The 56,327-nt window shown below is 73.2% G+C and carries 56 protein-coding genes (1 of these 56 running past the window's edge); 45 read left to right on the top strand and 11 right to left on the bottom strand.

Annotation, left to right across the window (positions count from 1 at the left end):
- Positions 1–620, bottom strand: partial view of a LysR substrate-binding domain-containing protein gene (locus tag AH6_RS25940; RefSeq protein WP_067484670.1) — the 5' portion only. It extends 310 nt beyond the left edge of the window; the window shows 620 of its 930 coding nt (coding positions 1–620); its start codon is at positions 618–620; the stop codon falls past the left edge of the window.
- A gap of 307 nt (positions 621–927) precedes the next feature.
- On the opposite strand from AH6_RS25940, the gene AH6_RS25935 reads away from it, so the two are divergent.
- The 4 genes from AH6_RS25935 to AH6_RS25920 all read left to right on the top strand — a co-directional run bounded on the left by AH6_RS25935 (position 928) and on the right by AH6_RS25920 (position 4,458).
- Complete coding sequence (locus tag AH6_RS25935) at positions 928–1,206, top strand: hypothetical protein (RefSeq protein ID WP_157431718.1); 279 nt, start codon at positions 928–930, stop codon at positions 1,204–1,206.
- A gap of 75 nt (positions 1,207–1,281) precedes the next feature.
- Positions 1,282–1,584 (top strand): hypothetical protein, encoded by a 303-nt coding sequence (locus AH6_RS25930; protein ID WP_157431717.1) that lies wholly within the window; start codon positions 1,282–1,284, stop codon positions 1,582–1,584.
- Between the two features lie 3 nt (positions 1,585–1,587).
- Positions 1,588–2,598 (top strand): MvdC/MvdD family ATP grasp protein, encoded by a 1,011-nt coding sequence (locus AH6_RS25925; protein WP_067484649.1) that lies wholly within the window; start codon positions 1,588–1,590, stop codon positions 2,596–2,598.
- A complete protein-coding gene (locus AH6_RS25920) occupies positions 2,599–4,458 on the top strand; it encodes an ABC transporter ATP-binding protein (protein WP_067484647.1) in 1,860 nt (619 codons plus the stop codon). It begins immediately after the preceding gene.
- Positions 4,459–4,510: 52 nt separating this feature from the next.
- On the opposite strand, the gene AH6_RS25915 is transcribed toward AH6_RS25920, so the two are convergent.
- The gene (locus tag AH6_RS25915) at positions 4,511–5,263 is read right to left on the bottom strand and encodes a class I SAM-dependent methyltransferase (RefSeq protein WP_067484644.1); all 753 of its coding nucleotides are present in this window, start codon (positions 5,261–5,263) and stop codon (positions 4,511–4,513) included.
- 231 nt (positions 5,264–5,494) lie between these two features.
- Between AH6_RS25915 and AH6_RS25910 the strand changes: the two genes are divergently transcribed.
- From AH6_RS25910 to AH6_RS25855, 12 genes are all read left to right on the top strand, one after another.
- On the top strand, positions 5,495–6,940 hold the full coding sequence (locus tag AH6_RS25910; RefSeq protein ID WP_067484641.1) for a 2-hydroxymuconic semialdehyde dehydrogenase: 1,446 nt from the start codon (positions 5,495–5,497) through the stop codon (positions 6,938–6,940).
- Positions 6,941–6,950: 10 nt separating this feature from the next.
- A complete protein-coding gene (locus AH6_RS25905; protein WP_067484638.1) occupies positions 6,951–7,760 on the top strand; it encodes a 2-keto-4-pentenoate hydratase in 810 nt (269 codons plus the stop codon).
- Positions 7,757–8,494, top strand: coding sequence for a 2-keto-4-pentenoate hydratase (locus tag AH6_RS25900; protein ID WP_067484635.1), 738 nt, complete (start codon positions 7,757–7,759; stop codon positions 8,492–8,494). Before AH6_RS25905 ends, AH6_RS25900 begins: the two co-directional genes overlap by 4 nt.
- Positions 8,491–8,958 carry a RidA family protein gene (locus tag AH6_RS25895; protein WP_245679466.1) on the top strand — a complete coding sequence of 156 codons (468 nt, stop codon included), beginning with the start codon at positions 8,491–8,493 and terminating at the stop codon, positions 8,956–8,958. Before AH6_RS25900 ends, AH6_RS25895 begins: the two co-directional genes overlap by 4 nt.
- A complete protein-coding gene (locus AH6_RS25890) occupies positions 8,955–9,527 on the top strand; it encodes a 3-hydroxyanthranilate 3,4-dioxygenase (protein WP_218005931.1) in 573 nt (190 codons plus the stop codon). Before AH6_RS25895 ends, AH6_RS25890 begins: the two co-directional genes overlap by 4 nt.
- 94 nt (positions 9,528–9,621) lie before the next feature.
- Positions 9,622–10,656 (top strand): amidohydrolase family protein, encoded by a 1,035-nt coding sequence (locus AH6_RS25885; protein ID WP_067484632.1) that lies wholly within the window; start codon positions 9,622–9,624, stop codon positions 10,654–10,656.
- On the top strand, positions 10,653–12,083 hold the full coding sequence (locus AH6_RS25880) for a carboxylesterase/lipase family protein (RefSeq protein ID WP_067484630.1): 1,431 nt from the start codon (positions 10,653–10,655) through the stop codon (positions 12,081–12,083). The genes AH6_RS25885 and AH6_RS25880 overlap by 4 nt, the downstream gene beginning before the upstream one ends.
- Positions 12,026–12,940: an acetaldehyde dehydrogenase (acetylating) gene (locus AH6_RS25875; RefSeq protein WP_067484628.1), complete on the top strand. Its 915-nt coding sequence runs from the start codon at positions 12,026–12,028 to the stop codon at positions 12,938–12,940. The genes AH6_RS25880 and AH6_RS25875 overlap by 58 nt, the downstream gene beginning before the upstream one ends.
- Positions 12,937–13,965, top strand: a complete 1,029-nt coding sequence (gene dmpG, locus AH6_RS25870) for a 4-hydroxy-2-oxovalerate aldolase (protein WP_067484626.1) — start codon at positions 12,937–12,939, stop codon at positions 13,963–13,965. The genes AH6_RS25875 and dmpG overlap by 4 nt, the downstream gene beginning before the upstream one ends.
- Positions 13,962–15,221: a kynureninase gene (gene kynU, locus AH6_RS25865; protein WP_067484620.1), complete on the top strand. Its 1,260-nt coding sequence runs from the start codon at positions 13,962–13,964 to the stop codon at positions 15,219–15,221. The genes dmpG and kynU overlap by 4 nt, the downstream gene beginning before the upstream one ends.
- A 183-nt stretch (positions 15,222–15,404) precedes the next feature.
- Positions 15,405–17,180, top strand: coding sequence for an LVIVD repeat-containing protein (locus AH6_RS25860; protein ID WP_067484614.1), 1,776 nt, complete (start codon positions 15,405–15,407; stop codon positions 17,178–17,180).
- Between the two features lie 327 nt (positions 17,181–17,507).
- Positions 17,508–17,711, top strand: a complete 204-nt coding sequence (locus AH6_RS25855; RefSeq protein WP_067484611.1) for a cold-shock protein — start codon at positions 17,508–17,510, stop codon at positions 17,709–17,711.
- A gap of 93 nt (positions 17,712–17,804) precedes the next feature.
- On the opposite strand, the gene AH6_RS25850 is transcribed toward AH6_RS25855, so the two are convergent.
- Genes AH6_RS25850 through AH6_RS25840 form a run of 3 tightly spaced genes read right to left on the bottom strand, consistent with a single transcriptional unit; the run spans position 17,805 to position 21,112 of the window.
- Positions 17,805–19,157, bottom strand: coding sequence for a threonine/serine exporter family protein (locus tag AH6_RS25850; RefSeq protein WP_245679465.1), 1,353 nt, complete (start codon positions 19,155–19,157; stop codon positions 17,805–17,807).
- 33 nt (positions 19,158–19,190) lie between these two features.
- Positions 19,191–19,892 (bottom strand): TetR/AcrR family transcriptional regulator, encoded by a 702-nt coding sequence (locus AH6_RS25845; RefSeq protein WP_067484606.1) that lies wholly within the window; start codon positions 19,890–19,892, stop codon positions 19,191–19,193.
- The gene (locus AH6_RS25840; RefSeq protein ID WP_067484604.1) at positions 19,892–21,112 is read right to left on the bottom strand and encodes an acyl-CoA dehydrogenase family protein; all 1,221 of its coding nucleotides are present in this window, start codon (positions 21,110–21,112) and stop codon (positions 19,892–19,894) included. The genes AH6_RS25845 and AH6_RS25840 overlap by 1 nt, the downstream gene beginning before the upstream one ends.
- A gap of 47 nt (positions 21,113–21,159) precedes the next feature.
- On the opposite strand from AH6_RS25840, the gene AH6_RS25835 reads away from it, so the two are divergent.
- Complete coding sequence (locus tag AH6_RS25835; protein ID WP_067484602.1) at positions 21,160–21,894, top strand: SDR family oxidoreductase; 735 nt, start codon at positions 21,160–21,162, stop codon at positions 21,892–21,894.
- A 34-nt stretch (positions 21,895–21,928) separates the two neighbouring features.
- On the top strand, positions 21,929–22,885 hold the full coding sequence (locus AH6_RS25830; protein ID WP_067484600.1) for a quinone oxidoreductase family protein: 957 nt from the start codon (positions 21,929–21,931) through the stop codon (positions 22,883–22,885).
- 52 nt (positions 22,886–22,937) lie between these two features.
- Here the strand turns inward: AH6_RS25830 and AH6_RS25825 are convergent, their stop codons facing one another.
- The gene (locus AH6_RS25825) at positions 22,938–23,615 is read right to left on the bottom strand and encodes a response regulator (RefSeq protein ID WP_083983456.1); all 678 of its coding nucleotides are present in this window, start codon (positions 23,613–23,615) and stop codon (positions 22,938–22,940) included.
- Positions 23,616–23,674: 59 nt separating this feature from the next.
- Positions 23,675–24,919 (bottom strand): sensor histidine kinase, encoded by a 1,245-nt coding sequence (locus AH6_RS25820; RefSeq protein WP_067484598.1) that lies wholly within the window; start codon positions 24,917–24,919, stop codon positions 23,675–23,677.
- 172 nt (positions 24,920–25,091) lie between these two features.
- On the opposite strand from AH6_RS25820, the gene AH6_RS25815 reads away from it, so the two are divergent.
- The 8 genes from AH6_RS25815 to AH6_RS25780 all read left to right on the top strand — a co-directional run bounded on the left by AH6_RS25815 (position 25,092) and on the right by AH6_RS25780 (position 34,138).
- Positions 25,092–25,919 carry an ABC transporter permease gene (locus tag AH6_RS25815; protein WP_067484596.1) on the top strand — a complete coding sequence of 276 codons (828 nt, stop codon included), beginning with the start codon at positions 25,092–25,094 and terminating at the stop codon, positions 25,917–25,919.
- Complete coding sequence (locus AH6_RS25810; RefSeq protein ID WP_067484594.1) at positions 25,895–26,650, top strand: ABC transporter ATP-binding protein; 756 nt, start codon at positions 25,895–25,897, stop codon at positions 26,648–26,650. Before AH6_RS25815 ends, AH6_RS25810 begins: the two co-directional genes overlap by 25 nt.
- Entirely contained in the window at positions 26,647–27,669 is a 1,023-nt protein-coding gene (locus AH6_RS25805; protein ID WP_067484592.1) for an ABC transporter substrate-binding protein, read from the top strand. The genes AH6_RS25810 and AH6_RS25805 overlap by 4 nt, the downstream gene beginning before the upstream one ends.
- Positions 27,669–28,820, top strand: coding sequence for an LLM class flavin-dependent oxidoreductase (locus AH6_RS25800; protein WP_067484590.1), 1,152 nt, complete (start codon positions 27,669–27,671; stop codon positions 28,818–28,820). Before AH6_RS25805 ends, AH6_RS25800 begins: the two co-directional genes overlap by 1 nt.
- Positions 28,821–28,902: 82 nt before the next feature.
- The gene (locus AH6_RS25795; protein ID WP_067484586.1) at positions 28,903–29,538 is read left to right on the top strand and encodes a class I SAM-dependent methyltransferase; all 636 of its coding nucleotides are present in this window, start codon (positions 28,903–28,905) and stop codon (positions 29,536–29,538) included.
- A gap of 78 nt (positions 29,539–29,616) precedes the next feature.
- Entirely contained in the window at positions 29,617–31,068 is a 1,452-nt protein-coding gene (locus AH6_RS25790) for a sugar porter family MFS transporter (protein ID WP_067484583.1), read from the top strand.
- Positions 31,069–31,396: 328 nt separating this feature from the next.
- Positions 31,397–33,373, top strand: a complete 1,977-nt coding sequence (gene thrS, locus AH6_RS25785) for a threonine--tRNA ligase (protein ID WP_067484570.1) — start codon at positions 31,397–31,399, stop codon at positions 33,371–33,373.
- A 126-nt stretch (positions 33,374–33,499) separates the two neighbouring features.
- Positions 33,500–34,138 carry a hypothetical protein gene (locus AH6_RS25780; RefSeq protein ID WP_067484567.1) on the top strand — a complete coding sequence of 213 codons (639 nt, stop codon included), beginning with the start codon at positions 33,500–33,502 and terminating at the stop codon, positions 34,136–34,138.
- Positions 34,139–34,220: 82 nt separating this feature from the next.
- On the opposite strand, the gene AH6_RS25775 is transcribed toward AH6_RS25780, so the two are convergent.
- Positions 34,221–34,682 (bottom strand): STAS domain-containing protein, encoded by a 462-nt coding sequence (locus AH6_RS25775; RefSeq protein ID WP_067484564.1) that lies wholly within the window; start codon positions 34,680–34,682, stop codon positions 34,221–34,223.
- Between the two features lie 83 nt (positions 34,683–34,765).
- Positions 34,766–35,500, bottom strand: a complete 735-nt coding sequence (locus tag AH6_RS25770; RefSeq protein ID WP_083983455.1) for an Asp23/Gls24 family envelope stress response protein — start codon at positions 35,498–35,500, stop codon at positions 34,766–34,768.
- Between the two features lie 221 nt (positions 35,501–35,721).
- On the opposite strand from AH6_RS25770, the gene AH6_RS25765 reads away from it, so the two are divergent.
- Together AH6_RS25765 and AH6_RS25760 are read left to right on the top strand one after the other, a co-directional pair.
- On the top strand, positions 35,722–36,348 hold the full coding sequence (locus AH6_RS25765) for an HIT family protein (RefSeq protein WP_067484558.1): 627 nt from the start codon (positions 35,722–35,724) through the stop codon (positions 36,346–36,348).
- A gap of 5 nt (positions 36,349–36,353) precedes the next feature.
- Entirely contained in the window at positions 36,354–36,833 is a 480-nt protein-coding gene (locus tag AH6_RS25760) for a thiol-disulfide oxidoreductase DCC family protein (protein ID WP_083983454.1), read from the top strand.
- 10 nt (positions 36,834–36,843) lie between these two features.
- Here AH6_RS25760 and AH6_RS25755 read toward each other — a convergent pair whose 3' ends face one another.
- Together AH6_RS25755 and AH6_RS25750 are read right to left on the bottom strand one after the other, a co-directional pair.
- Positions 36,844–37,815: a polysaccharide deacetylase family protein gene (locus tag AH6_RS25755; protein WP_157431716.1), complete on the bottom strand. Its 972-nt coding sequence runs from the start codon at positions 37,813–37,815 to the stop codon at positions 36,844–36,846.
- Between the two features lie 114 nt (positions 37,816–37,929).
- Positions 37,930–40,095: an elongation factor G-like protein EF-G2 gene (locus AH6_RS25750; RefSeq protein ID WP_067484543.1), complete on the bottom strand. Its 2,166-nt coding sequence runs from the start codon at positions 40,093–40,095 to the stop codon at positions 37,930–37,932.
- 341 nt (positions 40,096–40,436) lie between these two features.
- Between AH6_RS25750 and pgsA the strand changes: the two genes are divergently transcribed.
- The 17 genes from pgsA to AH6_RS25665 all read left to right on the top strand — a co-directional run bounded on the left by pgsA (position 40,437) and on the right by AH6_RS25665 (position 56,115).
- Positions 40,437–41,063, top strand: coding sequence for a phosphatidylinositol phosphate synthase (pgsA, locus tag AH6_RS25745; RefSeq protein ID WP_067484540.1), 627 nt, complete (start codon positions 40,437–40,439; stop codon positions 41,061–41,063).
- The gene (locus tag AH6_RS25740) at positions 41,060–41,980 is read left to right on the top strand and encodes a phosphatidylinositol mannoside acyltransferase (protein WP_067484537.1); all 921 of its coding nucleotides are present in this window, start codon (positions 41,060–41,062) and stop codon (positions 41,978–41,980) included. Before pgsA ends, AH6_RS25740 begins: the two co-directional genes overlap by 4 nt.
- Positions 41,977–43,131: a glycosyltransferase family 4 protein gene (locus tag AH6_RS25735; protein ID WP_067484717.1), complete on the top strand. Its 1,155-nt coding sequence runs from the start codon at positions 41,977–41,979 to the stop codon at positions 43,129–43,131. The genes AH6_RS25740 and AH6_RS25735 overlap by 4 nt, the downstream gene beginning before the upstream one ends.
- A gap of 8 nt (positions 43,132–43,139) precedes the next feature.
- Entirely contained in the window at positions 43,140–43,697 is a 558-nt protein-coding gene (locus tag AH6_RS25730; protein ID WP_067484534.1) for a hypothetical protein, read from the top strand.
- 170 nt (positions 43,698–43,867) lie between these two features.
- On the top strand, positions 43,868–44,860 hold the full coding sequence (locus AH6_RS25725; protein ID WP_245679464.1) for a DUF3048 domain-containing protein: 993 nt from the start codon (positions 43,868–43,870) through the stop codon (positions 44,858–44,860).
- Between the two features lie 144 nt (positions 44,861–45,004).
- Positions 45,005–45,928 carry a pyridoxal 5'-phosphate synthase lyase subunit PdxS gene (gene pdxS, locus AH6_RS25720; protein ID WP_067484530.1) on the top strand — a complete coding sequence of 308 codons (924 nt, stop codon included), beginning with the start codon at positions 45,005–45,007 and terminating at the stop codon, positions 45,926–45,928.
- Positions 45,929–46,120: 192 nt separating this feature from the next.
- Complete coding sequence (locus AH6_RS25715) at positions 46,121–46,735, top strand: DUF6928 family protein (RefSeq protein ID WP_067484527.1); 615 nt, start codon at positions 46,121–46,123, stop codon at positions 46,733–46,735.
- A gap of 97 nt (positions 46,736–46,832) precedes the next feature.
- Positions 46,833–47,453 (top strand): pyridoxal 5'-phosphate synthase glutaminase subunit PdxT, encoded by a 621-nt coding sequence (gene pdxT / locus AH6_RS25710; protein ID WP_067484524.1) that lies wholly within the window; start codon positions 46,833–46,835, stop codon positions 47,451–47,453.
- Between the two features lie 3 nt (positions 47,454–47,456).
- Entirely contained in the window at positions 47,457–48,206 is a 750-nt protein-coding gene (locus AH6_RS25705) for a YebC/PmpR family DNA-binding transcriptional regulator (protein ID WP_067484521.1), read from the top strand.
- Between the two features lie 91 nt (positions 48,207–48,297).
- Positions 48,298–49,461 carry a GNAT family N-acetyltransferase gene (locus AH6_RS25700; RefSeq protein WP_067484517.1) on the top strand — a complete coding sequence of 388 codons (1,164 nt, stop codon included), beginning with the start codon at positions 48,298–48,300 and terminating at the stop codon, positions 49,459–49,461.
- A gap of 82 nt (positions 49,462–49,543) precedes the next feature.
- Positions 49,544–50,149, top strand: coding sequence for a crossover junction endodeoxyribonuclease RuvC (gene ruvC / locus AH6_RS25695; protein WP_067484715.1), 606 nt, complete (start codon positions 49,544–49,546; stop codon positions 50,147–50,149).
- A complete protein-coding gene (ruvA, locus tag AH6_RS25690) occupies positions 50,146–50,748 on the top strand; it encodes a Holliday junction branch migration protein RuvA (protein ID WP_067484514.1) in 603 nt (200 codons plus the stop codon). Before ruvC ends, ruvA begins: the two co-directional genes overlap by 4 nt.
- Complete coding sequence (gene ruvB / locus AH6_RS25685; RefSeq protein WP_067484501.1) at positions 50,745–51,821, top strand: Holliday junction branch migration DNA helicase RuvB; 1,077 nt, start codon at positions 50,745–50,747, stop codon at positions 51,819–51,821. The genes ruvA and ruvB overlap by 4 nt, the downstream gene beginning before the upstream one ends.
- 177 nt (positions 51,822–51,998) lie before the next feature.
- Positions 51,999–52,484, top strand: coding sequence for a preprotein translocase subunit YajC (yajC, locus tag AH6_RS25680; RefSeq protein WP_067484498.1), 486 nt, complete (start codon positions 51,999–52,001; stop codon positions 52,482–52,484).
- A gap of 103 nt (positions 52,485–52,587) precedes the next feature.
- The gene (secD, locus tag AH6_RS25675; protein WP_307190397.1) at positions 52,588–54,318 is read left to right on the top strand and encodes a protein translocase subunit SecD; all 1,731 of its coding nucleotides are present in this window, start codon (positions 52,588–52,590) and stop codon (positions 54,316–54,318) included.
- A 2-nt stretch (positions 54,319–54,320) separates the two neighbouring features.
- Entirely contained in the window at positions 54,321–55,463 is a 1,143-nt protein-coding gene (secF, locus tag AH6_RS25670) for a protein translocase subunit SecF (protein ID WP_067484491.1), read from the top strand.
- A 127-nt stretch (positions 55,464–55,590) separates the two neighbouring features.
- Positions 55,591–56,115 carry an adenine phosphoribosyltransferase gene (locus AH6_RS25665; protein ID WP_067484488.1) on the top strand — a complete coding sequence of 175 codons (525 nt, stop codon included), beginning with the start codon at positions 55,591–55,593 and terminating at the stop codon, positions 56,113–56,115.
- Positions 56,116–56,327: the final 212 nt, after the last annotated feature.

The raw sequence follows: 56,327 nt of genomic DNA, 5'->3' as shown, positions 1-56,327 counted from the left end.
AGCGGCAGCACCCACGGGTAGTCCAGCAGGTCGGTCAGCGTGAGCGCGGCGCGCGAGCGGGCCGGGTGGTCGCGCCGCGCCACCAGCCGCACCGGCTCGCTGTACAGGGTGATCTGCCGCAGCCCGCGCAGGTCCTGGATGGGGTTGAGGCGGCCCAGGATGAGGTCGATCTCGCCGTCCAGCAGCCGGGGCACCTGCGCGTCGAAGGTGGCCTCCTGGACGATCACGGTGATGCCGGGCCGGTCCCGCTTCAGCGTGGCGATGGCGCGCGGCAGCAGCACGTTCGACCCCGCCAGCAGGGTGCCGATGGTGACGGTGCCGACGTCGGCGTCGGCGAGGCCGGTGATGCGCTCCCCGGCCCGCCGCAGCTCGGCCAGCACCGCGCGGGCGTGCTCGACGAACGCCTCCCCGAACAGCGTCGGGGTGACCCCGCGCGGCCCCCGGGTGAACAGCTCGACGCCGAGGATGTGCTCGACCTCGCGCAGGCTGCGCGTGACGGCGGGCTGGGCGAGGTGCAGGTGCTCGGCGGCGCGCAGCACGCTGCCCTGGTCGGCGATGGCCACCACCAGCACCAGATGCCGCAGCTTGAGCCGTCCGTTGAGCAGGTCGATGGCGCGCATGCCGTCTTACTATCACAAATTCGTCATATCTGAGCGGTCGGCGACGACCGAACAGGCATGCCTCAGACCGGTCAGGACGGGGGTCAGGGCCCGCCGCGACCCCTTGCGGCACCCCGGAGGCCGTCGGCCTCCGGCGCCCTGAGCTGGATGAAGATCAACATCTGCAAATGATCAAGGGGGTTCGGTGGCCGGATGCGGTCATGATCTTGGACTTGTCCATGCCGGACCCCCGTGGCACCTTGCTCGTGAGGGTTACCGATGATCTTCGGAAGGGCCCAACCGCATGACCCCGGAGCCGGAACCCACCATGTCCCCGTCCCTTCGCTGGCCGACCTTCCTGCGGCTCGACCGTCCAGAGCTCGACGGCAACGAGATCGTCATCAGGGCCGGCCCCGTCGAGTCCCGCGCGCGCACCCGCACCGCCCGGTCGGCCCCGCTCGCCTACCTGTACGAGCTCGTCAGCGAGTTCGAACCGGACACCGAGGTGAGACTGCCCACCGGTCACTACGACGCCGAGAACATGGTCTGGATCTTCTCCGACGAGGTGCCAGGAATCGTCGGCATCACCCAGCCCACCTCGGCGTAACCCTGGCGAGTCCGATCAGACGTCCCGCACGGAAAGAACTCCGTGCGGGGGACCCCGCACGAGAAAGGCACCACCATGCCCAGTGTGCTCACCCGGCACCCGCTCCGCACCACCCGCGCCTTCCTGTCGCCCGACCACTCCGAGGTCGACCTGGAGGCCATGGCGTCCAACGAGGGCGACGAGCGTCCCTTCGGCTACGCCTACACCGCCCCGTGGACCGGCGAGGGCCCCGGCGCCGACCCGCAGGCCGGCTCCTACGACCCCGAGTCGCAGACCTGGAAGGGCCCGGACGGCTACGACATCACCGCCGGCTACACCTCCTGGACCAAGACCGGCGTCTACGGCGGCGACAAGTACATCGACGACCACTGCGCCTGATACATGGCAGACACCCAGGCTGAGGTCCTGATCCTCACTCAGGACTTCGACCCCACGGTCGATCCGGTCGTCCGGAGCCTCACGGCGAAGGGCGCCCGGGTCGCCCGCGTGGACACCAGCTACTTCCCGCGCGACCTGAGCTTCACCACCTCCGACTTCGGCGGCGAGCGCGAGGTCATGCGCTACCGGGACCGCGAGGTCGACCTGTCCCGGCTGTCGGGGGTGTGGTACCGGCGGCCGACCGCCTTCGAGTTCGGCGACGAGATGGGCGAGGCCGAGCAGGAGTTCGCCCGGTACGAGGGCCTGCACGGCGTCGGCGGCATCCTGCGCGGCACCGACTGCCTGTGGATGAACCGCCCCGACGCCGACTCGGTGGCCGAGCTGAAGCCCTACCAGCTGAAGCTCGCCAAGCGGCTCGGGATGCGCGTGCCCAGGACGTTGCTGACCAACGACCCCGACGAGGTCGTCCGGCTGGCCGAGCAGGGCCACCGGCTCGTCTACAAGTCGCTGACCGGCGGCGTCATCCACTACCCGGGGGCCTACCCGTCGGGACTGCTCACCACGGTGCTGGGCGAGGAGATCCACGACAACGCGCCCCGGGTCCGGCACACCATCTGCCAGTTCCAGGAGTACATCGAGAAGGCCTACGAGGTCCGGCTCACCGTCATCGGCAACACCTACTTCTCGGTGACGGTGGACTCGCAGGGCGACGCGGCGACCCAGGTGGACTGGCGGGCCGAGACCCAGCAGATGAAGTACGGCGACTACCGGCCGATCCCCGAGGAGGTCGTCAAGCGGACGCAGTCCCTGCTGGACGAGCTCGGGATCGTCTACGCCGCCGTGGACTTCATCGTCACCCCGGAGGGCGAGTACGTCTTCCTGGAGGCCAACCCCAGCGGCCAGTTCATGTGGATGCAGAACGACCTCGACCTCCCGATGTCGGACTGCGTCGCCGACCTGCTGATGCAGGGCGGCCCGTTCCGGCGCGGCGAAGTGGAGCAGGTCGGCTACTAGATGAACGCCCAGAGTGATGACCGTGCGGACGGCGCGCCGTCCGCACCGGTCACCGCCGCCGGGCTGACGGAGCCGCCGCGCGTGCAGGCGCGGCGGCTTCCCGTCCTCCTGGTCGGCGCCGTCCGGCTCGCCGCGGTCGCCGCGCCCCGCGAGTTCCTGTTCGTCACCGTCCTCCAGGCCGTCGCCGGGCTCGGGCTGGTCCTGCCCATCCTGGGCGGCCGCGAGCTGCTGGACCGGGTCCTGAACCCCGGCGGCGGCGACATGGGCCCCGTGCTCGCGCAGGCGGCGCTCACCCTCGGCCTGGTCGGGCTGGTGGGCCTCGCCACCGCCGTGGCCACCGCCCGCGACGACGTCCTCAGTGAACTGCTCAACCGGTACGCCATGGGGCGCATCCTCGACGTCGCCTGCACCGTCGAGCTGGCCGAGTTCGAGCGCCCCGAGTTCCACAACCGGCTGGAACGCGCCTCGATGAGCGCGCGCATCCGGCCGCACCAGCTCGCCCAGGGCGTCGGCGCGCTGAGCAGCGCCCTGCTGAGCACCGCCGGGATCGCGCTGGCGCTGGCGGCGATCGAGCCGTGGCTGGTCCCCGCGACGCTGCTGGCGGCCGTGCCGCTCTGGCTGGCGGGCCTGAAGAGCGGGCAGCTGCTGTTCGACGCGCTGTTCCGGCTCACCCCCGCCGAGCGGGAGCGCAGCTACCTGCTGGAGGTCCTGACCGGCCGCCGCCCCGCCAAGGAGGTCCGCGCGTTCGGCCTGGCCCCCTACCTGCGGAGCCGGTGGGAGCGCCGCACCGAGGAGCGCCTGGCGGAGATTCGCCGCACCGCCCGCGAGCGGCTGCGGATCACCCTGCTGGCCCGGCTGGCGAGCGGCCTCACGCTCGGCGCGGTGCTCGGCCCGGTGATCTTCTACGCGGCGTCCGGCGGCATGGCGATGGCCGACGCCGGGGCCGCTGTCGCGGCCGTGCTGCTGCTGGCCTCCCGGCTGCGGACCGCCGCCGCGGGCACCGACCAGCTCTTCGAGGCCGCCCCCTTCGTGCACGACCTCCAGTCGTTCCTGGTCCCGCCGGAGCGCCCGGCCGCGGCCCTGCCCGCGCCGCCGCCGTTCCGGCGGCTCACCGTGGAGGACCTCGCCTTCACCTACCCCTCGGCCGACCGGCCCGCGCTGCGCGGCGTCGATCTGGAGATCCACGCCGGGCAGGTGGTGGCGCTGGTCGGCGAGAACGGCTCGGGCAAGACCACCCTGTCCAAGCTGCTGTCCCACCTCTACCGGCCCCAGTCGGGGAACATCCGCTACGACGGCGTGGACGTCGCGGGCGCCGACCCCGACGAGCTGCGCCGCTCGATCGCGGTGCTGTTCCAGGACTTCGAGCGCTACCTGCTGCCGGCCGACGACAACGTCGCCGTGGGCCGCTGGGAGAACGCGGGGGACCAGGAGGCGGTCGAGCGGGCCGCCGTCGCGGCCGGGGCGCACCGCCTGCTGGCCGACCTCCCCGACGGCTACCGGACCCTGCTCGGGCCCGAGTTCGTCGGCGGCGTGGACCTGTCGGGCGGCCAGTGGCAGCGGGTCGCGCTGGCGCGCGCCTTCTTCCGCGACGCGCCGTTCGTCATCCTGGACGAGCCCACCGCGACGCTGGACGCCCGCGCCGAGCACGAGCTGTTCGAGCGCCTGCGCGCGCTGCTCGCCGGGCGGACGGTGCTGCTGGTCTCGCACCGCTTCTCGACGGTGCGGACGGCCGACCACATCTACGTGCTGGCCGACGGCCGGGTCGCCGAGCACGGCACCCACGACGAGCTGATGGCGGCGGACGGCCGGTACGCCGAGATGTTCACGCTCCAGGCGGCGGGTTATCTCGATCCTGTCTGAGATCCGCTCCGTGGCCCCGCCCGGAACGCCGGGCGGGGCCACGGCACGGCGGTCAGCGGGTGGCGATCACGATCATCCGGTTGCTGTCGGGGCCGAACGGCTCGCCCATCTCGTCCACCCCGCGCACCTCGGTGAATCCGGCGGCCAGCAGCCAGTCCCGCAGCTCGGTGAAGGTGAACAGGCGCACGAAGTACCGGGTGTCGCGCATCTCGCCGTCCCGGATCAGCGTCCGCTCGGTCACCAGGCGGCCCGTCAGCGGGTCGTAGCGGTGCCGGTCCACGACGCGGTCGCCGTCCCGCTCGACCACGCTGGCGTGCTGGAACCGGGCGAGCATCCAGTCGCGGCTCATCGTCTCGACCAGGAACCGCCCGCCCGGCCTGAGCGCGCGGGCCACCTCGGCGAGCACCCGCCGGTTGCCGTCGTCGTCGAAGTAGCCGAACGAGGTGAACCAGCACAGGACCGCGTCGAACCGTTCCGTCCACGGCAGGTCCCGCATGTCGCCCTGGACGTAGTCCACGTCGAGGCCCCGGGCGGCGGCGTCGCGGCGGGCCAGCTCCAGCAGCGACGGCTGGGCGTCCAGGCCGGTCGTCCGGCAGCCGCCGGCGGCCAGGTGGTTGGCGATGCGGCCGTAGCCGCAGCCGAGGTCCAGCACCTCGCGGCCGGGCTCCAGGTCCAGCAGCTTCCCGACGAAGGCCGCCTCCTGGTCGCTGTTGGAGTCGAGCAGGCCGCCGAAGAAGTGCACCCAGTCGTCGCCGAACACGTCCTCGCCGAACGCGTCGCGGGTGTCGGGCACCGTGCCGGTCATCGTCACCTCCGCCTCGCGGCGCGGCCGGGATCTCCGCCCGCCGCCGGGACGAATCTGCCAGCCCGGCCGAGTGGACCACCACCCCTCCGGGGAAGAAAGATCATCAGTATCCGGGCCGCCCCGCCGGTATCGCCGGGTGGTGATAGCTCCGGCGGCAACCGGTATTAGACAGGCATATCGCCTGGGGGCATGATTCTGCTGACCGGACCGACCGTCGAGAGAGGACCACAGATGGGGCGGAGCGCACCCGCGCACTACGTGGCCGGCACCTTCCGGACCACCGGGGACACCTTCCCCCTGATCGACCCGGCCGACGGGTCGGTGGCCGGCCGGGTGCCCGAGGCCACCCGCGAGATCGTGGACGAGGCCGTCCGCGCCGCCCGCGCCGCGCTGGACGGCGGCTGGGGCGCGACGCCCGCCGAGGAGCGCGCCGCCGCGCTGCGCCGGATCGCCGACGGCATCCAGGCCCGCTTCGACGAGTTCGTGGACGCCGAGGTCGCCGACACCGGCAAGCCGCGCGAGCTGGCCGCCACCGTGGACATCCCGCGCGCCATCGGCAACTTCCGCGCCTACGCCGACCTGCTGTACGGGCGCCCCGAGCGCGCCTACACCACCAGCGTCCCGGGCTGGAGCGTCGGCACCGGCCAGGCCCTGAACTACTCGGTGCGCCGCCCGCTGGGCGTGGTGGCGATCATCTCGCCGTGGAACCTGCCGCTGCTGCTGCTGACCTGGAAGGTCGCGCCCGCGCTGGCGGCGGGCAACGCCGTGGTCGCCAAGCCGTCGGAGGAGACCCCCTCCACCGCGACGCTGCTGGCCTCGGTCATCGACCAGGCCGGGCTGCCCGAGGGCGCGTTCAACCTGGTGCACGGGCACGGCTCCGACGCCGCCGGGTCGTTCCTCACCGGGCACCCGGGCGTGGACGCCATCGCCTTCACCGGCGAGTCGGCCACCGGCTCGGCGATCATGCGCAACGCCGCCGCGAACGTCACGCCGGTCTCCTTCGAGCTGGGCGGCAAGAACCCCGCGCTGGTGTTCGCCGACGCCGACTTCGAGGCGGCCGTGGACGGCACCGTGCGCTCGGCCTTCACCCACTCGGGCCAGATCTGCCTGTGCACCGAGCGCGTCTACGTCGATCGCCCGATCTTCGAGGAGTTCGTGGCGGCGCTGGGGGAGCGGGCCCGCAAGCTGGACGGCTACGGCCCGATGATCTCCGCGCAGCACCGCGACAAGGTCCTGTCGTACTACCGGCTGGCCGTCGAGGAGGGCGCGACCGTCGTCGCCGGGGGCGGCGCGCCGAGCTTCGGCGACGGGCGCGACAATGGCTTCTACGTCGAGCCGACCGTGCTGACCGGGCTGCCGGAGACCGCGCGGACCGTCCGCGAGGAGGTCTTCGGGCCGGTCTGCCACGTCGCCCCGTTCGACACCGAGGAGGAGGCGGTCGCGCTGGCCAACGACAGCGTCTACGGCCTCGCCGCCACCGTGTGGACCCGGGACCTGTCGCGCGCCCACCGGGTGGCCCCGCGCGTCGAGACCGGGATCGTGTGGGTGAACTGCTGGAACCTGCGCGACCTGCGGACCCCGTTCGGCGGGGTGAAGGCTTCCGGGATCGGCCGCGAGGGCGGAGAGTACTCCCTGGACTTCTTCTCCGAGCCCGTCAACGTCTGCATCCAGATCTGAGAGCGAACCCTTGACCGAGACAGTGACCCCGACCGTCGGCTCGCCCGTCGAGCAGGCCGCCGACCGCATCCTGACCGCCTACGCCACCGGCGAGCCGTGCGCCCCGGTGCGCGACCTGATCGGGTCGGCCGACGCCGCCTACGCCGTGCAGGACCGCCTCACCGAGCACTGGCTCGGCGAGGGCCGCCGCCTGGCCGGCCGCAAGATCGGCCTCACCTCCGCCGCGGTGCAGTCCCAGCTCGGCGTGGACAGCCCCGACTTCGGGATGTTGTTCGCCGACATGGCGGTGCCCGACGGCGCGGAGATCCCGGCCGGCGCGGTGCTCCAGGCCAAGGCCGAGGCCGAGGTCGCGCTGGTGCTGGAGCACGACCTGACCCACGAGCGGCACACCGTCGCCGACCTGATCCGCGCCACCGCGTTCGTGCTGCCCGCGATCGAGGTGGTCGGCAGCCGCATCCGCGACTGGGACATCACGCTGGCCGACACCGTCGCCGACAACGCCTCCTGCGGCATGTACGTGCTGGGCAACCGGCCCGCCGCGCTCGCCGACGTGGACCTGCGCGCCTGCGGCATGGTGCTGGAGCGGCGCGGCGAGCAGGTGTCCACCGGCACCGGCGCGGCCTGCCTCGGCCACCCGCTGAACGCCGCGCTGTGGCTCGCCGACACCCTGGTCCGCGTGGGCCGCCCGCTGCGCGCGGGCGACACCGTGCTGACCGGCGCGCTCGGCCCGATGGTGCAGGTGGCGCCCGGGGACGTGCTGGAGGCCCGCATCGCCGGGCTCGGCGACGTGCGCGTCGCGTTCGCGAAGGAGGACTCATGACCGACGTTGCGAAGCCCGTTGACATTGCGAAGTTCGCCGAGATCCTGGACGAGGCCGTCCGGGACCGGCGCGCGATCGGACGGCTCACCGACGTCGCGCCGTTCGACGTCGAGACGGCCTACGAGATCCAGCGCGCCGTCATCGCCCGCCGCGAGAAGCGGGGCGAGCGCCGCATCGGCGTCAAGATGGGCTTCACCAGCCGCGCCAAGATGGTCCAGATGGGGGTGGACGACCTCATCTGGGGCCTGCTGACCGACGCGATGCTGGTCGAGACCGACGTCGACACCGGCACGCTGATCCACCCGCGCATCGAGCCGGAGATCGTCTTCCGGATCGAGCCCGGCGGCGGCCACAAGGTCGCGGTCGGCTACGAGATCCTCGACTCGCGCTACGAGGGCTTCAAGTTCACCCTGCCCGACGTGGTCGCCGACAACGCCTCGGCGGCCGGGTTCGGCTTCGGCCCCTGGCACGACCCGCGCGACGTCGCCAACGTCGGGCTCATCGTGGAGATCGACGGCCGGGTCGCGCAGACCGGCTCGTCGGCGGCCATCCTCGGCGACCCGGTCCGGTCGCTGCGCGCCGCCGAGCGCCTCGCCCGCACAGCCGGGACGCCGCTGCGGCCCGGCGACATCGTGCTGGCCGGGGCGGCGACCGCCGCGATCCCGCTGCCCAAGGGCGCCCACGTCCGCGTCACCGGCGCGGGCCTCGGCGCGGTGGAGGTGACGACCAGGTGAGCCGCGAGCGGAGCGAGCCGATGAGCGGGGCGATCCTGGTCGAGGGCAAGGCCAAGCCGCGCGGCCGGTTCCCCCACCTCAAGCGCGCCGGGGACCTGGTGTTCGTGTCCGGCACCAGCTCGCGGCGGCCCGACGGCACCTTCGCCGGGGCCACCGCGGACGCCATGGGCGTCACCGACCTCGACATCCGCGAGCAGACGCGCGCGGTCATCGAGAACGTCCGCGACATCCTGCGCGCGGCCGGCGGCGACCTGTCCGACGTCGTCAACGTCACCACCTACCTGGTGAACATGAACGACTTCGGCGGCTACAACGAGGTCTACGGGACCTACTTCGACGAGTCGGGGCCCGCCCGCACCACCGTGGCGGTCCACCAGCTCCCGCACCCGCACCTGCTGATCGAGATCTCGTGCGTGGCGCACATCCCGAACTCCCCCCACTCCAGCAAGGAGGCCGGAGCATGACCCTGCCCAAGATGACGTTCGGCGCGCCCTTCAACTTCCAGGCGTGGATCGACGAGCACCGCGACCTGCTCAAGCCGCCGGTCGGCAACGTGCAGGTCTTCGACGACGCCGGGCTGATCGTGATGGTGGTCGGCGGCCCCAACCGCCGCACCGACTTCCACGACGACCCGCGCGAGGAGTTCTTCTACCAGCTCAAGGGCAACATGGTGCTGCGCGTCATGGAGGAGGAGGGCAAGCCCCCGGTCGACGTGCAGATCAACGAGGGCGACGTGTTCCTGCTGCCGCCGCACGTGCGGCACTCGCCGCAGCGCCCCGAGGAGGGCTCGATCGGCCTGGTGGTGGAGATCCCGCGGCCCGAGGGCGAGCTGGAGTCGTTCGAGTGGTACTGCATGGAGTGCCACCACCTGGTGCACCGCACCGAGCTCCAGGTCCGCTCGATCGTGGACGACCTGCCGCCGGTGTTCCAGGCGTTCTACGACGGCGACCGCAAGTGCCCGAACTGCGGCGCCGTGCACCCGGGCAAGCAGTGGCCCGACGACCTGATCCCGACCACCGCGCCCCGCGCCTGACCCACCCCTCGCCCGGCGCGCCGCCCGCCCGTCCCCCCACCACGCCCTCGGCGGGCGGCGTGGCGGCGGCGGCGCGCCCGCGAACGGAGGATCCGTGACTGTCTTCGACGTCCACGCCCACGTCTTCCCCCGCCTGTCCCGGGCCGAGGGGCGGACGCTCACCGGGGCGGGCGAGCCGTGGCTGCGCGTCCACGGCGACGGCACCGGCATGATGATGAGCGGCGACCAGGAGTACCGGCCGGTCGAGGCGGGCCTGTGGGACCCGGCGCGCCGCGTCGCCGACATGGACGCCCTCGGCGTCGACGTCCAGGCGGTGTCCTCGACGCCGCTGATGTTCGGCTACGACGCCGAGCCCGCCCGCGCCGCCGACTGGTGCGAGCTGGTCAACGACCGCATCCTCGCCTACTGCGCCGCCGCGCCCGCCCGGCTGCTGCCGCTGTGCCAGGTGCCGCTCCAGGACACCGCGCTGGCCTGCGAGGTCGCCACCCGCGCGGCGGCGGCCGGGCACCGGGGCGTGCACATCGGCAACCACGTCGGCGACCGCAACCTGGACGACCCGGGCATCGTGGAGTTCCTCGCGCACTGCGCCCGGATCGGGCTGCCGGTGCTGGCCCACCCGTGGGACATGATGGCCGCCGACCGGATGCGCGGCCACATGTTGCCGTGGCTGGTGGGGATGCCCGCCGAGACCCAGCTCGGCATCCTCGGCATGATGTTGTCGGGCGCGTTCGAGCGGCTGCCGGAGTCGTTGCGGCTCTGCTTCTGCCACGGCGGCGGCAGCTTCGCGTTCCTGCTGGGCCGCGCCGACAACGCCTGGCGCAACCGCGACATCGTGCGCGCCGACTCGCCCCGCCCGCCCTCGGAGTACACCGACCGCTTCCACGTGGACTCGGCGGTGTTCGACCCGCGCGCCCTGCGGCTGCTGGTGGAGGTCATGGGCCCCGAGCGGGTCATGCTGGGCACCGACTACCCGTTCCCGCTGGGCGAGAAGGACCCCGGCTCCACCATCCGCGCCTGCGCCGAGCTGGACGAGGCGCAGCAGGCGATGCTGCTGGGCGGCAACGCCGAGGCGTTCTTCGCGCCCGTGCCCGCCCCCGCGCCCGTCCCCGTCGCGGGGAACGCGCCATGACCACGCCCGGCGCGACCACGCTGCGGACCGGCGCGCGGACCGGAGGGCAGGCCAGGGCGCGGACCACGGCGCGGACCGTGGCGGGCGAGGTGCGCGGCGGCCGGGAGGAGGGCGTCACCGTCTTCCGGGGCGTCCCGTACGCCGCCCCCGCGCGCCGGTTCACCGAGCCCGCGCCGCCGGTGCCGTGGAAGGGCGTGCGCGACATGCGCGCGTTCGGCCCGCCCGCCGCGCAGCGCCCGGGACGCATGGCGTGGGTGCCGGGCCTGGAGATCGACCCGGCGGCCGGCCGGGAGAACTGCCTGACGCTGAACGTCTGGACGCCCGGCCTCCCCGAACCCGGCGCCGGGCCGCGCCCGGTGCTGGTGTTCCTGCACGGCGGCGCGTTCGTGTCCGGGTCGGGCGCGCAGCCGATGTACCGGGGCGACGCGCTGGCCCGCGACCACGGCCTGGTCGTGGTCACGGTCAACTACCGGCTCGGCGTCCTCGGCTTCGGGTACGACGACACGATCCCCGCCAATCTCGGGCTGCGCGACCAGGTCGCGGCGCTGGAGTGGGTGCGCGACAACATCGCGGCGTTCGGCGGCGACCCCGGCCAGGTCACCCTGGCCGGGCACTCGGCGGGCGGCACCAGCGTGCTCGCGCTGATGGCCGCCCCGGCGGCGCAGGGGTTGTTCGCCCGCGCCGCCGCGCTGAGCCCGCTGCCCTACGGGTTCGCGACGCCGCAGAAGGCGCGGGCCCTGACCGGCGCGTTCCGGCGCGCGCTGGGCCGGGCGCTGCCCCGCTCGGCGCCGCTGCGCGCGGTGCTGGACGCCGAGGCCGACGCGCTGCTGACGCGGCCGCCGGTGGAGGGCGTGCTGCCCATCGCGCCGGTGGTGGACGGGGAGTTCCTGCCCCGCCACCCCATGGACGCGGTGCGCTCGGGCACGGCGGCGCGGGTGCCGCTGCTGGTGACCACGACGGCCGAGGAGATGCGGCTGTTCGCGGCGCTGGACCCGGAGAACCTGTCGCGGGCCGCCGTGCGCACCGAGGTGGTGTTCGAGCGGCCCGTCGCCGAGCTGGTCCGCTGGCACCGCGAGCACGGCGCGCACGTCCGGCGGCACCAGTTCGGGCACCGCTCGCCGCTGGTGCGCGCGGGCGTCGCGCTGGGCGCCGCGCACCTGGTGGACGTGCCGTTCTACCTCGGCACCCTGCACGACCGGCGGGTCGCGCCGCTCACCGGGACCGGCCCCGACGCCACCCGGCTCGGCCACCGCGCCACCCGGGCGCTGGCGGCCTTCTGCTCGGGCGCGGGCGACCTCGCGCTCATCGACGACAACCTCGCCGGCCCGGCATCGGCCGCGCCGGCGCACGACGGAAAGGAGGGACGGCCATGCCGGACGCGCAGCGCGTCGCGATCATCGGATCGGGCAACATCGGCACCGACCTGATGATCAAGGTGATCCGGACCTCGAAGTCCCTCGACATGGCCGTCATGGCCGGGATCGACCCCGACTCCGACGGCCTGGCCAGGGCCCGCCGGTTCGGCGTCGCCACCACCCACGAGGGCGTCGAGGGCCTGGTCGCCATGCCGGAGTTCGTCGGCGTGAGCGTGGTGCTGGACGCCACCTCCGCCAAGGCGCACCGGCACAACGCCAAGGTCCTGGAGCCCTACGGCAAGAGGCTGGTGGACCTCACCCCGGCCGCGATCGGCCCGTACGTGGTGCCGCCGGTCAACCTGGAGGAGCACCTGGACGCCGCCAACGTCAACATGGTGACGTGCGGCGGCCAGGCCACCGTGCCGATCGTGGCGGCGGTGTCGCGGGTGACGCCGGTGCGCTACGCCGAGATCGTGGCGTCCATCGCCTCGAAGTCGGCCGGGCCCGGCACCCGCGCCAACATCGACGAGTTCACCGAGACCACCTCCCGCGCGCTGGAGGAGGTCGGCGGCGCGGCCCGGGGCAAGGCGATCATCGTGCTGAACCCGGCCGAGCCCCCGCTGATCATGCGGGACACCGTGTACTGCGTGGTCGGCGACTGCGACCACGACCAGGTGCGCGCCTCGGTGGAGAAGATGGTCGCCGAGGTCGCCGCCTACGTGCCGGGCTACCGGCTCAAGCAGCAGGTGCAGATCCGCCCGGTCACCGGCGACGACCCGCTGGCGGGCCTCGCCGGGGGAGCGGGCACCCTGGTGTCGGTGTTCCTGGAGGTAGAGGGCGCGGCGCACTACCTGCCCGCCTACGCCGGGAACCTGGACATCATGACGTCGGCGGCGCTACGCGTCGCGGAAAGGCTGGCGGCGCGATGACCAACGAGCCGACCCACGAGCTGTACGTGCAGGACGTCACCCTGCGGGACGGCATGCACGCCATCCGGCACCGCTACACCGTCGACCAGGTCCGCGAGATCGCCAGGGCGCTCGACGCGGCGGGCGTGGACGCCGTCGAGGTCGCGCACGGCGACGGCCTGGCGGGCTCCAGCGTCAACTACGGCCCCGGGGCGCATCTGGACGAGGAGTGGATCGCGGCGGCGGCCGAGGTGATGGAGAACGCCGTCCTCACCACGCTCCTGCTGCCCGGCATCGGCACCATCGCCGAGCTGAAGCGCGCCTACGAGCTGGGCGTCCGCTCGGTCCGCGTCGCGACGCACTGCACCGAGGCCGACATCTCGGCCCAGCACATCGCCACCGCGCGCGAGCTCGGCATGGACGTGGCCGGGTTCCTGATGATGTCGCACATGGCCGACCCCGAGACGCTCGCGGGCCAGGCCAAGCTGATGGAGTCCTACGGCGCGCGCTGCGTGTACGTGACCGACTCCGGCGGCCGCCTGACCATGGACGGCGTGCGCGACCGCGTCCGCGCCTACCGCGAGGTGCTGGACGCCGACACCGAGATCGGCATCCACGCCCACCACAACCTGGGCCTCGGCGTCGCCAACTCCGTCGTCGCCGTCGAGAACGGCGTGCGCCGCGTGGACGCCTCCCTCGCCGGGATGGGCGCGGGCGCGGGCAACTGCCCGCTGGAGGCGTTCGTCGCCGTCGCCGACCTGATGGGCTGGAAGCACGGCAGCGACGTGCTGAAGCTCATGGACGCCGCCGACGACATCGTGCGGCCCCTCCAGGACCGCCCCGTCCAGGTGGACCGCGAGACCCTGACCCTCGGGTACGCGGGCGTGTACTCCAGCTTCCTGCGGCACGCCGAGGACGCCTCGCGCCGCTACGGCCTGGACACCCGCGAGATCCTCATGGAGGTCGGCCGCCGCGGCATGGTCGGCGGCCAGGAGGACATGATCGTCGACATCGCGCTCGACCTCGTCGAAGGAAAGAAGAAGTGAGCACAGAGCAGGAAGCCCGCCGTCTGGACGAGGCCGACCCCCTCCCCACGCTGCGCGGCGAGTTCCTGGTCCCGCCCGCGCCGGGCGGCCCCTTCGCGGAGGCGGCCTACTTCGCGGGCAACTCCCTCGGCCTCCAGCCGCGCGCGACCGCCGCGCGGCTGACCGAGGAGCTCCAGGACTGGGCGACCTACGCGGTGGAGGGCCACACCCAGGCGCGCCGCCCGTGGGTGGACTACCACGAGCTGCTGCGCGAGCCCGCCGCCCGGCTGGTCGGCGCGCTGCCGCACGAGGTCGTGGCGATGAACACGCTCACGGTGAACCTGCACCTGATGATGGCGAGCTTCTACCGGCCGCGCGACGGTCGGACGCGGATCGTCATCGAGGACAGCGCGTTCCCGTCCGACTCCTACGCGGTCGCGAGCCAGGCCGTCCACCACGGCCTGGACCCGGTGGAGACCGTGGTGCGGCTGACGCCCCGCGACGGCGAGGACAACCTGCGCACCGAGGACGTCCTCGCGTTCCTGGAGCGCGAGGGCGACACCGTCGCGCTGCTGATGCTGGGCGGGGTCAACTACCTGACCGGCCAGCTCATGGACATGGCCGCCATCACCAAGGCGGGCCGCGCGGCCGGGGCGGTCGTGGGCTGGGACCTGGCGCACGCGGCCGGGAACGTGCCGCTGCGGCTGCACGACTGGGACGTCGACTTCGCCGCCTGGTGCACCTACAAGTACCTGAACAGCGGTCCGGGCGCGGTCGCGGGCTGCTTCGTGCACGAACGGCACGTGCGGGACGCCTCGGTGCCCAAGCTGGCGGGCTGGTGGGGCACCGATCCGGCGACCCGCTTCAGGATGGCCCCCGACATCGACCCGCCCGCCTCGGCGGACGCCTGGCAGCTCTCCAACCCGCCGATCCTGGCGCTGGCCCCGGTGCTGGTCTCGCTGGAGATCTTCGACCGGGTGGGCATGGACGCGCTGCGCTCCAAGAGCGAGCGCCTGACCGCCTACCTCGCCGAACGGTTCGCCGCGATCCCGGGCGTCGAGGTGATCACCCCGCCCGATCCGCAGCAGCGCGGCACCCAGCTGTCGGTGCGGATCGCGGACGCGGGCACGATGGTCCGGCGGCTCGCCGAGGAGCACGGGGTGATCGCCGACGCCCGCGAGCCGGACGTGATCCGCTTCGCGCCCGTCCCGCTCTACTGCACCTTCCACGACTGCCACCGGGCCGCCGAGGCCCTGGCCGGTCTCACCCGGAGCTGACCCGGGCGCCGCGGCTCCCCTCTCCGGAGGGGAGCCGCTCCCTTTTCCCGCCCCCGTTTACCGATAACCGATCGGCTATAGCGGCGGAGCAGACTGGTATTAGCGGATATGCCCCCCGGCCCCGATGATTTCCCTACCCGAATACGGGTGAACGCTCGGGGGAAGACGAAAGGGCACATCCGCATGAGGAGAATCCGCCTGTCGGTCCTGGCCGCGGGATCGGCGGCAGCCGTCGCCGTCCCCCTGGCCGCGAGCGCCGGGGCGCAGGCCGCGACGCCGAAGGACCCCTACATCCCCACCGTCTGCGGGGACCGGCGCCCGGCCGAGCCCGACCCCGGCAGCTTCGGGATGCAGTTGGACGGCACCTTCCGGCACCCGGCGCTGACCCCGGCGGGGGAGGAGCGGCACGCCTTCCCGGGCGGCGCGCAGGAACTGTTCGCCAAGACCAAGGGTTATGACCCCAAGTCGCACGTCTCCGGCCCGGTGAAACTGGAGGCGTCTTATCGGGGCGGGGAATTCACCCCCGACTACTTCCACTCCTGGCAGAACATCGTCGACTTCAAGGGCCGGCGTTATCTGTTCCAGTACGACCGCAGCGAGGGCCGCGTCTACGACGTGACCGACGTCCGCAAGGTCAAGGTCGTCGAGAAGCTCACCCGCAACGACGTGGACGGCGACGAGAGCAAGGGCAACTCCTCCTGGGCCCCGAACGACATGTGGGGCGCCTCCACGATCCAGTGGAACAAGAGGCTGAACGCCTACGTGATGGTGCAGAGCTTCGAGGCCAAGCGCCAGGTGGACGAGCTCGGCGACGGCGTCGACAAGAGCAAGTTCAACAACCCCGCGGGCGTCGCCGCGCTGCGCAAGAAGATCGCCCTCAAGGGCTTCAAGGTCTACCGCCTGGACGGCCCGCGCAAGAAGGACTGGAAGCTGCTGGCGACCGTCAGCACCGACGCGACCCAGCGCGACCCGCTCAACAGCGACATGACCCGGCCGCAGCAGGGCTCGGGCTCGCTGGACGTGCCGTACTACACCGGCGAGAAGTACATGTTCATCGCGACCGCGCCGCGCGACTCGTGGGGCAACAGCGAGGTCCCCACGCACCTGTACTCGGCCGGCTACCAGTCCTGGGACATGTCGGACCCGGCCCACCCGCGCAAGCTGGGCGAGTGGCACCTGCCCGGCCAGGTCAAGGGCGAGGAGGCGGCCTACCGCAAGAACCCGCGCTGCGGCAACCAGACCTCCTGGATGGGCGCGCGGATGCCGCTGTTCATCCCCAAGCCGGTCGAGCAGGGCGGAAAGTACGCCTTCGCGGCCCAGGGCGGCTTCGGCTTCTCGGTGCTGGACATCTCCAACCCGGCGCAGATGAAGACGGTCTCGCACATCGACCTGCCGCAGTCGGTGGGCGGCACCGAGGCCGACAACGTGGACGTCTCGCAGTACGCCAAGACCGGCATGGTCTACGTCAGCGGCTACCCGCTGGGCGAGGACTGCCACGAGCCGTACAAGGAGATCTTCCAGGTCGACGTGCGGAACCCCGCGCGCCCGCGCATCGTGGGCGCCCTGCCCCGGCCGACCCCGCCGAGCGGCTCGAAGTTCACCGACTACTGCCAGCGCGGCGGCAGCTTCGGCCCCAAGCGGACCGGCTACTACACCTCGCCCGGCACCCCGCCGAACGGCCTGCTGACCTACGGCTTCTACAACGCGGGCGTGCAGTTCTACGACATGCGCGACATCCGCCGCCCCAGGATCGCCGCCCAGTTCGTGCCCGAGGGCTACAGCCCGCGCGTGCCCGACTGGGCGCTGGGCAACCAGACCCACGGCACCTACGTGGAATGGGACCGCAAGATCGTCTGGGTGTTCACCAACGACGGCATCTACGCGGTCAGCTCGAAGAAGCTGATCGGCAAGCCCAACCTGGGCGCCCCGAGGACGCCCTTCCGCAACAGCGCGCTGTGACCGACCCGACCCGCTGACCCCTCCGGCCCCGGCCCCGCCGGGGCCGGAGGCGTTCCCGGCGGCGTTTTACGAAGCTTGTTCACCTTTGTCGGGCGGCCCGCCGGACTCGCCGGGCCGAACCTGTTGCGTGAGGCGATCGGTGGGGTAGAGTTGACGCGTTGCAGTCGTGTTTCCTCGTACGTTTTGTTTAATTAAGCGCCCGCGGAAGTTTCGTGACAGCGGGCGTTTTTGCTTCTCCGGGTGACCGGCGGATAGCGAGAACAAGGTCCGCGCGCAGCCCGATCGCCGAAGTGGCGGTCGGTGAAGTATCACCCCTAAGGAGAAATCATGGCCGAAGGCACCGTGAAGTGGTTCAACGCCGAAAAGGGCTTCGGGTTCATCGCCCCGGACGGCGGCGGCCCGGACGTGTTCGTCCACTACTCGGCGATCACCACCCAGGGCTACCGCAGCCTGGAGGAGAACCAGCGCGTGGGCTTCGAGATCACGCAGGGCCAGAAGGGCCCGCAGGCCGAAGGCGTGTACCCGCTGTAAGGCTTGAGCTGAGCGTCAACGCTTAGCCGCCGCGGCGGCCGGAGGTGCGAACCTCCGGCCGCCGTTCGCGTTCTCCGGACGATTCCCCGTCGCTCACATGCGGACGCGGCGGGCCGACGGGCGCAGGACGCGCCGGGCCGGGCGGAACACCCGCAGCAGCTCCGCCCCGACGTAGACCCCCGCGCCGATCGCCAGCGCCGTCGCCAGCGACTCGGCCAGCACCAGCCCGCCCTTGCCCGTGTGGCCGCTGGTCAGCTCCAGCATCCCCCGGTACATCAGCGTCCCGGGCATCAGCGGAGCCACGCACGGGGTCACCAGGATCAGCGATGGCACGTCCCGGGTCCGCGCCAGGGCCGTGCCCAGCGCCCCGATCACCGTCGCCGCCACGAACGTCGCGGGCGCGGCGGGCAGGTCGAGCTGCCGCAGCTCCACGTAGCTGCCCCAGCTCAGCACCCCGCCCATGGCGATCACCACCAGGTGGTCGCGGGTCACCAGGTGGTAGACGGCGAACGCCAGCGCGATCGCCGCCGCCCCCAGCGTCTGCGCCGCCGCCACCGACGACGGGGCGGTGGGCAGGTTCTGCAACGAGATCGGCACGCCCATCCGGGCCGCCACGTAGGTCACCGCGCCGATGCCGCTCAGGATCGCGGTGATGATGAACAGGACCTCCACCAGACGGGTCGTGCCCGTCACCAGGTCCCCGGCGATCCCGTCCTGCATCGACACCACCAGCGCCCGGCCGGGGATCAGCGCGATCACCACCCCGATGATCACCGAGCCGGAGCGCACCGGCGCGTCCGCCATCAGCAGCAGCACCGTCACCAGCGACCCGATCGCGGCGGCGACGGCCATCTGGAAGAAGTCGGTGATGCCGCGGCGGCCCAGCCACGCGCCCGTGCGGTCGCCCAGCAGCGTCGCCAGGAACGCCGCCGACGCCGCCACCGGCCCGCCGCCCACCAGCACCGCGCCCGCCGCCCCCAGGCAGGACAGGGCGACCGCCAGCGCCCAGTTCGGGTACGCGGTGGGCCGCCCGATGATGTCGCTCAGCGCGAACTTCGCCTGCTGGAGGGTCAGCCGCTTGGCGGTGGCGTCCCGCACCAGGTGGTGCACCGCGACCAGGCGGGTGTAGTTCGCGAGGCGGCGGCGCACCCGCCGCTCGGCGGTGACCGGCGGCCGCCCGCCCCGGGGCAGGTAGGAGATCCCGACGGCCGCGAGCGTCACGTTCACCTCGGGGTGGGGCAGCCCGTAGGCCCGGGACAGCCGCGCCACCGCCAGGTCCACCGCCTCGGCCGTCTCGCCGCCCGCGAGCATCAGCTCGCCGACCCGCAGCGCCAGGTCCATGGTCGCGTACGCCTGGCCGCCGACGCCCGGCGTCTGCCCGCCGCGCAGGGCCGCCTCCATCGCGGCGTACTCGTCACTGCTGGGCTCCCGCCGGTCCGCCGTCACGCCGGTGGAGCCTAACCGGGGCGACGCCGCAGGTCAGCGGGGCTCAGGGGCCATGGCGGAGTCTTTGCCGAGGCGCTCGCCGGAGCGCAGCCGGTCCAGGCCCAGCCAGATGAACTCCACCGCCATCTGCTCGGCCTTCTCCCGGGAGGTGTCGGGGTGCTCCAGCCACCACGACACCATCGAGAGCATCGACCCGTACATCAGCGGCACCAGCAGCCGGGCCCGGTGCTCGTTGACCGCCAGCTCGGCCGGGCTGAGCGCCGGGTCCCTGCGGCGGCGGCGCAGCAGCAGGTCGGCGAACGCCACGCCGAGGCGCTCGCGCAGGTCGCGCAGCTCCAGGCCCACCTCGGGCTTGTCCAGGTGCCGCACCACCAGGTTCCAGGCGTCGGGCTCGGCGGTGGCGTAGTCGAACAGGACCCGCACCATGGCGCGGATCCCGTCCACCGAACCCTGCTCGGCCAGCACCGCCGCGTTCAGGCGGGCCGTCAGCTCGGTCACGATGCTCGCGGTGACCTCGGCGAACAGCTCCTCCTTGGAGGCGAAGTGCTGGTACAGCAGCGCCTTGGAGACCTGCGCGGCCCCGGCGACGTGCTCCATCTGCGTCGAGTGGTAGCCGCGCCGCCCGAACTCGGTCAGCGCGACCTGGAGGAGCTGCTCGCGGCGCCGGGCGTGCGGCATGCGCCGCCGCGCGCCCGGCCCCGCGTCTCCGGCGGTGTCCCCGGTGGTGTTCGTCATCAACCGGTGAACTTACCCAGTTCGGCGCGCGCGACCGAGCGGACGTGCACCTCGTCGGGGCCGTCGGCCAGCCGCAGGGTGCGCAGGCCCGCCCACATCTGGGCGAGCGGGGTGTCGTCGGACACGCCCGCGCCGCCGTGCACCTGGATGGCGCGGTCCACGACCTCCAGCGCGACGCGGGGCGCGATCACCTTGATCGCGGCGACCTCGGAGCGGGCGGCCTTCACGCCCTGCTTGTCGATCAGCCAGGCGGTCTTGAGCGTCAGCAGCCGGGCCTGCTCGATCGCCATGCGGGACTCGGCGATCTGCTGCCGCACGATGCCCTGCGCGGCCAGCGGCTTGCCGAACGCGACGCGGTCCACCGCCCGCCGGCACATCAGCTCCAGCGCGCGCTCGGCCATGCCGATGGCCCGCATGCAGTGGTGGATGCGGCCGGGGCCCAGCCGCGCCTGGGCGATGGCGAAGCCGCCGCCCTCCTCGCCGATCAGGTTCTCCACCGGCACGCGCACGTCGGTGAAGCGGATCTCGCAGTGGCCGTGCTGGTCGGAGTAGCCGAACACGGGCAGCGGCCGGACGATCTCCACGCCGGGGGCGTCCATCGGCACCAGCACCATCGACTGCTGGAGGTAGGGGTGGCCGTCGGGGTCGGTCTTGCCCATGACGATCATGACCTTGCAGCGCGGGTCGGCCGAGCCGCTGATCCACCACTTGCGGCCGTTGATCACGTAGTGGTCGCCGTCGCGCACGATGCTGGTGGCGATGTTGGTGGCGTCGGAGGAGGCGACGTCCGGCTCGGTCATCGCGAACGCCGACCGGATCTGGCCGTCCAGCAGCGGCTCCAGCCAGCGCTTCTTCTGCTCGGCGCTGCCGAACAGGTGCAGCACCTCCATGTTGCCGGTGTCGGGGGCCGCGCAGTTGGTGGCCTCGGGGGCCAGGTGCGGGGAGCGGCCGGTGATCTCGGCCAGCGACGCGTAGTCGGTGACGGTCAGGCCGTGCGCCGGGTCGGTGCTGTCGGGCAGGAACAGGTTCCACAGGCCGCGCCGCCGGGCCTCGGCCTTCAGGTCCTCCACGACCGGCGGGACGGTGTGCTCCTCGCCCCGGCCGCGCAGCTCCCGCCGCTGCTCGGCGTAGACCGGCTCGGCCGGGTAGACGTGGGAGTCCATGAATTCCTGGAGGCGCCCGTGATAGTCCTGGGCCCGTTCGCTCAAACCGAAGTCCATTCGACTACAGTAACTGACTCGTCAGTTACTTGCGATGGGGAGGGTCCATGACCGCGGGCAGGGTCGCATTGATCACCGGTGGGTCCAACGGCATCGGCGCGGCCGTGGCGCGGCGGCTGGCCGAGGACGGCTGGCGGCTGGTGCTCGCCGACGTCGACGCCGAGCGCGGCACGGCGCTGGCCGCCGAGCTGGAGGGCGCGTTCGTGCGCTGCGACGTGCGCGAGCCCGCCGACAGCGCCGCCGCCGTCGCCGCGGCCGTGGACGGCTTCGGCGGCCTCGACCTCGCCTTCCTCAACGCCGGGGTCGCCAGCGGTTGCGGCCTGGACGCCGACTTCGACCCCGAGAAGTACCGCCGCGCCATGGGCATCAACCTGGACGGCGTCGTCTACGGCGTGCGCGCCGCGCTGCCCGCCCTACGCGCCCGCGGCGGCGGCGACATCATCGCCACCGCCAGCATGGCCGGGCTCACCGCCACCCCCTTCGACCCCATCTACGGGGCCAACAAGGCGGCGGTGGTCGGCCTGGTCCGCGCCCTCGGACCCGCGCACGCGGGCGAGGGCATCCGCGTCAACGCCCTGTGCCCCTCCTTCGCCGACACCGACATCCTCGTACCGCTGAAGGCGCACCTGGAAGAGACGAACTTCCCGATTCTCCAGGTCGGTGACGTCGTGGCGGCGTTCTTGGGCATCCTGGACGGGGACGACACCGGAGAGGCGTGGTTCGTGGTGCCCGGCCGCGAGTCCGGACCCTTCAAATTCCGCGGCGTCCCCGGCCCCCGCTGACCGTCCCGCCCGACCCCGCAACGGAAAGAGAGACATGCGCGCGATCCAGATCACCGAGTTCGGCGGCCCCGAGGTGCTCACCGCGACCGAGCTGCCCGACCCGGTCGCCGGTCCCGGCCAGGTGCTCATCGACGTCTCCCGCGCCGGCGTCAACTACGCCGACACCCACCAGGCCGAGAACAGCTACCTGGCCAAGGCCGAGCTGCCCCTGGTGCCCGGCGGCGAGGCGGTCGGCCGCACCGCCGACGGCCGCCGCGTGGTCGCGCTGCTGGGCACCGGCGGCTACGCCGAGAAGGCCGTGGCCCCCGAGGCGCTGGCGTGGGAGGTGCCCGACGGCATCGACGACGTGACCGCCCTCGGCATGGTGGTGCAGGGCGCGTCGGCGTGGTTGCTGCTGCGCCGCAGCGTGCACCTGGCGGCCGGCGAGTCGGTCGTGGTGCACGCGGCCGCCGGGGGAGTGGGCACGCTGGCGGTGCAGCTCGCCAAGGCGTGGGGCGCGGGCCGGGTCATCGCCACCGCCTCCTCGCAGGACAAGCGGGACCTCGCGCTGGAACTCGGCGCCGACGTGGCGATCGACGCCAACGAGCCCGACATGAAGGCCGCCCTCATCGAGGCCAACGAGGGCCGCCGCGTGGACGTGGTGCTGGAGATGACCGGCGGCACCGTCACCGACCAGAGCCTCCAGGCGCTGGCTCCGTTCGGCCGCCTCGCCTTCTACGGCATGGCCTCGCGCAAGCCCCCGAAGCCGGTGCAGCCCGCCAACCTCATGAAGTACTCCACCACCATCGCGGGGATGTGGCTGGCGCACGTGTTCCAGCTCCCGGGCGACGTGATGCGCGCCGCGCTGGACGAGCTGTTCGGCCTGGCCGCCGACGGCCGCCTGCGCGTGGTCGCGGGCGGCGAGTACGGCCTGGACGAGGTGCGGAAGGCGCACGAGGACATGCGCGCCCGCCGCACCACCGGGAAGCTGGTCCTCGACCCGTCCCGCTGAGCGGACGGGAACGTTCCCCGGGCGGGCGCGCCGTCCGGGGAACGTTCCCGGGTCAGCCCACCAGCCCGTTCTCGTAGGCGAACACGACCGCCTGCGTGCGGTCGCGCAGCCCGAGCTTGGTCAGCACGTGCCCGACGTGGGTCTTGACGGTCTGCTCGGCCAGCACCAGCTCGCCCGCGATCTCGGCGTTGGACAGCCCGCGCGCGATCAGGCGCAGCACGTCCAGCTCGCGCGGGGTGAGCGAGGAGGTCGCGCCGGGGCTCGGCCGCTGGTGGCGGCGGCGGCGCGCGAAGTCGCCGATCAGGCGGCGGGTGATCGACGGCGCGAGCAGCGCGTCGCCCCCGGCCACCACCCGCACCCCCTGCACCAGGTCGGCGGCCGAGGCGTCCTTGAGCAGGAACCCGCTGGCGCCCGCGCCGAGCGCCTCGTAGACGTACTCGTCCAGGTCGAAGGTGGTCAGCACCAGCACCTTGGGCCGCAGGTCGGCGGGGTCGCCCCCGGCGGCGGCCGCCTCGCCGACCAGCTCGGCGGTGGCGGCGAGGCCGTCCATCTCCGGCATCCGGATGTCCATCACGATGACGTCGGGGTCCAGCGCGCGCGCCAGCTCGACCGCCTCGCGGCCGTTGCCGGCCTGCCCGATCACCTCGATCCCGGGGTCGGAGGACAACAGCGCCGCCAGCCCGTCGCGGATCATCACCTGGTCGTCGGCGATCAGCACCCGAATCGTCACGAGAGCACACTGTACGCGGGCGTCCGCCCCGGTGCGCGATCATCGCCCGGGGCCGCCGGTCAGTCGGCGTCGCCGTAGGGCAGCTCGGCGCGGACCCGCCAGCCGTCGCCGTGCGGCCCGGCCTCCAGCGTGCCGCCCAGCATCGACACCCGCTCGCGCATCCCGACCAGGCCGTGCCCGCCGCCGGGCGACTCCTCCGGCGGGGTGCGCGCCCCGCCGTCGGTGACCGTGACGGTGAGGGCGGCCGTGCCGTAGCGCAACTGCACCGCGACGTCGGAGCCGGGCGCGTAGCGGGCGGCGTTGCTCAGCGACTCCTGCACGATCCGGTAGGCCGACAGGTCCACCCCGACCGACACCTCCCGGGGCACCCCGACCACGGTGCTGGTCACGCCCGCGCCGTTGCCGCGCGCGGCCGACACCAACTCCTCCAGCCGGTCCAGGCCCGGCTGCGGGGCGCGCTCGGCGCCCTCGTCGTCCGAGCGCAGCAGCCCGACCACCCGGCGGGTCTCGATCAGCGCCTCGCGGGCGGCGTCGCGCACCACCCCGAAGGTCTGCCGGGCCGCGTCGGGCAGGTCGGGGATCTTGTAGGGGGCGGCCTCGGCCTGCATGGCGATCACCGACATGTGGTGCGCCACCACGTCGTGCAGCTCGCGGGCGATGCGGGCGCGCTCCTCCAGCACCGCCTGCCGGGCGAGGTCCTGGCGCAACTGCTCGGCCTGCTGGGCGACGATCGCGGCCAGGCTGTAGCGGCCGCCGACCGCGTCGCCGAACACCAGCGTCACCACCGCCAGCGCCCCCAGGATCATCGCGAACCAGCTCGGCATCCCGGTCAGCACCGCCAGGGCCAGCGTGCCGACGGTGACGGTCCCCACCCCGACGACGGTCGTGCGGGGCACCGAGACCCCCACGAAGAACAGGATGACCAGCAGCGCGAGGAAGGCGGTCACCGGCCACGGCCAGAAGCCCTCGCCGCCCACGACGGGGACGGTGGCGAGGAAGCCCGCGGCCGACACCCGCCACGCCGACAGCGGCCAGCGCACCGCGAACACCAGCGGGGCCGCCATCGCGGCGCCGAGCGGCCAGGCGAGGGACGCGCTGAGGTGGGCGGCGTGGATGAGGATGGCGATGGACCCGGCGGTGAAGCCGACCGTCAGCGCCACCAGCACGGCGAGCGTGCCGTACATCAGCAGCGGCTGGGCGGGCAGCAGGTAGCCGCCGGATTCGCCCGAGCGCGGCACGACGGCGGCGTGCACGCCGTCGCGCAGGCGGTCGAGCGGGGTCGGGGCGGGGGCTGGCTCGTTCATTTGCCCCGAGCCTAGGCGGCGCGGGGCCGGGCGGGCGTGCCCCCGGAGAGGGAGATCGCGATCACCCGCCCAGGTAGGGGGCGGTGCTGTGTCCTACTTAACCGGTATTTCCGATTGACTTGATAGGGAATATGCGCCAGATTGAACGCCAGTCGCCTGTGAAGGGTTCACCGTGTCCACCTCCTCCCTCGACCTGGCGCGTCCGCACGCCCGCGGGCGCCCGTTCCGTCCCGCCGCCCTGCTGCCGCGCGCCGCGCTGGCCCGCCTCGTCAGCCCGCTGGTGCTGCTGGCCGTCTGGCAGCTGGCCGCCTCCACCGGGCTGCTGCCCGAGCGGCTGCTGGCCGCCCCCACCAAGATCGCCGCCACCGGGCTGGACCTGCTGCGGGACGGCACGCTCACCTCGGCCATCGCCGTGTCGGTGCAGCGCGCCGGGCTCGGCTTCCTGTTCGGCGCGGTCGCCGGGGTCGGCCTGGCGGTCGTGGCCGGGCTCAGCCGCGTCGGCGAGCACGCCCTCGACCCGCCGCTGCAGATGCTCCGCGCGCTGCCGCTGTTCGGGCTGATCCCGCTGTTCATCCTGTGGTTCGGCATCGGCGAGACGCCGAAGGTGGCGCTGGTCGCGCTCGGCGTGGCCTTCCCGCTCTACCTCAACACCTTCGCCGGCATCCGCGGCGTGGACGGCAGGCTCGCCGAGGTCGCCGAGGTCCTCGACCTGAGCCGGACCGCGCTGGTGCGGCACGTGGTGCTGCCCGGCGCGCTGCCGCAGGCCCTGGTCGGGCTCCGGCAGAGCCTGGGCGTCGCCTGGCTGGCCCTGATCGTCGCCGAGCAGGTCAACGCCGACGCCGGCCTCGGCTTCATGATCAACAACGCGCGGGAGTTCCTGCGCACCGACGTCGTGGTGCTCGGCCTGGTGGTGTACGCCGCGCTCGGCCTGCTCACCGACGCCGTGGTCCGGCTGCTGGAGAGGAGGGCGCTGACATGGCGCACGGGCTTCCCGGTGTGACCACCACCGCCAAGACCGGCGGCGACACCGCGCCCGCGGCCCGGGTGACCGGGCTGACGCGCCGGTTCGACGGCCGCACCGTCCTGGACGGCGTCGACCTCACCATCGAACGCGGTGAGTTCGTCGCCCTGCTGGGCCGCAGCGGCTCGGGCAAGTCCACGCTCCTGCGCGCGCTCGCCGGGCTCGACCGGGGCACCAACGGCGGCCTGGAGGTGTCCGGCGCCGTCGCGGTCGCCTTCCAGGAGCCGCGGCTGATCCCCTGGAAGCGGGTCCGGGCCAACGTCGCCCTGGGCCTGCGGGCGGCCGACCCGGCCGCCGCCGCCCGGGCGCTCGCCGAGGTCGGCCTCGCCGACCACGGCGGCGCGTGGCCGCTGACCCTGTCGGGCGGCGAGGCCCAGCGCGCCTCGCTGGCCCGCGCCCTGGTGCGCGAGCCCGGCCTGCTGCTGCTGGACGAGCCGTTCAGCGCGCTGGACGCGCTCACCCGCATCACCATGCACCGCCTGGTGCTGGACCTGTGGGACCGGCACGGCCCCGGCGTCCTGCTGGTCACCCACGACGTGGACGAGGCGCTGCTGCTGGCCGACCGCGTCCTGGTGCTGGACGGCGGCCGCATCGCCCACCAGTCCCGGGTGGCGACGCCCCGCCCCCGGCACCGCGACCATCCCGATCTCACCGCCCTGCGCGCGACCCTGCTGGAGCGCCTGGGCGTCACCCCCGAAGGAACGGCATGATCACCGCAAGTCCCCGCCGGACGCGCCTGCGCGCGCTCGCCGCCGCCCTCGCCCTCACCGCCACCGCCGCCCTCGCGGCCGCGTGCGGCGGCGGCGAGACCGGGAACGCCGCGATCGGCGCGGACGGGAAGATCGACCTGTCCAAGGTCACCCTGCGCGTCGGCGACCAGAAGGGCGGCCAGCAGGCGCTGCTCGCCGCCGCCGGGGAGCTGGCGGGCACGCCGTACAAGGTGGAGTTCAAGCAGTTCACCTCCGGCCCGCCGATGCTGGAGGCGATCAACGCCGGGGCGGTGGACTTCGGCGCGGTCGGCAACGCGCCGCCGGTGTTCGCCGCGGCGGCGGGCAGCAAGCTGAAGATCGTCTCGGCCGCCGACATCGGCCTCACCGGCCAGGCGATCCTGGTCGCCAAGGACGCGCCGATCCGCACGCCCGCCGAGCTCAAGGGCAAGCGCGTCGCGGTCGCCAAGGGCAGCTCCTCCCACTACCACCTGCTGACGGTGCTGAAGAAGGCCGGGCTCGGCTTCAAGGACATCCAGCCGCAGTACCTGGCCCCGCCCGACGCGCTGGCCGCGCTGAGCACCGGCAAGCTCGACGCCTGGGCCATCTGGGACCCCTACACCGCCCAGGGCGAGGCCCAGGCGGGCGGCCGCCTGCTGGTGGACGGCACCGGCTACACCAACGGCTACCAGGTCATCGTGGCCGGGCAGAAGACGCTGGACGACCGGGCCAAGGAGGCCGCGCTGCGCGACTACCTCACCCGCCAGCGCCGCGCCCTGGTCTGGTCGGCCGCCCACGTGGACGGCTGGGCGAAGGTGTGGGCCAAGGACACCGGCCTGCCGCTGCCCATCGCCGAGACCGCCGCCAAGCGCCGCGCGGCCAAGCTGATCAAGGTGGACGACGCGCTGGTCACCGCCGAGCAGGCGCTCGCCGACGCCTTCCACGCCGAGAAGCTCATCCCGGTCAAGGTGACGATGGCCGACCACGTGGACCGCCGGTTCAACGACATCGAGGTGAAGTGATGGCCCCCCGCTTCCACTGGTTCCTGCCCACCACCGGCGACAGCCGCGCGCTGATCGGCGGCGGGCACAGCGTCCCGGCGGGCGTCGGCCGCCCGCAGGCCCGGCCCGGCACCGCCGACCAGGTGCGCCCGCCCGACATCGACTACCTGGCCCAGGTCGCCCGCTCGGCCGAGCAGCTCGGCTTCGAGGCGGTGCTGACCCCGACCGGCACCTGGTGCGAGGACGCCTGGCTGGTCACCGCCGCGCTGCTGCGCGAGACCTCGCGGCTGAAGTTCCTGGTCGCCTTCCGGCCCGGGTTCGTCTCCCCGACGCTGGCCGCCCAGATGGCCGCCACCTACCAGCGCATCTCCGGCGGGCGGCTGCTGCTGAACGTGGTGACCGGCGGCGAGGCCGCCGAGCAGCGCCGCTTCGGCGACCACCTGGAGCACGGCGAGCGCTACGCGCGCACCGGCGAGTTCCTGGAGATCGTGCGCGGCGCGTGGAGCGGCGAGCCGTTCGACTTCAAGGGCGAGCACTACCACGTGGAGGGCGCGACGGTGGCGCGGCCGCCGGACCCGGTCCCGGAGATCTACTTCGGCGGCTCCTCGGCCGCCGCCGGGCCGGTCGCCGCCCGGCACGTGGACGCCTACCTGACCTGGGGCGAGCCGCCCGCGCAGGTGGCCGAGAAGATCGCCTGGATCAGGGGGCTGGCGGAGAAGGAAGGCCGGACGCTGCGCTTCGGCATCCGGCTGCACACCGTCAGCCGCGACACCTCCGAGGCGGCCTGGGCCGAGGCGCGCCGCCTGCTGGACGGCGTCGACCCCGCGCACATCGCCCAGGCGCAGCGGGCGCTGGCCGCCAGCGACTCGGTGGGCCAGCGGCGGATGCGGGCCCTGCACGAGGACTTCCGGTCCGGCGGCGCGGCCCGCGACCTGGAGATCTACCCCAACCTGTGGGCCGGGGTGGGCCTGGTGCGCGGCGGCGCGGGCACCGCGCTGGTCGGCAGCCACGCCGAGGTCGCCGACCGGATCGAGGAGTACGCCGCCCTCGGCATCGAGGAGTTCATCCTGTCGGGCTACCCGCACCTGGAGGAGGCGTACTGGTTCGGCGAGGGCGTGCTGCCCGAGCTGCGCCGCCGGGGCGTGCTCGCGGACGCGCGCGGGGCCGCCTGACCCGGCCCCGCGCCCGGCTCCGTGCCCGGCTCCGCGCCCGGCACGTCTTGATCCTTTGGCGGGGGCGGCGGACACTGCGGGCATGACCGGTGACCTGAGGCATCCGATCTTCGCCCGGCTCTATCCCCGGATGGACGCCGCCACCGCCCGCGCCGGCGGGGCCGACCACCGCGCCGAGCTGCTGAAGGGCGCGACCGGGCGCGCCCTGGAGATCGGCGCCGGCCACGGCGCCAACTTCGCGCACTACCCGCCCGGCGTCACCGGGGCGGTGGCGCTGGAACCGGAGCCGACGCTGCGCGCCCGCGCCGAGGAGGCCGCCGCCCGCGCCCCCGTCCCGGTGGCGGTGCGGGCGGGCACGGCCGAGGACCTGGACCTGGACGACGCCTCGTTCGACGTGGCGATCGCCTCGCTGGTGTTGTGCTCGGTCCGCGACCCGGTCCGCGTCCTGGCCGAGCTGCGCCGGGTGTTGCGACCCGGCGGGGAGCTGCGCTACTACGAGCACGTGCGGGGCGACACGCCGGGCATGGTGCGCTATCAGCGCTACGCGGACCTGGTGTGGCACCACCTGGCGGCGGGCTGCCGGGTGGCGCGGCCGACGGGGCAGTGGATCGCCGGGGCCGGGTTCACGGTCGTGCGGGAGCGGCGCTTCATCTTTCCCGAATCGCGGGTGCCCAACCCGGCGGGCCCGCATCTGATCGGCGTGGCGGTCCGCGACTGACCCTGCCCAGGTCAGACGCGGTGTCATGGGTGCCGTCCGGCTCGCATAACGTCCCTTTTCCGGGGAAGATCACAGTGCATGACTACAGAGGGTGAGGACAGGGCGGCCCGCTCGGAGCCCTCCCACTCGGCCGCGACCGCCGCCCTCCTGGCGGGGTCGGCTGCGCTGGGCGGGTTCCTGTTCGGCTACGACACGTCGGTGATCAACGGCACCGTGGACGCGCTGAAGGCGCAGTTCTCGCTGAACTCGGTGGTGATCGGGTTCGTGGTGTCCTCGGCGCTGCTGGGCTGCGCGGTCGGCGCCTGGTTCGCCGGGCCGCTGGCCGACCGGTTCGGCCGGATCCGGGTGATGCAGGTCGCCGCGCTCCTGTTCGTGGTGAGCTCGCTGGGCTCGGCGCTGGCCTTCAACGCCTGGGACCTGACCTTCTGGCGGCTGGTGGGCGGCCTGGCGGTGGGCGCCGCCTCGGTGATCGCCCCGGCCTACATCGCCGAGATCGCGCCCGCCGAGCTGCGCGGCCGGCTCGGCTCGCTCCAGCAGCTGGCGATCGTGCTGGGCATCTTCGCGGCCCTGGTCGTCAACTACGTCATCGCGCGGGTCTCCGACGGCGGCGCGGGCGGCGAGTTCCCCTGGGGCGGCAGCGCCTGGCGGTGGATGTTCGCCAGCGCCGTGGTGCCCGCGGTGGTCTACGGCGTGGTGTCCACCACCATCCCCGAGTCGCCCCGCTACCTGGTCAAGAAGCGCGAGATCGCGCGGGCCCGGCAGGTGCTGGCCAAGGTGATGGGCCGCGGCGGCGACGTGGACCTGAAGATCGGCGAGATCGTCAAGTCGCTGAAGACCGAGCGCCGGGTGCGGCTGTCGGACCTGCGGGGGGACACCTTCGGGCTGAAGAAGATCGTCTGGGTCGGCATCCTGCTGTCGGTGTTCCAGCAGTTCGTCGGCATCAACGTGATCTTCTACTACTCCTCCACGTTGTGGCAGTCGGTGGGCTTCAGCGAGGGCGACGCCATGGTCACCTCGGTGATCACCTCGGTCACCAACGTCGTCACCACGCTGCTGGCGATCGCGCTGGTGGACAAGATCGGCCGCAAGAAGCTGCTGCTGGCCGGGGCCGCGGGCATGACGATCACGCTGACCGTGATGACGGTCTGCTTCGCCACCGCCGCCGTGGTGGACGGCAAGCCCCAGCTCGGCGACGTCGCCGGGCCGGTCGCGCTGGTCGCCGCCAACCTCTACGTGTTCTCCTTCGGCGCCACCTGGGGCCCGGTGGTGTGGGTCATGCTCGGCGAGATGTTCAACAACTGGATCCGCACCTCGGCGCTGGCCGTGGCCGCCGCCGCCCAGTGGATCGCCAACTGGGTCATCACCGTCAGCTTCCCCGGCCTGTCCTCGCTCGGCCTCGGCATCGCCTACGGCCTGTACGCGGTGTTCGCCGCGCTGGCCTTCGTGTTCGTGCTCAAGGAGGTCCCCGAGACCAAGGGCCGCGAGCTGGAGGACATGGACAAGCTCGACCCGTCGTCGGCCACCGCGTGACCGGGCCCGCATGATCAAGCCTGCATGATCAAGGTGGTGCGCTAGGATGGGCGGCATGGCGGCTGTGGTGGAGACGACGACGCCGGGCACTCCCCGGCGCGATCTCCGCACGCCCTAGAACTTCGACGCGCGGTGAGGCCCCGGGAGCGATCCCGGGGCCTCACCGCTTTCCGGGACCCGTTCCGGGCCGCTCCGCCCGACCAGAGGAGCACCCATGGAAACCGGTAGGGAAACCGGCGCGGCCGACCCTGCCCCCGCCGACTCGCTAGCATCTGACCAGCAGGCGTCCCAAGCCGCACGACCCGTCCCACCATCGCGAGGAGAACCCGTGTCCACCGTGTCTGAGCTGCGCGTCACCCTCGACGGAGACGAACGAGTGGTGCCCGCCGGCGCGACCGCCGGACAGGCCCTCCAGGCGGACGGCCGCACCGTGATCGCCGCCCGCGTCAACGGCGAGCTGCGCGACCTGGCTCACCCGCTGGCCGGCGGCGACCTCGTCGAGCCCGTCGAGATCGGCTCCCCCGACGGCCGCGCCATCATGCGGCACTCGGCCGCGCACGTGATGGCCCAGGCCGTCCAGGAGTTGTTCCCCGAGGCCAAGCTCGGCATCGGCCCGCCGGTCGAGAACGGCTTCTACTACGACTTCGACGTGGCCGAGCCGTTCACCCCCGACGACCTCAAGCGCGTCGAGAAGAAGATGCGCGAGATCGTCAAGCAGGGGCAGACCTTCGCCCGCCGCCCCGTCTCCGACGACGATGCCCGCGAGGAGCTGGCGGGCGAGCCCTACAAGCTGGAGCTGATCGGCCTCAAGGGCGCGGCGGGCGCCGACGACGGCGCGAACGTCGAGGTGGGCGAGGGCGGCCTCACCATCTACGACAACCTGGACGCCAAGTCCGGCGACCTGCGGTGGAAGGACCTGTGCCGCGGCCCGCACCTGCCGTCCACCCGCGTGATCCCGGCGTTCAAGCTGATGCGCTCCGGCGGCGCGTACTGGCGCGGCAGCGAGAAGAACCCGCAGCTCCAGCGCATCTACGGCACCGCCTGGGAGTCGCGCGACAAGCAGGACGAGTACCTCAAGCTGCTGGAGGAGGCCGAGAAGCGCGACCACCGCAAGCTCGGCGCGGAGCTGGACCTGTTCTCCTTCCCCAGCCAGATCGGCAGCGGCCTCGCGGTCTTCCACCCCAAGGGCGGCGTCGTCCGCCGGGTGATGGAGGACTACTCGCGGCGGCGGCACGAGGAGGAGGGGTACGAGTTCGTCAACACCCCCCACATCACCAAGGGGCAGCTCTTCGAGACCTCCGGTCACCTCGGCTGGTACAAGGACGACATGTTCCCGCCCATGGAGGTGGACGGGGCCGACTACTACCTCAAGCCGATGAACTGCCCGATGCACAACCTGATCTTCGACGCGCGCGGGCGGTCCTACCGCGAGCTGCCGCTGCGGCTGTTCGAGTTCGGCAGCGTCTACCGGTTCGAGAAGTCGGGCGTGGTGCACGGCCTCACCCGCGTCCGCGGCATGACCCAGGACGACGCGCACATCTACACCACCAAGGAGCAGATGGGCCAGGAGCTGAAGAACCTCCTGACCTTCGTGCTGAACCTGCTGCGCGACTACGGCCTCAACGAGTTCTACCTGGAGCTGTCCACCCGCGACGACTCCCCGAAGTTCATCGGTGACGACGCCGACTGGGCGGAGGCCACCGACGCGCTGCGCGAGGCCGCCGAGGAGTCCGGCCTGGACCTGGTGCCCGACCCGGGCGGCGCGGCCTTCTACGGCCCCAAGATCTCGGTGCAGGCCCGCGACGCCATCGGCCGCACCTGGCAGCTGTCCACCATCCAGGTGGACTTCAACCAGCCCAAGCGGTTCGGGCTGGAGTACCAGGCCGCCGACGGCTCGCGGCAGCAGCCGGTCATGATCCACCGGGCGCTGTTCGGCTCGATCGAGCGCTTCTTCGGCGTGCTGCTGGAGCACTACGCGGGCGCGATGCCGCCGTGGCTGGCCCCGGTGCAGGTGGTGGGCATCCCGATCGGCGACGCGCACGTGCCGCACCTGGACAAGGTCGCCGCCCGGCTGAGGGAGCGCGGTGTCCGGGTGGAGGTGGACGCCTCCTCCGACCGCATGCAGAAGAAGATCCGCAACGCGCAGAAGCAGAAGGTCCCCTACATGCTGCTGGCGGGCGACGACGACGTCGAGGGCGACGCGGTGTCGTTCCGCTACCGCAACGGCGAGCAGAAGAACGGCGTCGCGATCGACGAGGCCGTCGAGGAGATCGTCAAGGCGGTCGAGGCCCGCGTGCAGGTCTGACGGGCGGGCCGTCCCGGTGCGACCGGCCACCGGGACGGCCCGGCCGCCCGTCCGCCAAGCCGCTCCGGGCCCCGTGCGGAGTTGGTAGCCTCAACGGTCACTTGCCACGACCGGGGAGAAAAGCGGATGAAGTCCACCAGGCCGGCCCGGGGCACCCGCTCGGCCGGGGCCCGGGTCGCCGGTTACGGCGGGGCCGCGCTGCTCGTGGCCGTCGCCCTCGCGGTGCTGCTGATGCCGCTGTTCGACCAGGACGGCGGCACCGGGACGGCGGCGGGCCGCACGCCCGGCGGCACCGCCTCGCAGCCCGCCGGGCAGCAGGGCCTCCCCGGCGCGGGCCGGACGGTCACCCCCACCAACCCGCTGCCCCAGCAGAACCGGGGCGGCCAGGTCTACCCCGACGGGCGGCCGAGCCCGCAGCCGAGCGGGCAGAACCGGGGGCAGAACAACAACGACGGCGGCCCGCCGCTGCCCGGCACCGGCGGCGGCGTCGGCCTCACCTGGTGCCCGGCCGGGACGTCGGTCTACCGTCCCTCGCCCACGGGCAGGCTGGAGGTGTCGGTGAGCGTCTCGGGCAGCGGCGCGGTCCGCGCCGAGGTGCAGCTGCGCGGCGGCGCGCCCAAGAGCCAGCAGGCCACCGTCAAGGGCGGCCGCCCGCACACCTTCACCTTCCCGGGCGTCGCGCCCGCGCAGATCCGCTACGTGAAGATCACCACGATGTCGGTGGGGATCTCCACCGACACCTGCTACGCCCGCCCCGGGGCCTGACGCCACCGGGCGACGGCTTCGGCGCGTCCTCTTCCGGCCCGCTCAGGGCCACTCAGGCCGACTCAGGGCCGCTCAGGCCCGCTCAGGGCCGACGGCGTCCGTTGCGGCCCTGCGGACGGTCGGGGGAGCGGCCCGGGGAATGGCCCGGCGCGCGGTCCAGCGCGCGGGTGCCGGACGGCGGCGGCCCGTCCCGTGAGGCGTCCTGCGCCGCGTCGCGCGCCGCGGGGATGTCGGGGTGCACCGACAACCGCTGGTCCAGCCCGGTGATCTCCAGCTTGCGCGCCACGATGCCGCGCGGGCCCACCAGCGACAGCCCGCCCCCGGCCGCCCGCGCCCGTTTCCAGTACTCGATCAGCACGGCCAGCCCGCTGGAGTCCATGAACGTCACCCGGGACAGGTCGACCGCCAGCAGCGGCCCGAAATGGCAGAGGGCGAGGAGCAACTGCTCCCGCAGCACGGGAGCGGTCGCCAGATCCAGTTCCCCACCGACCAGGACCACCGCCAGCGGCCCGGCCAGGTGGGTGGACAGCCACAGTTCCGCCACGGCCCCGTTATCGCCGCCTCGCGGCAGACCATGCGTCCGCGCGGCCACGAGTTCCGATCCGCCCGATGAGCCCGCCCGGGGGATCAGCCGCGACCGGCCATGCCGCCGGGCATCCGCACGTCCTCTATCACGACGTCGACCGAGGTCACCCGCGTGCCCAGCATCAGGCCCACCGCCCGCGCCACGTTGGCCTTGACGGCCCGCGCCACGTCCATGATCACGCTGCCGTACTCGACCGACACCACCAGGTCCAGCGCCACCTCGTGCTCGCGGGCGTGCACGCGCACCCCCGGCCGGGTGCCGAGGCCGCCCAGCGCGGCCACGCCGCCCACCTCCAGCACGGCGAGCGCGACGATCCGCTCGATCACCTCGTCCTCGATGGTGATCCGGCCCTGCACCGCGTCACCGGTCCCGCCCCGCCCGCCGCCCGGCGCGGGCGTGCCGGACAGGACCGAGGGACCGGCCGAAAAGCCGCTCGAAGGAAGGCCCGCCGGTCTGGGGCCGCCCTGCAACGGTTCGGACAGGTCGCGCTCCTGGGCGTGCCGCCCGCCCTGCGCGGGCACGTGGGGCGTCGGCGGCGCGGGCGGGGCAGAGGGGGCGGACGGGACGGACGGCGCAGGTGGTGCGAGCGGTGCGACGGCGGGCGCGGCCAGCGGTGTCCCTCCGGGCGGCGTGCCGAGCGAGCCGCCGGGTGCTCCGCCGGGCGGCGGGGGAGCGCCTCCGGACGTGGCCGGCCCCGGGAAGAACGGCATCGACCGCGCCTCGGGACGGCCGGGCTCCCCGCCCTGTCCGGAATACCCTTTGTCGAGGTCGGTCATCGTCGGCTCCCATGATCGTTCGACGGTCCGCGGGCGGTGTCCATGGTGGCCGAGTGACGCCGGTGGCGCCAGGTGTGGCGGACAGGTGCGTCAGGATGCGTGTCAGACGCATGGCATGGCGGCCGGCGGGGCCCGCGCCCCCGGGGGCGGCCCGGCTGCGGGGCGGCCGGTGCGGCTCTCTATGCTGCAGGCAGGCCGTGAACACTAAGGAGAGCGCCGCCTTGAGCGTAGAGCCGGAGGAGCCCGTGGTGCAGGAGGCGCGCGCGGACGCGCCCGAGCCGGAGGGCTGGGGCGCCACCGTCCCGCAGGTCGAGGAGGAACGGGGCGGCGCGGGCGCGCCCGACAACTTCCAGCGGCTGTGGACCCCGCACCGGATGGCCTACATCAAGGGCGAGAACAAGCCCTCCGGGTCCGGCGCGGGCGACGGCTGCCCGTTCTGCGAGATCCCGAAGATGACCGACGAGGAGGGCCTCGTCGTGGCCCGCGGCCGGTCGGTGTTCGCGGTGCTGAACCTGTACCCCTACAACTCCGGGCACCTGATGGTGGTGCCCTACCGGCACGTGGCCGACTACACCGAGCTGGACGCCGGGGAGTACACCGAGCTGGCCGAGACGACCCGCCGGGCGCTGGCCGCGCTGCGCAAGGCCAGCGGCGCGCAGGGCTTCAACGTCGGCATGAACCTGGGCCTGGTCGCCGGGGCCGGCATCGCCGCGCACCTGCACCAGCACGTCGTGCCCCGCTGGGGCGGCGACACCAACTTCATGCCGGTGGTCGGCCACACCAAGGTGCTGCCGCAGCTGCTGCGCGACACCCGGCAGATCGTCGCCGACGCGTGGCCCCGGGACTGACGGCGATGGCGCAGGTACGACCGGTGCTGCTGTACGACGGGGACTGTGGGTTCTGCACCGCCTCGGTGCGGTTCCTGGAGCGGCACATCCCCACCGAGGCGGAGATCGTCGCCTACCAGGCGGCCGACCTGGCCGCGCTCGGCACCACCGCCGACCGGGCCGGGTACGAGGTGGTGTGGATCGGCCGCGGCGGGCGCGTCGCGGGCGGCGCGCAGGCGGTGTCGCGGCTGCTGATGGACGCCGGGGGCCGCTGGTGGCCGCTGGGCGCGCTGGTGCGGCTGCCGCCGGTGCGGTGGATCGCGCACGGCGTCTACCGGCTGATCGCCAACAACCGCCACCGGCTGCCGGGCGGCACCGCGGCGTGCGCGATCCCGCGCCGCGACGAGGCCACGGGCGACGGCCCAGGCAACGGACCAGGCAACGGCGCGGGCGGCGGCGGGAACGCGGGCGGGAGCGGGCCCGGAAACGGGTCCGGGAAGGGCTAGCGGCCCGCGCTCAGGGCTTCTCGGCCGGGGCCGGGGCGGGGGAGCGGGCGCCCGCCTCCCGCAGCTCCGACACCGTCACGAACTCGAAGCCCTTGGCGCGCAGCCCCCGGATCATCGGCACCAGGTTCCGCAGCGCCACCAGCCGGTCGGGGTTGCCGGTGTCGTGGGCCAGCACGATGCCGCCCTGCTGGGTGTTGCCGACGATGTAGTCCACCAGCTTGGGCGGGTGGGCCTCGTAGGTCTTCTCCAGCATCTTGATCGACCACAGCGTCATGTCGTAGCCGAGCTGCCCGGCGGCGCTGACGGCGGTGCCGCCGAAGTGCCCGAACGGCGGCCGCAGCAGCCGCGCCTCGCGGCCCAGCACGCTCCCGATCGCCCGGTGCGCGCGGCCGATCGCCGCCAGCGCCTCGGGGTGGGTCATCCGGGACAGGTTCTGGTGCGCCCAGGTGTGGTTGGCGGCCTCGTGCCGGGCCATCCGGTCCTTGATCAGCCCGCCGTTGCGCACCAGCCGCTCGCCGACCAGGAAGAAGGTCGCCTTGACCTGCTCGGCGTCCAGCACGTCGTGGACCATCGGCGTCCAGTTCGGCATGGGGCCGTCGTCGAAGGTGAGGGCCACCAGCTTCTGGGCGGTGTCCACCGAGTAGACGATGTCCACGTGGCCGTTGTGGCGCGGCCGCCACGGACCGGCCACCGGCACCGCCATCGCCGAGTCGGGCGTCAGGTCGCTGCCGACCGACGCCAGGATCGACTGCTGCCCGCCGTCGGCCAGCAGCGCGCCGCCGACCGCCCCGGCGGCCGCGCCGCCCGCCGCGATCCCGGCGCCCTTGAGGAAGCGGCGGCGGCCCCGCCGCGCGCCTTCCCCGGCCCGCCCCCGCGCCTCGTCCTGCTGCCCGTCCTGCTGCTGAACGCGCTGTTCAGCGCCCTGTTCGGCCTCGCGGTCCACTTCGTCCCGCCGCCCGCGCTCGTCCCCCGTGTCGCTCATAACCCGCTAAGAATCGCACAGCGGCACGACCGCTTCGATCATCCGCCGGGAGGAGGCGGGATCACTCCCGGGCGGGACGGGCCGGGGCCGCCGGCCCGTCCCGGGGAGGGGCGCTCAGCCGGCCTTCTCCTCGGCGGCGACCTTGTCGGCCAGGTGCGAGGGCAGCGGCTCGTAGCGCAGGAACGCCCGGTCGAAGGTGCCGGTGCCCTGCGACAACGAGCGCAGGTCGACGGCGTAGCGCACGATCTCCAGCTGCGGGACCTCCGCCTTGATCAGCGTGCGGCCGCCCGGCACCGCCTCGGTGCCCAGCACCCGGCCGCGCCGGGAGGTGAGGTCCGACATGACCGGCCCCACGTACTCGTCGGCGATCAGCACCCGCACCTCGTCGACCGGCTCCAGCAGCAACATCGGCACCTTGGCCGCGGCGTCCTTCAGCGCCAGCGCCCCGGCCGCCTGGAAGGCCATGTCGGAGGAGTCCACCGAGTGCGCCTTGCCGTCGTGCAGGGTCACCCTGATGTCGACCAGCGGGTACCCGGCCGCCACGCCGCGCGCCATCTGCTGGCGCAGGCCCTTCTCCACCGAGGGGATGAACTGCCGGGGCACCACCCCGCCGACGATCTTGTCCACGAACTCGAAGCCCGCGCCGGACGGCAGCGGCTCCACGGCCACGTGGCAGATGCCGTACTGGCCGTGCCCGCCGCTCTGCTTGACGTGCCGGCCGAGGCCGCGCGCGGCGCCGCCGAAGGTCTCGCGCAGCGGCACCCGCAGCCCGACCCGCTCGACCGCCACGCCGTAGCGGGCCGACAGCCGGTCGACCAGCACGTCGGCGTGCGCCTCGCCCATGCACCACAACACCAGCTGGCGCGTCTCGGGGTTGTTCTCCAGCCGCAGCGTGGGGTCCTCGGCCACCAGCCGCGCCAGCGCCTGGCCGAGCTTGTCCTCGTCGGCCTTGGAGCGGGCGCGGATCGCCACCGGCAGCAGCGGGTCGGGCATCGTCCAGGGCGCCATCAGCAGCGGCGTGCCGGGGTCGGACAGGGTGTCGCCGGTCTCGGCGCGGCTCAGCTTGGCCACCGCGCAGACGTCCCCGGCGACGCACTCCGACACCGTGCGCTGCGCCTTGCCCAGCGGCGAGGTGAGCGCGCCCACGCGCTCGTCCACGTCGTGGTCCTCGTGGCCCCGGTCGGCCATGCCGTGCCCGGAGACGTGCACCACCGAGTCGGGCCGCAACGTCCCGGAGAACACCCGCACCAGCGAGATGCGCCCCACGTAGGGGTCGGACGCCGTCTTGACGACCTCGGCGACCAGCGGGCCGTCCGGGTCGCAGGCGATCTTCTTCGGCGGGCCGCCGGTGACGGCGGTGACCGGCGGGACCGGGTGCTCCAGCGGGCTCGGGAACGCCTGGGTGACCACCTCCAGCAGCTCGGCCATGCCCACCACCGGGCCGGGGTGGTCGCCGTGCGGCACCGAGGTGGCCAGCACCGGGTAGAAGCCGCCGCGCGCCACCGCGGTCTCCAGGTCCGCGATCAGCGCCTTGACGTCGAGGTCGGCCCCGGACAGGTAGCGCTCCATCAGCGTCTCGTCCTCGCTCTCCTGGATGATCCCCTCGATCAGCGCGGCGCGCTGGTCGGCGATCCGGTCCAGGAACTCGGGGTCGGGGTCGCGCTCGACCCGCGTCCCCGAGGAGTAGTCGAAGCAGCGCTGGGTGAGCAGCCCGATCAGCCCCCGGAGGCCGTCGCCGGAGGAGACCGGGAAGTAGCAGGGCAGCACGCCCTCGCCGAAGGCGTCCTGGCAGGTGGCCAGGACCTCGTCGAAGTCGCCGCGCTGCTGGTCGACCTTGGTGATGACCACCGCGCGCGGCATCCGGACCGCCGCGCACTCCTCCCAGAGCATGCGGGTGAGCCCGTCGATGCCGTCCACCGCCGAGACGACGAACAGCGCCGCGTCGGCCGCGCGCAGCCCGGCCCGCAGGTCGCCCACGAAGTCGGCGTAGCCGGGGGTGTCGATGAGGTTGACCTTGACGTCGCCGAACAGCAGCGGCGCCACCGCGAGGTTCACCGACCGCCGCTGGCGCACCTCGACGTCGTCGTAGTCGCTGACGGTGCTGCCGTCCTCCACGCGGCCGCGCCGCTGCACGGTGCCGGTGGCCGCCAGCAGCGCCTCCACCAGCGTGGTCTTGCCCGCTCCCGAATGGCCGACCAGCGCGACGTTGCGCACCCCGTCGGGCCGGCCGGCCCCCGGTCCCCTGCCGGAGCCTCCCGGGTGGCCTCCCCTGTCGGTCATGACTACCTCCTCGGCCGGGCGCCCGCGCCGGGGCCCGCGTGCGGCTGGGGCCCGGCCGTCCCCGGCCCGGCCCTGACGTCCGAGTGCGGCGCCCTGCCCGCGACGTGCGTGACCGACGTCACACCCGTCCCCACACCCTTTCCCGGCACGGCACAGATCACAAGGGGCCGGACACGACCGGCGCCGGAAACCGGTCCGGGCCGGGCGGCCGGGCCCGGACCGGCGCGCGGCCTGCGCCCCCGGGGCGGGCGGTGACCACTACGATGGGCGCGCTGCGCGGCCCGCGGGCGCTGCCACCCCGACATCACGAGGGCCACCCCACACCACGAGAACGGACGGCGATGCTCAACAAACTGCGGCCCGCCCTGGGCCGCGTCCTGACCCCCGTCGGAAAGGCGGTCGCGCGGACCGGGGTCTCGCCCAACGCCATCACGGTCATCGGCACCGCGGGCGTGGTCGCCGGCGCGCTCGCGCTGTTCCCCCGCGGCGAGTTCTTCTGGGGCACGATGGTCATCACCGTGTTCGTGCTGTTCGACATGCTGGACGGCGCGGTCGCGCGGGTCACCGGCAAGGGCTCCACCTGGGGCGCGTTCCTCGACTCCACCATGGACCGGGTCGCCGACGCCGCCATCTTTTCCGGCCTGATGATCGGCCTGTACCGGGACGGGCAGCACACCCTGGCGGGCGTCGCGCTGTACTGCCTGGTGGCGGGCGTGGTGGTGTCCTACGCCAAGGCCCGCGCCGAGGGGCTCGGCTACACCTGCAACGTGGGCATCGCCGAGCGCTCCGAGCGGCTGGTGATCGCGCTGGTGGCCGCCGGGTTCGACGGGCTGGGCGTGCCGTTCCTCCTGGCCGTGGCGCTGTGGGTGCTGGCGGCGCTCAGCACCGTCACGGTGGGGCAGCGCTTCGCGGTCGTGCGCAGGCAGGCCCTGGCCGAGGCCGCCGCCCTCCGGGAGAACCGCGCATGATCTCCGCCTCCGCCGCGCGCGACGAGGTGATGGACGCCGCCTACGCCCTGGGCTGGACGGTGGTGCGCAAGACCCCCGAGCGGGCCGCCCGGCTGGTGTTCGCCGGCCTGGCCGACCGCACCTGGCAGCGCCACGGGCACGGCGTGCGGCAGCTGGAGCGCAACCTGCTGCGCGTCACCGGCAAGGACGCCGTGGACGACGAGGTGCGGATCCTCAGCAAGAAGGTGCTGCGCTCCTACTTCCGCTACTGGCTGGAGGTCTTCCGGCTGCCCGAGTACGACCGCGACCGCATCCTCGGCCGGATGCGCGTCACCGGGCACGAGAAGTTGTTCGCCACCCTGGATTCCGGCCGGGGCGCGATCCTGGCGCTGCCGCACATGGGCAACTACGAGCAGGCCGGCGCGTGGCTGGTGCACAGCGGCTACCCGTTCACCACCGTCGCCGAGCGCCTCAAGCCCGAGTCGTTGTTCGACCGGTTCGTGGAGTTCCGCGAGGGTCTGGGCATGGAGGTGCTGCCGCACAAGGGCGCCTCGGCGTTCGGGCGGCTCGCCCAGCGGCTGCGCGCCGGGCGGCCGGTGTGCCTGGTGGTGGACCGCGACCTCACCGACAGCGGCGTCGAGGTGAAGTTCTTCGGCGAGACGGCCAAGATGCCGGCGGTGTCGGCCGCGCTGGCGATCCAGACCGGCGCTGCCTTGTTCCCGGTCACCCTGTGGTACGAAGGCGAGTACTGGGCGGCCCGTGTCCACGAGGAGGTCCCGGTGCCTGGCGAGGGCGTCAGACAGGAGAAGATCCAGGCCATGACCCAGGAGCTGGCGCGCGTCTTCGAGGAGGGCATCGCCGCGCACCCCGAGGACTGGCACATGTTGCAGAAGGTGTGGGTGGCCGACCTGCCGGGCGGGGCGGGGGCCCCGCGGTGAGGGTCGGCATCGTCTGCCCCTACACCTGGAACGTCCCCGGCGGCGTCCAGCAGCACATCCGCGACCTGGCCGAGGCCCTGACCGGCGTCGGCCACCAGGTGTCGGTGATCACCCCGGCCGACGACGACGCCGAGCTCCCGCCGTACGTGGTGTCGGCGGGCCGCGCGGTCCCGGTGCCCTACAACGGCTCGGTGGCGCGGCTGGCGTTCGGGTTCCTGTCGGCGGCGCGGGTCAAGCGCTGGATCAACGAGGGCGCCTTCGACGTGCTGCACGTGCACGAGCCGGCCGCGCCGTCGCTCGGCCTGCTGGCGTGCTGGGCCGCCGACGGCCCGATCGTCGGCACCTTCCACGCCTCCTACGAGAAGTCGCGCGTGGTGTCGGTCACCGCGCCGATCCTGATGAGCGCCCTGGAGAAGATCACCGGCCGGATCGCGGTGTCGGAGGCGGCCCGCACCACGCTGGTGGAGCACCTGGGCGGCGACGCGGTGCTGATCCCCAACGGCGTCGCCACCGAGCGTTACGCCATGGCCGACCCGCTGCCGGGCTGGCCCGGCGAGCCCGTGGGCCGGGGCGAGGGCGGCGCGCTGGGCTTCCTCGGCCGCATGGACGAGCCCCGCAAGGGCCTCCAGGTGCTGCTGCGCGCCTTCGACGTCCTGGGCCGCCGCCGTCCGGGCCTGCGGCTGCTGCTGGCCGGGCCCGGCGACGCCGACGAGGTGGTGGCCCGCGTCGCGCCCGAGCTGCGCGACCGCGTGGTGGTGCTGGGCATGGTCAGCGAGGAGGACAAGGTCCGCGCCTACCACTCGGTGGACGTGTTCGTGGCGCCCAACCTCGGCGGCGAGAGCTTCGGCATCGTGCTGGCCGAGGCGATGAGCGCGGGCGCGCCGATCCTGGCCAGCGACATCGAGGCGTTCGACCGGGTCCTGCTGGGCGGCCGCGCCGGGGCGCTGTTCCCGGTCGGCGACCATCAGGCGCTGGCGGCGGCGGCCGAGGAACTGCTGGACGACCCCGCCCGCCGCAAGCAGCTGTCGACCGAGGCCCGCACCGCCGTGCGCGCCTACGACTGGTCGGCGGTGGCCCGCGACGTGCTGCGCGTCTACGAGACCGTCGCGCCCGACGGTGCCGGGGTCGTCGTCTCCGGCCGCGGCGCCTAGGGGGAGCGGTGTTCCCCGACTGGATCATCGACGTCCTGTTCTGGGTCGCCGTCGTCTTCCTGGTGGGCGTGTACGTCTCCTGGCGCGCCACCCGGCTGGACCGGCTGCACGTGCGGGTGGAGACCGCCCGCGCCGCGCTGGACGCCGCGCTGGTGCGCCGCGCGGCGGTCGCGCTGGAGCTGGCGGCCTCCCGGCTGCTGGACCCGGCCACCAGCCTGGTGCTGGCCACCGCCGCGCACGAGGCCCGCACCGCCGACGCCGACAACCGCGAGTTCGCCGAGAGCGACCTGTCGCGGGCGCTGCGCGCGGTGGTGGACCAGCCAGACTTCGCCGCCACCCTGCTCGCTTCGGTCAGCCAGCAGGACGACCGGGGCGAGGGCAGGGCCGTGCTGGAGGAGCTGGGGGCGGCGGCGGCCAAGGTCGTGTACGCGCGCAGCTTCTACAACGACGCGGTGGCGGCCGCGCGCATCGCCCGCCGCAAGCTGCTGATCCGGGTGCTGCCGCTGGCCGGGAAGGCCCCGCTGCCGGGCTTCTTCGAGATCGACGACGACCCGCCGCGCTGGTGACGCCGCCCGCCCGCGCACTGCGATATTTCCCACCCGAGTCGACGAACCGGACAAACGCCTGATTTCCTTTCGTTACCCTCGGCAGGGTCGCGAGCGAGGAGGCGTGCAGAGTGCGGTCAGCGTGGAAGGGGTCCGTTCCGGGCCGGACGGGCGTGCGGACGGGCGCCCTCGTGGGCACGGCGGTCCTGCTGGCCGGGTCCCTGGCGGCCTGCTCGGACGGCAAGGGCCCGACCAAGGCCGCGCCGCCCAGCGGCACCCCCGGGACGCCGGCGGCCACCGGAACGCCCGCGCCGACCACCCACCCGTTCACCGGCGGGCGCACGGGCCTGCGCAACCCGGTGCTCGCCGTCAAGATCGAGAACACGCGCCCGGCGATGCCGCAGAGCGGGGTGTCGGCCGCCGACATCGTCTACGTCGAGCAGGTCGAGGGCGGCGAGACCCGCCTGATGGCCGTCTACTCCTCCAAGCTGCCCAAGCGCGTCGGCCCGGTCCGCAGCGCCCGCATCTCCGACCTGCACCTGCTGCCGCAGTTCGGGCGGCCCGCCTTCGCCTTCTCCGGCGTGCAGAGCAAGATGAAGAAGTACATCCGCCGCGCCCCGGTCTACGACATCTCCCAGGAGAACGCGGGCGCCGCCTACTTCCGCGCCGGGCCCAAGCCCATCCCGTACAACCTGTACGCCGACCCCAGGAACCTGCTCAAGCAGGCGCCCAAGGCCGCCGCGCCCCGCGACGTCGGCTTCCGCTTCGGGCCCGCCCCCGCCGGGGGCAAGGCCACCCGCTCCTTCACCGCCAAGTGGCCCGCCGCGACCATGGGCTTCACCTGGTCGGCCAAGCAGAAGCGCTGGCTGGCGTCCTACGGCGGCCGCCCCGACAGCGCCGCCGAGGGCGGCGTGCTGGGCGGCGCGACCATCGTGGTGCAGTACGCCAAGACCACCCGGTCCAAGTTCCACGACTTCCTGGGCAGCTACACCCCGCTGATCCACACCACCGGCACCGGCCGCGCCACCGTCCTGCGCGACGGCAAGGCCTACGACGCCAAGTGGTCCCGGCCCGCCGACGACAAGGGCACCACCTTCACCACCGCCGACGGCAAGCCGATGACCTTCGCGCGGGGCCAGGTCTGGGTCGTGCTGGTGAACGAGGGCAAGCCCCGCATCCCCTGACCGGCGGGCCGATCGGGCGGACCGATCGGGCGGTGACTGTCACCCCGTAAGGGGGCGGCGCGGGCCGCTGACACTCTGCCGGGTCCGGGCACGGCCCTAGCAGGCAATATCATGGAAGGCGACTTGTCGTCCGTCACGTGAGGAATGCCCGTGTCCACTCCCAGTGCCGCCACCGAGACCACCGCGCCCGCGACGGGCACCGCCCGCGTCAAGCGCGGGATGGCGGAGATGCTCAAGGGCGGCGTGATCATGGACGTCGTCACCCCCGAGCAGGCGAGGATCGCCGAAGACGCCGGCGCCGTGGCCGTCATGGCCCTGGAGCGGGTGCCCGCCGACATCCGCGCCGAGGGCGGCATCTCCCGGATGAGCGACCCCGACATGATCCAGGGGATCATCGACGAGGTGTCCATCCCGGTCATGGCCAAGGCCCGCATCGGCCACTTCGTCGAGGCCCAGGTGCTGCAGTCGCTCGGCGTCGACTACATCGACGAGTCCGAGGTGCTGACCCCGGCCGACTACGACAACCACATCGACAAGTGGGCCTTCACCGTGCCGTTCGTGTGCGGCGCGGTCAACCTGGGCGAGGCGCTGCGCCGCATCACCGAGGGCGCGGCCATGATCCGCTCCAAGGGCGAGGCCGGCACCGGCGACGTCTCCAACGCCACCACCCACATGCGCAAGATCCGCAACGAGATCCGCCGCCTCCAGGGCCTGCCCGCCGACGAGCTGTACGTCGCCGCCAAGGAGCTCCAGGCCCCCTACGAGCTGGTCCGCGAGGTCGCCGAGAAGGGCAAGCTGCCGGTGGTGCTGTTCACCGCGGGCGGCATCGCCACCCCGGCCGACGCCGCCATGATGATGCAGCTGGGCGCCGAGGGCGTGTTCGTCGGCTCGGGCATCTTCAAGTCCGGCAACCCGGGCCAGCGCGCCGAGGCCATCGTCAAGGCCACCACCTTCCACGACGACCCCGACGTGATCGCCAAGGTCTCGCGCGGGCTCGGCGAGGCGATGGTCGGCATCAACGTCGCCTCCCTCGGCGAGGACCAGAAGTTCGCCGGCCGCGGCTGGTGACCGGCTGGTACCAAGCGATGACCGACGCCCGCTCCTGACAGCGGGCCGAACGGAAGAGCAACCGCCCGGTCAGCTGACCGGGCGGTTACTTTCGCCGCCCCCTCCACACCGTCCCGGCCCAGGGTTTACGCTGGCGGCGCGGCCGGAGGGGGTGCGAGCCCCGGGGCGGCCGGCCGCGGGAGGGGAACGAGCATGGGGTGGTCGGTCGCACTGGCCTGCGCGAGCGCGGGCGACCCCGCCGAGGTCTTCCGGCCGGGCCTGGCGCCCGATCCGAAGGCCGCGACGGCCCTGGCGCACGACCTGTACCCGGCCGCCGCCCTCACCGAGACCGGCGAGACCGTCCTCGACTTCGCCCTGTGGCCCTACGAGGACGAGCTGTTCGTCGGCGCCTACGACCGCGCCCTGCTGGTGTGCGACCGGCGGCTGTTCCGCCAGGACGACGACGCCCGCCGCGTCGCCGACACCACCGCCGCCGCCCTGCCGGGCGCGAACTGCGGCGTGCTGGTGCTGCACAGCGTGATCGCCGGATGCTGGTTCCGCTGGTACGAGGCGGGCGAGCTGCGCCGCGACGTGTTCGTCACCGCCGAGGACGGCGTGGTGGTGGACCAGGGCCCCCGGCTCCCGGCCGAGCGCCCGTTCTGGCGCGCCGTCGACGGCGGGGCCCCCGACGTGCCGCTGCCGTTCGACCCCGAGGAGTTCGGCCTGGCGCTGGCCGGATCGTGCATGTTCGGCCGCGGCATCGCCGACCGCGGCGACGACGGCTTCCTGCCGCTGGAGCTGCCGCTGCGCCGCTTCAAGATGGGCTGACGCGCCGCCGCCGGGGAAGAAGGCCGCTGTTCACCCGCGTTGTAACCAACATCTAGGGTGTCAACGGCTTTACCCCCTTTTCCCGGAAGGACCATCGGTGACTGCTGTGCCGACGATCGGCGTCCTCGCCCTCCAGGGCGACGTGCGCGAACACTCCAGGGCGCTGGAGGGCGCCGGGGCGCGCACGCTGAAGGTGCGCCGCCCCGAGGAGCTGGAACAGATCGACGGGCTGGTCATCCCCGGCGGCGAGTCCACGGCCATGTGGAAGCTCGCCCGCGCCTTCGACCTGCTGGAGCCGCTGCGCAAGAGCATCGAGGCGGGCCTGCCCGCCTACGGCTCCTGCGCCGGCATGATCATGCTGGCCGACCGCATCCAGGACGGCATGCCGGGCCAGGAGACCGTCGGCGGCATCGACATGACGGTGCGCCGCAACGCCTTCGGCCGCCAGGTGGACTCCTTCGAGGCCGAGGTGCCGCTGACCGGCATGGGGGACACGCCGTACCACGCCGTTTTCATCCGCGCCCCCTGGGTGGAGGGCGTCGGCGACGGGGTCGAGGTGCTCGGTCGTGCCGACGGCGGCCCGAACGTCGGTAGGATCGTCGCCGTCCGTCAGGGCCGTCTCATGGCGACCTCCTTCCATCCGGAGCTGACGGGTGACTTCCGTGTGCACCACTACTTCGCCGATCTGGTGCGCCGGGCGATGGACCAGGAGGATTGACAGATGTCCGGCCATTCCAAATGGGCGACGACCAAGCACAAGAAGGCCGCCCTGGACGCCAAGCGGGGCAAGCTCTTCGCGAAGCTGATCAAGAACATCGAGGTCGCGGCGCGCACCGGCGGCGGCGACCCCGAGGCGAACCCGACGCTCTACGACGCCATCTACAAGGCGAAGAAGAGCTCGGTGCCCAACGACAACATCGAGCGCGCGCGCAAGCGCGGCGCCGGTGAGGAGGCCGGCGGCGCCGACTGGCAGAACATCACCTACGAGGGCTACGCGCCGGGCGGGGTCGCGGTGCTCATCGAGTGCCTCACCGACAACCGCAACCGCGCCGCCTCCGAGGTGCGCGTCGCGCTGACCCGCAACGGCGGCTCGCTGGCCGACCCGGGCTCGGTCTCCTACATGTTCAACCGCAAGGGCGTCGTGCTGGTGCCGAAGGCGGGCACCAGCGAGGACGACGTCATGATGGCGGTCCTGGAGGCCGGCGCCGAGGAGGTCAACGACATCGGCGACGAGTTCGAGGTCGTCTCCGAGGCCGGCGACCTGCTGGCGGTCCGCAAGGCGCTCCAGGACGCGGGCATCGACTACGACTCGGCGGAGAGCAAGTTCCTGCCGACCATGTCGGTGCCGCTGGACGAGGAGAACGCCCGCAAGGTGTTCCGCCTGCTGGACGCGTTGGAGGACTCCGACGACGTCCAGGAGGTCTACGCCAACTTCGACGTCTCCGAGGAGATCCTCGCGTCGCTGGACTGACCTCCGTCGTTCGATCGCCGTACCGCGAACGCCGCCGCGCCCCACCGGGGAGCGGCGGCGTTCGCGCACCCGGTGGCCTAGGGGCTGGATCATGGAGATCCGCCCGCTCACCGCCGACGACCTCGACGCCGCCCTGGACAGCAACATCCGCGCCTTCGGCCCCGTGCCCGCCGCGGACCGCGACGCCTGGCGGAGCCGGGTCTCCCTGGCGCTGCCCGAGGGCCGCCTGCTGGGCGCCTTCGACGGCGGCCGCCTCGTCGCCACCTCCCGCGTGCTGGACTTCCGGCAGTGGTGGCACGGCAGAGCGGTCTCGATGGGCGGCGTCGCGGGCGTGACGGTCGCCCCTGAGGCGCGCGGGCGCGGGATCGGGCGGCGGATCGTGACGGCCGCGCTGGAGTTGTGCGCCGCCAAGGGCCACGCGGTGTCGGTGCTGTTCCCGGCGACCACCCGCATCTACCGCAGCCTCGGCTGGGAGCACGCGGGCGGCTTCCACAAGGTGCGGCTGCGCACCGAGGCGCTGCGGACGCTGGACGCCGCGCCGGTGCCGGTCCGGCGGGCCACGCCGCAGGACGCCGCCGAGGTCGGGGCGGTGCTGCGCCGCGTCCACGGCGAGGCCCGCGACTCGGGCCCGGTCGACTGGACCGTGGACATGTGGCGGCACAAGCTGTCCGACGAGGACCTGTTCTCCTACCTGGCCGAGGACGGTTTCCTTGCCTACCGGTGGCAGGACGGGCGGGGCGAGTCGTTGCGGGTGGAGAAGCTCGTGGCGGGCTCGGAGGCGACGCTGCGCGCGCTGGCCGCCATCGTGGGGTCCGGGTCGTCGATCGCCGAACACGTCACCGCCGCCCTGGCCCCCGGTGACCCGCTGCTGTGGCTGCTGGGGGAGCGGGAGGTGGACCAGCTGGAGCGCACCCAGTGGATGTTCCGCCTGGTGGACGCGCCCGCCGCCATCGAGGCGCGCGGCTACCCCGAGGGCGTGACGGCCGACGTCCCGCTGGCCGTGGAGGACCTCCGGATCAAGGGCAACTCCGCGTCCTGGCGGCTGATCGTCGCGGACGGCCGGGGACGGCTGGAGCCCGCCGCCGACGACCCGGCCGCCGTACGCGTCGGCGCGCGCGGCCTGGCGGCCCTGTACGCGGGCGTCCCGGTCGCGACGCTGCGCCGCGCGGGCCTGGCCGAGGGCGGCACGGCGGGCGCGCTGGAGGCGCTGGGCGCGGTGTTCGCGGGGGCCGCGTTCTCGCTGGACTACTTCTGACCCCGGCACGTCGCGCGCGACGATTGTCCTCCGGGTTCGGTAGCGTGTCCCGAGCCGAACAAATGATCGAAAAGGGGTGGCCGTGCGGGTGATGGGCGTGGACCCCGGCCTCACCCGGTGCGGGGTCGGCGTGGTCGAGGGCGCGCCGGGCAAGCCGCTCAGCCTGGTGCACGTCAGCGTGGTGCGCACCAGCCCCGACGACGACATCGCGCTGCGGCTGCTGGGCGTCGAGCGGGGCCTGGAAGCGCTGATCGACGAGTGGCGGCCCGACGCCATCGCGGTCGAGCGGGTCTTCGCCCAGCACAACGTGCGCACCGTCATGGGCACCGCCCAGGCCGCCGGGATCGCGCTGGTGGCGGCCGCGCGGCGCGGCCTGCCGGTCGCGATGCACACCCCCAGCGAGGCCAAGGCCGCCGTCACCGGCAACGGCCGCGCCGACAAGGCGCAGGTCACCACCATGGTGACGCGGCTGCTGCGGCTGGAGGAGGCGCCCAAGCCCGCCGACGCCGCCGACGCCCTCGCGCTGGCCATCTGCCACGTGTGGCGCGGCGGCGCGCAGGCCCGGCTGGCCGCCGCCCGCGCGGGCGCGGGCCAGGGCACCCACGCCCAGCGCAACGCGGCGCGCATCGCGGCCGCCCAGGCCGCCGCCAAGGCCGCCACCAGGAACCGAGGAGGAAACGCGCAGTGATCGCCTTCGTCAGCGGCCAGGTGGCCGCCGCCGGCCCCGACGGGGCCGTCATCGACGTGCACGGCGTCGGATACGCGGTGCAGTGCACCCCGACCACCCTCGCCGGGCTGCGGGTCGGCGACCAGGCGAAGGTGCCCACCTCGCTGGTGGTGCGCGAGGACTCGATGACGCTGTTCGGGTTCGCCGACGACGACGAGCGCCAGGTGTTCGAGCTGCTCCAGACCGCCAGCGGCGTCGGCCCCCGCCTCGCCCTGGCCATGCTGGCGGTGCACACCCCCAACGCGCTGCGCCACGCGGTCGCCGCCGAGGACCTCAACGCCCTCACCAAGGTGCCCGGCATCGGCAAGAAGGGCGCCCAGCGCATCGTGCTGGAGCTGAAGGACCGCCTCGGCGGCCCGATCGGCGACGCCCCCGGCGTCCGGACCCCGGCCCGCGCCGCCGCCTGGCGCGACCAGGTGCAGGCCGGCCTGATCAACCTGGGCTGGTCGGCGCGCGACGCCGACGCCGCCGTGGACGCGGTCGCCGCCGACCTCGACGGCGCCGACACCCCGCCCGTTCCGGTCCTGCTGAAGGCCGCCCTGAAGAAACTGAGCAATTGAACGATTTCGGAGACCACGACGAGCGCCTGGTGTCGGCCGACCCGGAGGGGGCCGAGGAGCAGGTCATCGAGGCGGCGCTGCGGCCCAAGCAGCTGGCCGACTTCGTCGGCCAGGACCGGGTGCGCGAGCAGCTGTCGCTGGTGCTGCACAGCGCGCTGCGCCGCGGCCGCACCCCCGACCACGTGCTGCTGTCGGGCGGGCCGGGCCTCGGCAAGACGACCCTCGCGATGATCATCGCGGCGGAGCTGGGCCAGCCGCTCCGCATCTCCTCCGGGCCCGCCATCGAGCGCGCCGGCGACCTGGCGGCGATCCTGTCCACCCTCGCCGAGGGCGAGGTGCTGTTCCTGGACGAGATCCACCGGATGGCCCGGCCCGCCGAGGAGATGCTCTACATGGCGATGGAGGACTTCCGGGTCGACGTCGTGGTGGGCAAGGGCCCCGGCGCGACCGCGATCCCCCTCGACATCGCCCCGTTCACGCTGGTCGGGGCCACCACCCGGGCCGGGATGTTGCCCGGCCCGCTGCGCGACCGGTTCGGGTTCGTCGCGCACATGGACTTCTACGGCCCCGCCGAGCTGGAGGTGATCGTCAAGCGGTCCGCGCGGCTGCTGGACGTGCGGATCACCGACGACGGCGCCGCCGAGGTCGCCGGCCGCTCCCGCGGCACCCCCCGCATCGCCAACCGGCTGCTGCGCCGGGTCCGCGACTACGCCGAGGTCCGCGCCGACGGCGTGGTGGACCTCGACCTGGCCCGCTCGGCGCTCAGCCTCTACGAGGTGGACGAGCGCGGCCTGGACCGCCTCGACCGCGCCGTGCTGGGCTCGCTGCTGCGCAAGTTCGGCGGCGGCCCCGTCGGGCTGTCCACGCTCGCGGTGTCGGTGGGAGAGGAGCCCGAGACCGTCGAGGTCGTCGCCGAGCCGTTCCTGGTCCGGCAGGGCCTGCTGGCCCGCACCCCGCGCGGCCGCATCGCCACCCCGGCGGCGTGGGCGCACCTCGGGCTGACCCCGCCGCCCACCGCGCCGCTGGCCGGAACGTTGTTCGAGGTGGACGGCGAGGGCCCCGGACCGCAGTAGGTGATCTTCCGGTAACGGCTTGGGAACTTCCCGGCCGCGCTGCTCGTCACGTCGTTGCCGGGCCCTGGCGTACTCTCTAGACTCCGGGACTCGGTCCCGTCTCCCAGCCGACGGATGCTGGATGAGGCCATATCGGCGACCGGCTGGGCACAACCACATCGGAAGGACGCCCTCGTGATGGGCAGCGACATGATTATTGCGGCACAGAACTCGGGCGGCAGCGGCGCCTTCAACCTCCTGCTGCTGCTCGCGGTGCCCCTGGTGTTCTACTTCCTGCTGATCCGCCCGCAGAGCAAGCGGCGCAAGGAGCAGCTGGCGATGCAGAGCGCCATCGAGCCCGGCACGAAGGTGATCACCACCGCGGGCATGCACGCCACCGTGGTCGAGGTGGACGAGGACGGCGAGCTGCTGCTGGAGATCGCCCCGGGCGTCCAGGCGCGCTTCCTCAAGCAGGCCGTGATGACCGTCGTCAAGGACGAGCCGGCCGACGAGGCCGACGACGAGGAGCTGGACGGCGGGACCGACACCGTCGACACTCCCGGCGCCGCCAAGCCCGCCGCCTCGATCGACCTGTCCAAGGACGACGCGGTCGGGCACGCGGACGCCGAGGAGGCCGGCACGGCCGCCCCCGCCGGCAAGGCCGCGGAGAAGCCGTCGGCCTGAGGCCGCACCGCCCTCGACTCTCAGACGGGAAGTATGACGACCAGTGGCTCCGCCTCGTAGCAATGTTCCCCGGCCCGGGCGCACCCTCCTCGCGTTGTTCGCGGTGCTGGCGGTCCTGACCGGCGTGATGGTCCTGCAGGGCCAGCTCACCCCCAAGCTCGGCCTCGACCTGGCGGGCGGCACGACCGTCACGCTGACGGCCAAGACCGAGAGCGGAAAGACCCCGCCGGCCACGCAGATGGACCAGGCCGTCAAGATCATGACGCAGCGCGTCAACGGTCTGGGCGTGTCCGACGCCGAGGTCGCCAAGCAGGGCAGCAGCAACATCGTCGTCAACGTGCCCGGCCAGGGCCAGGACGGCGTCGTCCAGCTCATCGGGACCACGGCGAAGCTGCAGTTCCGGCAGGTGTTCGCGGCCGCCGACGGCAAGCCCAACGCCGCCGCGCCCGCGCCGACGCCGACGACGACCGGCAAGGACGCGAAGAAGGACAAGGACAAGAAGGACAAGAGCGCCTCCCCGTCCCCGTCCACCTCGCCGTCCGGCACGGCCACCCCGCGCGGGCGGGCGCTCAGCGAGGCGCTGGCCGCGCCGACGCCCCAGCCGTCGGGCTCGGCGCCGGGCACCCCCGCCCCCGCCACCTCGGGCACGCCGCAGCTCCAGGTGCCGCCGGTCCAGCCGTCGGGCGCCGACTACACCGGCATCGACGACAAGGCCGTGATCAAGCAGTTCGAGGAACTGAACTGCTACAAGGCCGACAAGCGGGTGCCGGGCGCCAACGACCCGGCCCGCAAGTTCGTGGTGTCCTGTGATCAGAAGGAAGAGGGCGGCCAGGTCTCCAAGTACATCCTGGGACCGGTCCGGGTCCTGGGCGAGCAGGTCTCCGACGCCAGCGCGATGCCCCCGGACGCCACGCAGGGACAGAGCAGCTGGTGGGTCAGCATGAAGTTCAAGTCCCAGGGCGGCAGGGAGTTCGGCGAGGTCACCGCCGACGCCTACCAGGCCTACCAGGCCAACCCCGGCGACCCGCGCGGCCAGGTCGCGATCGTGCTGGACGGCCAGGTGGTCTCGGCTCCGCAGATCCGCAGCGGCGCGATCACCGGCGGCACCGCGCAGATCGACGGCCCGCCCGAGAGCTTCACCCAGTCCTACGCCAACGACCTCGCCAACGTGCTGAAGTACGGCGCGCTGCCGCTGGAGTTCACCCAGAGCTCCATCGACGAGGTGTCGTCCACGCTGGGCTCCGACCAGCTGCGCGGCGGCCTGATCGCCGGCGCGATCGGCCTGGCGCTGGTGGTGCTGTACTGCCTGTTCTACTACCGGGGCCTCGGCATCGTGGCGGTGCTGAGCCTGCTGGTGGCGGCCGGCATCACCTACCTGTCGGTGGTGATCCTGGGCGAGAACATGGGCTTCCGGCTCTCGCTGCCGCACATCATCGGCCTGATCGTGTCGATCGGCATCACCGCCGACTCGTTCATCGTGTACTTCGAGCGGCTGCGCGACGAGCTGCGGGCCGGGCGCAAGCTGCGGCCGTCGGTGGAGGTCGCCTGGAAGCGGGCCCGGCGCACCATCCTGGTCGCCGACGCGGTCACCTTCCTGGCGGCGCTGGTGCTCTACTTCCTGGCCGTCGGCGGCGTCGCGGGCTTCGCGTTCGCGATGGGCCTCACCACGCTGATCGACATCGTGGTGGTGTTCTTCTTCACCAAGCCGCTGGTGGCGCTGCTGTCGCGGACGCAGTTCTTCGGCAGGGGCCATCCGATGTCCGGCCTGGACCCCCGGCGCCTGCACAAGGCGACCCCGGCACCGGCCGTCCGCACCAGCAAGCAGGAGGTGTGACCATGGCGTTCCGAGCGGTCGTCTCCCGGGTCTACCGGGGCGAGATCAGCGCCGACATCGTCGGCAAGCCCAAGGTCTGGTACTCCATCTCCGGGCTGCTGCTGGTGTTCTCCATCGCGGGCCTGCTGATCCAGGGCCTGAACTTCGGCGTGGAGTTCAAGGGCGGGTCGGTGTTCACCTTCGGCGCCTCCAGCCACTCCATCGAGCAGGTGCGCGGCGCGGTCACCGGCGCGGGCGCGCACCAGGCCATCGTGCAGAAGGCCGGCGACGACTGGCGCGTCACCACCGAGAGCCTGTCGTCGCAGCAGGTCACCGAGGTCAAGCAGAACATCGCCAAGGAGCTGTCGGTCCCGGCCGACAAGGTCAGCACCCAGGTGGTGGGGGCCTCGTGGGGCGGTGAGATCCAGAGCAAGGCGTGGCAGGCGCTGGTCGTCTTCATGATCTTGATCATCGCCTACCTGTCGGTGGCCTTCGAGTGGCGGATGGCGCTGGCGGCGGTGGTCGCGCTGGTGCACGACCTGGTCATCACCGCGGGCGTCTACGCCTGGTCCGGCTTCGAGGTCACCCCGGCCACGCTGCTGGGCTTCCTGACGATCCTGGGCTACTCGTTGTACGACGCGGTGGTGGTCTTCGACATGATCAAGGAGGTCACCAAGCCGCTCACGCCGACCTCGAAGATCACCTACAGCGAGGCCGCCAACCAGGCGCTGTCGTCCACGCTGGTGCGCTCGCTGAACACCTCGCTGGTGGCGATCCTGCCGGTCGCGGCGATCCTGTTCATCGGCACCACGCTGTTCGGCGCGGGCACGCTGAAGGACCTGTCGTTGTCGCTGTTCGTCGGCATGATCGTCGGCACCTACTCCTCGATCTGCGTCGCCACGCCGCTGCTGGTGCAGCTCAAGGAGCGCGAGCCCAAGTACGTCCAGCTGCGGCAGAACCTCGCCCGCCGCGAGGCCAGCGCCAAGCGCCAGGCCAAGGCCGCCAAGGCCGGCGCGGCGGTGGACGACACCCTGGCCGACGACGTGCCCGAGGACACCGCCGGCGACGGCGACGTCCCGGCGGGCGTCACGGTCCGCAAGGTCGTCCAGCAGGGACCGCGCCAGCAGCCCAAACGCGGCACCCGCACCCAGCGCCGGAGCAAGTAAGGTCCGGCGCCGCACCACCGCGGAGCACGTTCCATGACGACGGCCGCGTCCACCCCGCGTGGGCGCGGCCGTCGCCTGTCATCCACCTTGTGCGCGCAACCGTCACCGAACCCTGGGGGAACCGCCGATGGACCTCGACAAGCTGATCAACGACCGGATCCGCGACGTGCCCGACTACCCCAAGCCCGGGGTGCTGTTCAAGGACATCACGCCGCTGCTGGCCGACCACGTGGCCTTCGCCGGGGTGGTGGACACCATCGTCAACCACCACGGCCGCGGCACCATCGACAAGATCGTCGGGATCGAGGCGCGCGGGTTCATCCTGGCCGCGCCGGTCGCCTACCACTTCGGCGCGGGCTTCGTCCCGGTGCGGAAAAAGGGGAAGCTGCCCGCGGCGACCCTGGAGGAGAACTATGATCTCGAGTACGGGGCCGAGACGATCGAGATGCACACCGACGCCTTCGACCCCGGTGACCGGGTCCTGGTCGTGGACGACGTGCTGGCCACCGGCGGGACGGCGCGGGCCGCCGTCGATCTGGTGCGGCGCGGCGGCGGCGACGTGGTGGGGCTGTCGGTGCTGATCGAGCTGTCCTTCCTGGACGGCCGGGCCCGGCTGGGTGATCTGGACGTCCATTCGCTGGTCACGGTCTAGGACGAAAGAGGCGCCGGATAGACTGGCGTCGTAGGAAGTCCGGTGGGGACGGGCGCTCCCGCGGGGCAGGCAGGGCAGCGCGCCCGCAGGGTCTGGGGAGGCTGGGTGCCCGGTGAGGTATCGACCGACGCGGTGACCGGAGCCGCGCCGCCGTCGCACGAGACGGCGCGCCGTGCCGCTCCGCCCGCCGCGCCGCCCGCCGGGCCGGTCCG

It is taken from the genome of Actinomadura hibisca NBRC 15177, assembly GCF_001552635.1.
Lineage (GTDB): Bacteria > Actinomycetota > Actinomycetes > Streptosporangiales > Streptosporangiaceae > Spirillospora > Spirillospora hibisca.
Note: the sequence above shows the minus strand (reverse complement) of the source record. Positions and strands in the feature narration are given on the sequence as shown.

Bases quoted from the DNA above. Each gene is read 5' to 3' on its own strand.
- AH6_RS25935 (WP_157431718.1), top strand. From the start codon at position 928: ATGTCCCCGTCCCTTCGCTGGCCGACCTTCCTGCGGCTCGACCGTCCA.
- AH6_RS25930 (WP_157431717.1), top strand. From the start codon at position 1,282: ATGCCCAGTGTGCTCACCCGGCACCCGCTCCGCACCACCCGCGCCTTC.
- AH6_RS25925 (WP_067484649.1), top strand. From the start codon at position 1,588: ATGGCAGACACCCAGGCTGAGGTCCTGATCCTCACTCAGGACTTCGAC.
- AH6_RS25920 (WP_067484647.1), top strand. From the start codon at position 2,599: ATGAACGCCCAGAGTGATGACCGTGCGGACGGCGCGCCGTCCGCACCG.
- AH6_RS25915 (WP_067484644.1), bottom strand. From the start codon at position 5,263: ATGACCGGCACGGTGCCCGACACCCGCGACGCGTTCGGCGAGGACGTG.
- AH6_RS25910 (WP_067484641.1), top strand. From the start codon at position 5,495: ATGGGGCGGAGCGCACCCGCGCACTACGTGGCCGGCACCTTCCGGACC.
- AH6_RS25900 (WP_067484635.1), top strand. From the start codon at position 7,757: ATGACCGACGTTGCGAAGCCCGTTGACATTGCGAAGTTCGCCGAGATC.
- AH6_RS25890 (WP_218005931.1), top strand. From the start codon at position 8,955: ATGACCCTGCCCAAGATGACGTTCGGCGCGCCCTTCAACTTCCAGGCG.
- AH6_RS25880 (WP_067484630.1), top strand. From the start codon at position 10,653: ATGACCACGCCCGGCGCGACCACGCTGCGGACCGGCGCGCGGACCGGA.
- AH6_RS25875 (WP_067484628.1), top strand. From the start codon at position 12,026: ATGCCGGACGCGCAGCGCGTCGCGATCATCGGATCGGGCAACATCGGC.
- dmpG (WP_067484626.1), top strand. From the start codon at position 12,937: ATGACCAACGAGCCGACCCACGAGCTGTACGTGCAGGACGTCACCCTG.
- AH6_RS25860 (WP_067484614.1), top strand. From the start codon at position 15,405: ATGAGGAGAATCCGCCTGTCGGTCCTGGCCGCGGGATCGGCGGCAGCC.
- AH6_RS25855 (WP_067484611.1), top strand. From the start codon at position 17,508: ATGGCCGAAGGCACCGTGAAGTGGTTCAACGCCGAAAAGGGCTTCGGG.
- AH6_RS25845 (WP_067484606.1), bottom strand. From the start codon at position 19,892: ATGACGAACACCACCGGGGACACCGCCGGAGACGCGGGGCCGGGCGCG.
- AH6_RS25840 (WP_067484604.1), bottom strand. From the start codon at position 21,112: ATGGACTTCGGTTTGAGCGAACGGGCCCAGGACTATCACGGGCGCCTC.
- AH6_RS25835 (WP_067484602.1), top strand. From the start codon at position 21,160: ATGACCGCGGGCAGGGTCGCATTGATCACCGGTGGGTCCAACGGCATC.
- AH6_RS25830 (WP_067484600.1), top strand. From the start codon at position 21,929: ATGCGCGCGATCCAGATCACCGAGTTCGGCGGCCCCGAGGTGCTCACC.
- AH6_RS25820 (WP_067484598.1), bottom strand. From the start codon at position 24,919: ATGAACGAGCCAGCCCCCGCCCCGACCCCGCTCGACCGCCTGCGCGAC.
- AH6_RS25810 (WP_067484594.1), top strand. From the start codon at position 25,895: ATGGCGCACGGGCTTCCCGGTGTGACCACCACCGCCAAGACCGGCGGC.
- AH6_RS25805 (WP_067484592.1), top strand. From the start codon at position 26,647: ATGATCACCGCAAGTCCCCGCCGGACGCGCCTGCGCGCGCTCGCCGCC.
- AH6_RS25800 (WP_067484590.1), top strand. From the start codon at position 27,669: ATGGCCCCCCGCTTCCACTGGTTCCTGCCCACCACCGGCGACAGCCGC.
- AH6_RS25795 (WP_067484586.1), top strand. From the start codon at position 28,903: ATGACCGGTGACCTGAGGCATCCGATCTTCGCCCGGCTCTATCCCCGG.
- AH6_RS25790 (WP_067484583.1), top strand. From the start codon at position 29,617: ATGACTACAGAGGGTGAGGACAGGGCGGCCCGCTCGGAGCCCTCCCAC.
- AH6_RS25780 (WP_067484567.1), top strand. From the start codon at position 33,500: ATGAAGTCCACCAGGCCGGCCCGGGGCACCCGCTCGGCCGGGGCCCGG.
- AH6_RS25770 (WP_083983455.1), bottom strand. From the start codon at position 35,500: ATGACCGACCTCGACAAAGGGTATTCCGGACAGGGCGGGGAGCCCGGC.
- AH6_RS25760 (WP_083983454.1), top strand. From the start codon at position 36,354: ATGGCGCAGGTACGACCGGTGCTGCTGTACGACGGGGACTGTGGGTTC.
- AH6_RS25755 (WP_157431716.1), bottom strand. From the start codon at position 37,815: ATGAGCGACACGGGGGACGAGCGCGGGCGGCGGGACGAAGTGGACCGC.
- AH6_RS25750 (WP_067484543.1), bottom strand. From the start codon at position 40,095: ATGACCGACAGGGGAGGCCACCCGGGAGGCTCCGGCAGGGGACCGGGG.
- pgsA (WP_067484540.1), top strand. From the start codon at position 40,437: ATGCTCAACAAACTGCGGCCCGCCCTGGGCCGCGTCCTGACCCCCGTC.
- AH6_RS25740 (WP_067484537.1), top strand. From the start codon at position 41,060: ATGATCTCCGCCTCCGCCGCGCGCGACGAGGTGATGGACGCCGCCTAC.
- pdxS (WP_067484530.1), top strand. From the start codon at position 45,005: ATGCCCGTGTCCACTCCCAGTGCCGCCACCGAGACCACCGCGCCCGCG.
- AH6_RS25715 (WP_067484527.1), top strand. From the start codon at position 46,121: ATGGGGTGGTCGGTCGCACTGGCCTGCGCGAGCGCGGGCGACCCCGCC.
- AH6_RS25705 (WP_067484521.1), top strand. From the start codon at position 47,457: ATGTCCGGCCATTCCAAATGGGCGACGACCAAGCACAAGAAGGCCGCC.
- AH6_RS25700 (WP_067484517.1), top strand. From the start codon at position 48,298: ATGGAGATCCGCCCGCTCACCGCCGACGACCTCGACGCCGCCCTGGAC.
- yajC (WP_067484498.1), top strand. From the start codon at position 51,999: ATGGGCAGCGACATGATTATTGCGGCACAGAACTCGGGCGGCAGCGGC.
- secF (WP_067484491.1), top strand. From the start codon at position 54,321: ATGGCGTTCCGAGCGGTCGTCTCCCGGGTCTACCGGGGCGAGATCAGC.
- AH6_RS25665 (WP_067484488.1), top strand. From the start codon at position 55,591: ATGGACCTCGACAAGCTGATCAACGACCGGATCCGCGACGTGCCCGAC.